50 protein-coding genes, 1 CRISPR repeat array and 1 riboswitch (2 of these 52 running past the window's edge) are annotated in these 57,671 nt (G+C 40.8%); of the genes, 45 read left to right on the top strand and 5 right to left on the bottom strand.

The genetic code is table 11. From position 1 onward, the window contains the following. From cas6 to KH180_RS05950, 26 genes are all read left to right on the top strand, one after another. Positions 1–693, top strand: partial view of a CRISPR-associated endoribonuclease Cas6 gene (gene cas6 / locus KH180_RS06075; RefSeq protein WP_290757813.1) — the 3' portion only. 9 nt of this gene lie to the left of the window's left edge; 693 of the gene's 702 nt are visible here — the last part of the coding sequence; its start codon lies off the left edge, out of view; its stop codon occupies positions 691–693. A gap of 11 nt (positions 694–704) precedes the next feature. Further along, positions 705–2,429, top strand: a complete 1,725-nt coding sequence (locus tag KH180_RS06070; RefSeq protein WP_290757810.1) for a CRISPR-associated protein — start codon at positions 705–707, stop codon at positions 2,427–2,429. Further along, positions 2,430–3,371, top strand: a complete 942-nt coding sequence (locus KH180_RS06065) for a type I CRISPR-associated protein Cas7 (RefSeq protein WP_290757808.1) — start codon at positions 2,430–2,432, stop codon at positions 3,369–3,371. A gap of 3 nt (positions 3,372–3,374) precedes the next feature. Continuing rightward, a complete protein-coding gene (gene cas5b, locus KH180_RS06060; protein WP_290757806.1) occupies positions 3,375–4,133 on the top strand; it encodes a type I-B CRISPR-associated protein Cas5b in 759 nt (252 codons plus the stop codon). Positions 4,134–4,205: 72 nt separating this feature from the next. Then, positions 4,206–6,773 carry a CRISPR-associated helicase Cas3' gene (gene cas3, locus KH180_RS06055; protein WP_290757804.1) on the top strand — a complete coding sequence of 856 codons (2,568 nt, stop codon included), beginning with the start codon at positions 4,206–4,208 and terminating at the stop codon, positions 6,771–6,773. An 11-nt stretch (positions 6,774–6,784) separates the two neighbouring features. Continuing rightward, complete coding sequence (gene cas4 / locus KH180_RS06050) at positions 6,785–7,285, top strand: CRISPR-associated protein Cas4 (protein WP_330624444.1); 501 nt, start codon at positions 6,785–6,787, stop codon at positions 7,283–7,285. A gap of 11 nt (positions 7,286–7,296) precedes the next feature. Further along, positions 7,297–8,295: a type I-B CRISPR-associated endonuclease Cas1b gene (gene cas1b, locus KH180_RS06045; RefSeq protein ID WP_290757802.1), complete on the top strand. Its 999-nt coding sequence runs from the start codon at positions 7,297–7,299 to the stop codon at positions 8,293–8,295. After that, a complete protein-coding gene (gene cas2 / locus KH180_RS06040; protein ID WP_290757799.1) occupies positions 8,296–8,586 on the top strand; it encodes a CRISPR-associated endonuclease Cas2 in 291 nt (96 codons plus the stop codon). A gap of 404 nt (positions 8,587–8,990) precedes the next feature. Next, positions 8,991–11,435: direct repeats of the CRISPR family, unit length 30 nt; unit sequence GATAAACAAAAACATTAGATGTATTGAAAT. 374 nt (positions 11,436–11,809) lie between these two features. Continuing rightward, positions 11,810–12,970, top strand: a complete 1,161-nt coding sequence (locus KH180_RS06035; protein WP_290757796.1) for a hypothetical protein — start codon at positions 11,810–11,812, stop codon at positions 12,968–12,970. Between the two features lie 17 nt (positions 12,971–12,987). Continuing rightward, a complete protein-coding gene (gene cas10, locus KH180_RS06030; protein WP_290757793.1) occupies positions 12,988–14,637 on the top strand; it encodes a type III-B CRISPR-associated protein Cas10/Cmr2 in 1,650 nt (549 codons plus the stop codon). Continuing rightward, entirely contained in the window at positions 14,637–15,740 is a 1,104-nt protein-coding gene (locus KH180_RS06025) for a type III-B CRISPR module-associated Cmr3 family protein (protein ID WP_290757790.1), read from the top strand. Before cas10 ends, KH180_RS06025 begins: the two co-directional genes overlap by 1 nt. A gap of 13 nt (positions 15,741–15,753) precedes the next feature. Then, the gene (gene cmr4, locus KH180_RS06020) at positions 15,754–16,557 is read left to right on the top strand and encodes a type III-B CRISPR module RAMP protein Cmr4 (RefSeq protein ID WP_290757788.1); all 804 of its coding nucleotides are present in this window, start codon (positions 15,754–15,756) and stop codon (positions 16,555–16,557) included. Further along, positions 16,550–17,002, top strand: a complete 453-nt coding sequence (locus tag KH180_RS06015; RefSeq protein ID WP_290757786.1) for a type III-B CRISPR module-associated protein Cmr5 — start codon at positions 16,550–16,552, stop codon at positions 17,000–17,002. The genes cmr4 and KH180_RS06015 overlap by 8 nt, the downstream gene beginning before the upstream one ends. Beyond that, positions 16,986–17,879 carry a type III-B CRISPR module RAMP protein Cmr6 gene (cmr6, locus tag KH180_RS06010; protein WP_290757783.1) on the top strand — a complete coding sequence of 298 codons (894 nt, stop codon included), beginning with the start codon at positions 16,986–16,988 and terminating at the stop codon, positions 17,877–17,879. The genes KH180_RS06015 and cmr6 overlap by 17 nt, the downstream gene beginning before the upstream one ends. A 12-nt stretch (positions 17,880–17,891) precedes the next feature. Next, positions 17,892–19,439 carry a hypothetical protein gene (locus KH180_RS06005; protein ID WP_290757781.1) on the top strand — a complete coding sequence of 516 codons (1,548 nt, stop codon included), beginning with the start codon at positions 17,892–17,894 and terminating at the stop codon, positions 19,437–19,439. A 172-nt stretch (positions 19,440–19,611) separates the two neighbouring features. Further along, complete coding sequence (locus KH180_RS06000) at positions 19,612–19,956, top strand: hypothetical protein (RefSeq protein ID WP_290757779.1); 345 nt, start codon at positions 19,612–19,614, stop codon at positions 19,954–19,956. 142 nt (positions 19,957–20,098) lie between these two features. Then, positions 20,099–21,064, top strand: a complete 966-nt coding sequence (locus KH180_RS05995) for an LptM family lipoprotein (protein WP_290757776.1) — start codon at positions 20,099–20,101, stop codon at positions 21,062–21,064. 165 nt (positions 21,065–21,229) lie between these two features. Beyond that, a complete protein-coding gene (locus KH180_RS05990; protein WP_290757773.1) occupies positions 21,230–21,451 on the top strand; it encodes a hypothetical protein in 222 nt (73 codons plus the stop codon). After that, the gene (locus KH180_RS05985; RefSeq protein WP_290757770.1) at positions 21,432–21,743 is read left to right on the top strand and encodes a YbjQ family protein; all 312 of its coding nucleotides are present in this window, start codon (positions 21,432–21,434) and stop codon (positions 21,741–21,743) included. The genes KH180_RS05990 and KH180_RS05985 overlap by 20 nt, the downstream gene beginning before the upstream one ends. A 107-nt stretch (positions 21,744–21,850) precedes the next feature. After that, entirely contained in the window at positions 21,851–22,459 is a 609-nt protein-coding gene (locus KH180_RS05980) for an epoxyqueuosine reductase QueH (protein ID WP_290757768.1), read from the top strand. A gap of 182 nt (positions 22,460–22,641) precedes the next feature. Continuing rightward, positions 22,642–23,721 carry a carbamoyl phosphate synthase small subunit gene (locus tag KH180_RS05975; protein ID WP_290757766.1) on the top strand — a complete coding sequence of 360 codons (1,080 nt, stop codon included), beginning with the start codon at positions 22,642–22,644 and terminating at the stop codon, positions 23,719–23,721. Beyond that, on the top strand, positions 23,714–26,914 hold the full coding sequence (gene carB / locus KH180_RS05970; protein ID WP_290757762.1) for a carbamoyl-phosphate synthase large subunit: 3,201 nt from the start codon (positions 23,714–23,716) through the stop codon (positions 26,912–26,914). Before KH180_RS05975 ends, carB begins: the two co-directional genes overlap by 8 nt. Before the next feature lie 294 nt (positions 26,915–27,208). Next, positions 27,209–28,540 carry a type I glutamate--ammonia ligase gene (gene glnA / locus KH180_RS05965; RefSeq protein ID WP_290757759.1) on the top strand — a complete coding sequence of 444 codons (1,332 nt, stop codon included), beginning with the start codon at positions 27,209–27,211 and terminating at the stop codon, positions 28,538–28,540. Positions 28,541–28,573: 33 nt separating this feature from the next. After that, positions 28,574–29,131, top strand: coding sequence for an ANTAR domain-containing response regulator (locus KH180_RS05960; protein ID WP_290757757.1), 558 nt, complete (start codon positions 28,574–28,576; stop codon positions 29,129–29,131). Between the two features lie 16 nt (positions 29,132–29,147). After that, entirely contained in the window at positions 29,148–30,362 is a 1,215-nt protein-coding gene (locus KH180_RS05955) for an LL-diaminopimelate aminotransferase (RefSeq protein ID WP_290757754.1), read from the top strand. A 229-nt stretch (positions 30,363–30,591) separates the two neighbouring features. Continuing rightward, positions 30,592–31,884 carry a C40 family peptidase gene (locus KH180_RS05950; protein WP_290757751.1) on the top strand — a complete coding sequence of 431 codons (1,293 nt, stop codon included), beginning with the start codon at positions 30,592–30,594 and terminating at the stop codon, positions 31,882–31,884. 177 nt (positions 31,885–32,061) lie between these two features. On the opposite strand, the gene ychF is transcribed toward KH180_RS05950, so the two are convergent. Then, positions 32,062–33,159: a redox-regulated ATPase YchF gene (gene ychF / locus KH180_RS05945; protein WP_290757748.1), complete on the bottom strand. Its 1,098-nt coding sequence runs from the start codon at positions 33,157–33,159 to the stop codon at positions 32,062–32,064. A 175-nt stretch (positions 33,160–33,334) separates the two neighbouring features. Between ychF and lgt the strand changes: the two genes are divergently transcribed. From lgt to KH180_RS05875, 14 genes are all read left to right on the top strand, one after another. Then, the gene (lgt, locus tag KH180_RS05940; protein WP_290757745.1) at positions 33,335–34,216 is read left to right on the top strand and encodes a prolipoprotein diacylglyceryl transferase; all 882 of its coding nucleotides are present in this window, start codon (positions 33,335–33,337) and stop codon (positions 34,214–34,216) included. Between the two features lie 196 nt (positions 34,217–34,412). Continuing rightward, complete coding sequence (mraZ, locus tag KH180_RS05935) at positions 34,413–34,844, top strand: division/cell wall cluster transcriptional repressor MraZ (protein WP_290757950.1); 432 nt, start codon at positions 34,413–34,415, stop codon at positions 34,842–34,844. 16 nt (positions 34,845–34,860) lie between these two features. Next, positions 34,861–35,796, top strand: a complete 936-nt coding sequence (rsmH, locus tag KH180_RS05930; RefSeq protein ID WP_290757742.1) for a 16S rRNA (cytosine(1402)-N(4))-methyltransferase RsmH — start codon at positions 34,861–34,863, stop codon at positions 35,794–35,796. Between the two features lie 19 nt (positions 35,797–35,815). Beyond that, positions 35,816–36,313, top strand: a complete 498-nt coding sequence (locus tag KH180_RS05925) for a hypothetical protein (protein WP_290757740.1) — start codon at positions 35,816–35,818, stop codon at positions 36,311–36,313. Positions 36,314–36,325: 12 nt separating this feature from the next. Beyond that, positions 36,326–38,140, top strand: coding sequence for a peptidoglycan D,D-transpeptidase FtsI family protein (locus KH180_RS05920; RefSeq protein WP_290757738.1), 1,815 nt, complete (start codon positions 36,326–36,328; stop codon positions 38,138–38,140). 130 nt (positions 38,141–38,270) lie between these two features. Further along, a complete protein-coding gene (locus KH180_RS05915; RefSeq protein WP_290757735.1) occupies positions 38,271–40,007 on the top strand; it encodes a peptidoglycan D,D-transpeptidase FtsI family protein in 1,737 nt (578 codons plus the stop codon). 41 nt (positions 40,008–40,048) lie between these two features. After that, positions 40,049–41,017, top strand: coding sequence for a phospho-N-acetylmuramoyl-pentapeptide-transferase (mraY, locus tag KH180_RS05910; protein ID WP_290757732.1), 969 nt, complete (start codon positions 40,049–40,051; stop codon positions 41,015–41,017). 14 nt (positions 41,018–41,031) lie between these two features. Then, positions 41,032–42,396 carry a UDP-N-acetylmuramoyl-L-alanine--D-glutamate ligase gene (gene murD / locus KH180_RS05905; RefSeq protein ID WP_290757729.1) on the top strand — a complete coding sequence of 455 codons (1,365 nt, stop codon included), beginning with the start codon at positions 41,032–41,034 and terminating at the stop codon, positions 42,394–42,396. Between the two features lie 3 nt (positions 42,397–42,399). Next, positions 42,400–43,518 carry an FtsW/RodA/SpoVE family cell cycle protein gene (locus KH180_RS05900; protein ID WP_330624437.1) on the top strand — a complete coding sequence of 373 codons (1,119 nt, stop codon included), beginning with the start codon at positions 42,400–42,402 and terminating at the stop codon, positions 43,516–43,518. Between the two features lie 11 nt (positions 43,519–43,529). Beyond that, positions 43,530–44,297 carry a cell division protein FtsQ/DivIB gene (locus KH180_RS05895; protein WP_290757726.1) on the top strand — a complete coding sequence of 256 codons (768 nt, stop codon included), beginning with the start codon at positions 43,530–43,532 and terminating at the stop codon, positions 44,295–44,297. A 102-nt stretch (positions 44,298–44,399) separates the two neighbouring features. After that, on the top strand, positions 44,400–45,551 hold the full coding sequence (gene ftsZ / locus KH180_RS05890) for a cell division protein FtsZ (RefSeq protein ID WP_330624436.1): 1,152 nt from the start codon (positions 44,400–44,402) through the stop codon (positions 45,549–45,551). Positions 45,552–45,692: 141 nt separating this feature from the next. Beyond that, positions 45,693–46,472 (top strand): sigma-E processing peptidase SpoIIGA, encoded by a 780-nt coding sequence (locus KH180_RS05885; protein WP_290757942.1) that lies wholly within the window; start codon positions 45,693–45,695, stop codon positions 46,470–46,472. A gap of 4 nt (positions 46,473–46,476) precedes the next feature. Beyond that, entirely contained in the window at positions 46,477–47,208 is a 732-nt protein-coding gene (gene sigE, locus KH180_RS05880) for an RNA polymerase sporulation sigma factor SigE (RefSeq protein WP_290757724.1), read from the top strand. A gap of 119 nt (positions 47,209–47,327) precedes the next feature. Then, positions 47,328–48,746 carry a GH25 family lysozyme gene (locus KH180_RS05875; RefSeq protein WP_290757721.1) on the top strand — a complete coding sequence of 473 codons (1,419 nt, stop codon included), beginning with the start codon at positions 47,328–47,330 and terminating at the stop codon, positions 48,744–48,746. A gap of 293 nt (positions 48,747–49,039) precedes the next feature. Here KH180_RS05875 and KH180_RS05870 read toward each other — a convergent pair whose 3' ends face one another. Next, positions 49,040–49,477 (bottom strand): prepilin-type N-terminal cleavage/methylation domain-containing protein, encoded by a 438-nt coding sequence (locus KH180_RS05870; RefSeq protein WP_290757719.1) that lies wholly within the window; start codon positions 49,475–49,477, stop codon positions 49,040–49,042. A gap of 126 nt (positions 49,478–49,603) precedes the next feature. Here KH180_RS05870 and KH180_RS05865 point away from each other — a divergent pair, with 126 nt between their 5' ends. From KH180_RS05865 to KH180_RS05850, 4 genes are all read left to right on the top strand, one after another. Continuing rightward, on the top strand, positions 49,604–50,983 hold the full coding sequence (locus KH180_RS05865; RefSeq protein WP_290757717.1) for a glycoside hydrolase family 25 protein: 1,380 nt from the start codon (positions 49,604–49,606) through the stop codon (positions 50,981–50,983). A gap of 81 nt (positions 50,984–51,064) precedes the next feature. Then, positions 51,065–51,424 (top strand): methylglyoxal synthase, encoded by a 360-nt coding sequence (locus KH180_RS05860; protein WP_290757715.1) that lies wholly within the window; start codon positions 51,065–51,067, stop codon positions 51,422–51,424. An 88-nt stretch (positions 51,425–51,512) separates the two neighbouring features. Further along, a riboswitch (ZMP/ZTP riboswitch) is annotated at positions 51,513–51,592 on the top strand. A gap of 156 nt (positions 51,593–51,748) precedes the next feature. Continuing rightward, positions 51,749–52,462, top strand: a complete 714-nt coding sequence (locus KH180_RS05855; protein WP_290757712.1) for an IMP cyclohydrolase — start codon at positions 51,749–51,751, stop codon at positions 52,460–52,462. A gap of 9 nt (positions 52,463–52,471) precedes the next feature. Beyond that, positions 52,472–53,650, top strand: a complete 1,179-nt coding sequence (locus KH180_RS05850) for a phosphoribosylaminoimidazolecarboxamide formyltransferase (protein WP_290757939.1) — start codon at positions 52,472–52,474, stop codon at positions 53,648–53,650. 42 nt (positions 53,651–53,692) lie between these two features. Here KH180_RS05850 and KH180_RS05845 read toward each other — a convergent pair whose 3' ends face one another. The 3 genes from KH180_RS05845 to KH180_RS05835 all read right to left on the bottom strand — a co-directional run bounded on the left by KH180_RS05845 (position 53,693) and on the right by KH180_RS05835 (position 56,819). Beyond that, positions 53,693–54,430, bottom strand: a complete 738-nt coding sequence (locus KH180_RS05845; RefSeq protein ID WP_290757709.1) for a MerR family transcriptional regulator — start codon at positions 54,428–54,430, stop codon at positions 53,693–53,695. A gap of 109 nt (positions 54,431–54,539) precedes the next feature. Beyond that, positions 54,540–55,289: a TIGR03915 family putative DNA repair protein gene (locus KH180_RS05840; protein ID WP_290757707.1), complete on the bottom strand. Its 750-nt coding sequence runs from the start codon at positions 55,287–55,289 to the stop codon at positions 54,540–54,542. A gap of 57 nt (positions 55,290–55,346) precedes the next feature. Next, positions 55,347–56,819 (bottom strand): putative DNA modification/repair radical SAM protein, encoded by a 1,473-nt coding sequence (locus KH180_RS05835; protein ID WP_290757704.1) that lies wholly within the window; start codon positions 56,817–56,819, stop codon positions 55,347–55,349. A gap of 168 nt (positions 56,820–56,987) precedes the next feature. Between KH180_RS05835 and KH180_RS05830 the strand changes: the two genes are divergently transcribed. Next, positions 56,988–57,671 carry the 5' portion of a DMT family transporter gene (locus tag KH180_RS05830; RefSeq protein WP_290757701.1) on the top strand. Its footprint extends 231 nt past the window's final position, so only the first 684 of its 915 coding nucleotides appear in the window; it begins with the start codon at positions 56,988–56,990; its stop codon lies off the right edge, out of view.

Below are 57,671 nucleotides of genomic sequence, written 5' to 3'. Positions count from 1 at the left end.
CAAGTATTCGAAGTCCGCTTAAAGGTATATTTATTAGAGGATATACCAGTCGAGACAGTTCAAAAAAAGACGGCAGCGCTGATTGACATCTGCCTGAGCAGAGACGAAGCACTTCTGGAATTTCATGAGACAAATCAGTTCAAAAATTATTCTTTCGGGAATCCGTATCCGCTGGAAAAAGACAAAGTATACAAGAAGGACAAGGTGTATGTGATTACAATCCGTACAATTGATCCCAGGCTTGCAGAGGTTTTTTCAGAAAAATTAAAGAATGAACGGTCCGAAGAAATGCAGGCATTGACCTGTGATATTAGAATCATTCCCAAGAAACATAAAATTATAGATACGATTTATTCTATCTCCCCGGTGATTGTAAAAGCGGAACGCTACTGGAGGGGATTTTTTTCGTTGGAGGAATATGAGAATAGATTAACAGTAAATTTAATCAAAAAGTATAATAATTTCTGCAGTACAAAAATAGAGGAAGATTTTGAGTTCATCCGAATGATTCAAGTTCAAAACAGAGCACCCATCGCAGTCGCGTACAAAAAGATAAAGCTGCTGGGAGATAAGATTGCATTAAAAGTTGCAGATAATGAGTTATCACAGGAACTCAGTTACATGTCATTAGGTACAGGATTGGGAGAAATTAATGCCCGCGGAGCTGGATTTGTAAATTACCGGTGGATGTAGGAGGTTGCATTTTGCTTAAAGAGTGTACAGAAATATTTAGAGAGGAATTAAGGAAAAACAATAATTTGCTTTTTGATTTTTACATACCGGCGAATGGGACTTATTTGATTGTGAAGGAAGACGGTACATTAAGTGAGCCTGTGGAAATAGAATTGGATAAGAAAACTGGTGAAATCAATCGTACGAATCGTTTTTTTGCTCAAATTTGTCAATATGATTATTACAGCCGGCTGATTGATATGAATAAGCCGCAGGACAACAAAAAAATTATTCATTCCAATAATTATCTTTCGTTCTTTGTAAAGAAGGAGAGTCTCCAAAATGGAAAGCTAAACATGGAAGCGATTGACCGATATTTTGATGCGGTCAGTCATCCGGAACTGAAATACAAAGGTCAGACATTAAAGATTTATCAAAAGCTGGAGGAAGACATTGGAGAGATTCCTCTTTATACTGCAGATCAATACCGCCAGTGGATAAAAGATCATATTTTTAAATTGGATGTGGATCTTTCAAAGAAAGATTATCTGAAAATCTTTTTTGAAGCTCCAATGGAACAGTATAAAAGAGAAAATGATCGGTATCTGGTTCCGAATATTTATAACAGCAATGACTATAACCTGGAGATTGAAGAGCAAATTTACGGTCTTCCGAATAATAATCTTGGGATGAATGCAAAAAAAACTTACCTGTCCAGCAGAACAAAAAAAACAGAGGTGCCATTTCTTTTAAATAAGGAAGAGGTACTGATGCAGAAGAAATTCTTTGATCATCTGATGAATTATGCCATGGTGGGGAAATCAAATGTATATGTCGACACAGAAGAAAGGACAATCCGTGCATACAAAAATAAGGAGATGATAGACAGAAATTTTAATGGTGTTTATTTACGAATCCAAAAAGGAAAAGAAGTAGAAATTCATAGCAGTGATATTATTTCTTGCTACCATCCTTCGGTAAATAAGCCATTTAAGTATCGGAACGCTCTTGGATATACTCCAAAAGAGCATAAGGAAGGAACGGAATATGGAACGTTTTATAAAAAGGAGAAAATCCAGACGCTGTTAGATGTAGTTTTCTTCTCAAAATTTCTTGCAGGAAATTATTTTACTCCGCAGGATAAGCTGGGAATGAACGATGGATACATCAAAAGGAATCTTATACATGCGCGGGAAGCAATTTTTGACTGGCTTTATAAAGATGAAACGGCTCATGCCGCAAAAGTTTTAAAGAGAGTGTCTTTGGATTTGGTATTGGGGGCACTGGAGGAAGGATATATTTTTAAGGCCATGGACTGTTTTAATCTACGCCATTCACTGTTGGAATATTTTTCAGATAAAGAGGAGGATACGATGGGAAGCAGAATTGATCAGATCGTAGCTGATTTAAAAACAAAACTGGAAGCAAAAGAAACACAGAATATACAATCAGATGGTGAATACTTTTTTGCAGTGGGACAGCTGGTACAGTATTATATTTCTTTAAATAAAGGAAAGAGAAAAACCCATGCACTGGCAAATCCATTTTTGAACGCAAAAACAGATGCGATGCTGAAGGAAAAGTTGGTGCAGTTTTTTAAGAAATATAATTATGAAATTGATATATGGAGTAAACATTTTAATCAGCTGTACTGTATGATAACGGAATATGAACCAGAAGGGAAAATTCAACAGGATCTGATGATAGCGGGATATCTGCACAGCAGTTTGATTTATGTATCAAAGGAGGACAAGTAGATGGATAAACGAGTATATGGAGTTTTAGGGATTTCCTCAATTATGGCAAACTGGAATGCTGATTTTACAGGATATCCAAAGACAACGCAGGATGGGATGACCTTTGGAAGTGACAAAGCATTAAAATATCCTATGAAAAAGATGTGGGATAATGAAGGGAAGAAAGTTCTTTATATTAAGTCCATGAAATTTTCTAATGGAAAAAAAGGAGAAGTGACATTAGTACCAAATTCTCTGAAAGAGCGGTATGAACACTTATATGATATAGAAGATCTGAAAAAATGTAATGATACAAAAGAAGTTATCACAAACTTGTTTCAGGCAGTGGACGTAAAAAATTTTGGTGCCACATTTGCTGAAGAAAAAAATAATATATCCATTACTGGGGCAGTTCAATTTGGACAAGGATTCAACAAATACGAGGGAACCAGTCCTGAAGAACAGCAGATTTTATCTCCATTTAGAGATGGGTCAAAAGATGATAAAAAAGAAGAAGCCAAAAATTCCACGCTGGGAACAAAAATTGTCAGCAATGAAGCCCATTATTTTTACCCATTTGTGGTAAATCCTATGGCATATAAAGAGTTTGTCCAACTGGGCGTGACCGAAGGGTATACAGAAGAAGATTATGAGAACTTTAAACGCACAGCTTTAGTATCAGCGACAGCATTTGCAACCAATTCAAAAGAAGGATGTGAAAATGAATTTGCACTGTTTGTAGAGACAGAGCCGGATTTATACCTTCCGAACCTTTCTGAATATATCACATTTATAAAGGACGGGGATAAGAATGTGATTACACTTGAACATACAGAATTTTTAAATGCCCTTGCTGACAAAATTAAGAAGATTGAGATTTATTATAATCCATATACAACAAAATTAAACTGTGAAATCCAAGGTGCAGAATACTACGATATCATTACACAAAAAGAGGTGTAGCGGATGGATGTATGCAAGATTACTCTGAAAGGAAGGACTGCTTTTTTCAAGAAGCCGGATGTGAACAGTTATTATTATTTCACTTATGGTCAGATTCATAAAATTGTTCTTCTTGGAATTTTTGGAGCAGTGCTTGGTTATTCTGGCTATGAATCAATAAAAACAGAAAATCAGAAAAAGGATTTAAAGATAGAACCGGGGTTTCCGGAGTTTTATGAAAGACTCAAAGACTGCAGATTTTCCATTGTGCCCAAAAATGAAAAAGGCTGGATTCCGAAAAAGATTCAGTACTTTAACAATTCCGTCGGGTATGCTTCCAAAGAGCAGGGAGGTAATCTGATTGTAAAAGAACAGTGGCTGGAATCACCGGAGTGGGATATTTATATTTTGCTGGACTGCGGGGAAAGCCGGATTCTTTCAGAAGCTCTGCTGGACTTCCGCTGTGTCTATTCACCATACCTTGGAAAAAATGATCATCCTGCAGACCTTGTGAACCCGCAGATTCTAACGCTGGAAGAAATTTCTACGGAAAACAGACAGTTGGACTGCTTTGTACCAAAAAGTAAGGTCACATTTGCATATCTGGATGAAGATGACGAGGAGGAAGAAGACTTTTATAAATATGAAGAAGGTCTTCCGTATGCGTTGGATCCGTATACAAACCTTTATATCACAGAGCCTTTTGTTTTTACAAACCAGTATGTAAAGGAGTGTGGACTGCCGCTGTACCGGGCCGGAAAACATATTATTGCATTTTACTAGAATACCATCGGAAAGAATTCTGTCTCCAAGCAGGATTCTTTTCGATGGTTTTTATGATATAGGGGGATTCTAATGTATTTTGATGAAGATGTCGTAAAAATAGAGAAATTAATCAAAGATCCGGAGAGATATTTTGCCCATAGACCGAAGGAAGGCGGCAGGTCAAAAGAAACATTAAAGGAACATACTAATTTGGCAGAATCTTATTTTCTGGAACTTTTTGAAGCCAAGGATTTAGGACGCTGTATGGAGTTTTTTGAACAGAAATATTTTGATGAATTCAGCGATAGAGCCAAAAAAGTATTCAGGAAAATGATATTTGGAATAATTACGTTCCATGATTTTGGAAAAGTAAATCCGTATTTTCAAAAAGAAAAGATGGATCATGAAATGCCGGATGCCAAACCGATTTTTACTAATAATTATCATTCCCTGATTTCATCAGTTCTTTATTTTGAATATTTTATGGAAAAAGTATGGGAATTGGAGCCTGCTGATAAAAAACAGCTGAAAGAATTTTTGTTTTTAAACTCTTACCTAATTGCAAAACATCACAGTGGTTTGGATTCTTTTGAAATATATCTGAAAAGTTTTGATTATGAAGATGTTTATTACTTGATCGAAACCTTGGAAGAGGAAAAGAATCTGAACTTTTATAAAAGAAAATTTAAGTGCAGGTTAAAAAGAGAGAGTTTAGGCAAAGCAGCAGGGAATGTTAGAACAGCAGCCCGTGATAAAAAAAGCCGAAGTAAACAGATCCTGTTTTATGCATATGAACGCCTGATGTACTCTTTGCTGATTGCCAGTGATCACTATGCCACATCAGAATATATGAATGATGTGAAAATCAGGAATTTCGGCGGAATGGAGCATATTGATGAGTTTTCTGGACAATATCAGGATACAAAACTTTATCAGGGAATTCGAAAATACGAGCAGGAAAAATATTCAAAAGAAAAAGATCTGTTTAAAGAAACGGAAATCAATATACTGAGAACGGAGCTTTTTTTGGATGCTGAAAAAGAATTAGAAAAACATCGAGATAAAAATATATTTTTCCTTGAAGCACCCACGGGCAGCGGAAAATCGAACACTGCAGTTAATTTAAGTTTTCATCTTATGAAGCAAAATACGGGCATTGGAAAAATATTTTATGTGTATCCGTTTAATACCCTGATTGAGCAAAATCTTGAATCCATGGAAAAGATTTTTGAAGGAACAGATACAGCAAAAGAAATTGCAGTTTTGAATTCTATGAAGCCCATTCCTATGGATCGTTCAAAGAGAGAAGCAGATGAACTCCAATATTTTCAGGAAGCGCTGCTGAACCGTCAGTTTCTGAACTATCCGATGATCTTAACAACCCATGTCAGTTTGTTTGATACTATGTTCGGAAGACGGAAAGAAAGTGCTTTTGGATTTCATCAGCTGGCGGACAGTATCCTTGTCTTAGATGAAATTCAGAGTTACAGAAACAGTATCTGGACAGAGATTATTTTATTTTTAAAAGAATTCGCAGAGTTTCTCAATATGAAAGTTATTATAATGTCTGCAACATTACCGAACTTGGATGTGCTGTCACCGGATCTGGAAAACGCCGTGCCATTAATCAGAAACAGAGAAAAATTCTTTTCCCATCCGGTTTTTAAAAACAGAGTACATCCTGACTTCAGTCTTATGGGAAACGACTTATCCATGGAAGACTTATTGGAGCATGTTTTAAACCAGCAAAAATTGAAGAAAAAGATCTTAGTGGAATTCATAAAAAAAGAATCCGCCTATGCATTTTTTCAAATGTTGGAGGACGACGGACGGCTTGAACTTCCGATAGAATTGCTGACAGGAGATCAGAGTGTTCTGGAACGGAAGCAGATTTTGAAGAAGATCGATTCTGCAGGAAAACAGGGAATGATCCTGGTTTCAACTCAGGTGATTGAGGCCGGTGTGGATATTGATATGGACATCGGATATAAAAACTGGTCCAAATTGGACAGTGAGGAACAGTTCCTGGGAAGAATCAACAGATCCTGCAAAAAGCACGGTGCTGTTGTATATTTTTTTGAGATGGACGATCCGAGACATATCTACAGGGACGGAGATGCCAGAATAGAAAATTTGGAATATACTTTGGCGAACGAAGAAATGAGAGAAATTCTTTTAAAAAAAGATTTTCAGAAATACTATAGTCCTGTTTTAGAAGTGCTGAAAAAAACATTTATTTCAAGTGCAGGAGACCATGGTATCACCGCGTTTTTTAACTCAGTTCTAGGTCTTTTGGATCACTATAAAATTGAAGAAAGAATGAAGCTGATTCAGGATGATATGTGGAGTATGTCGGTTTATCTCTGCCGAAAAGTGGAAGAGGAAGATGGAACACTGATTGATGGAAAAGAGGTTTGGGATCAATATAAGAAACTTCTCATGGATCAGGAGATGGATTATTCAAAGAAAAAATATTTGCTGTCTGAAGTCAGAAGTAAAATGAACTATTTTACCTATGCAATACAGAAAACAGATTTAATGTACAGTGACAGAATCGGCGAACTTTATATGATTGAAGATGGGGAAAAATATTATCGAAATGGACGGCTAAACAAAATCCTGCTTGAAGGAAAAGATGGTACACCAGATTTCGTCTAAGATGGAGGTATATGATGGAGATCAATGGAACATTAATCAACTATTATTTTCACTGTAAACGGCAGTGTTATTTATTCGGAAACCGGATGAATCTGGAAGATAACAGCGAGGAGGTTAAAATCGGAAAGGCGATCCACGAGGAAAAAGCGAATCAGGGAAAGAACACAGAGCTAGCTGTCGAAAATATTAAACTAGACCGTTTGACAAAAGAATATCTAACAGAGATCAAAAAGTCAGATGCTGATCCGGAAGCAGCAAAGTGGCAGCTTTTATATTATTTAAAAGTATTGAAAAGAAATGGGATTGTGAGAAAAGGAAGATTGGAATTTGTGGAGAAAAATAAAAAGGATAAAAAGGTTGAAATTGTAGAACTGACATCGGAATTGGAAGAAGAATTAAATCAATATGTGGAGCAGATTCAAGTGTTGCTGGAAAGTGAAAAGGTTCCCGAAGTATTGGAGAAGCCAAAATGTAAAAAATGTGCGTATTATGAATATTGTTATATAGCGTAGGAGGAGAAGGCATGGGAAGTACAAAATATATTACATCTATGGGTGAATTAACAAGGAAAGATAATTCCCTTTGTTTCAGAAAAGACGGAAAGAATATTTACATACCAATTGAAAATACAAAGGAGATTTACTGTCTGAATGAAGTATCCATTAATTCAAAACTCCTGGATTTCTTATCACAGAATCATGTGGTAGTCCATTTTTTTAACTATTATGAAGGATACAGCGGCACATTTTATCCCAAACCTCAGTATATGAGCGGCAGGCTCTTAATGAAACAGGCAGAAGCACACCAGACGAAACGGGTGAATATTTCAAGAGCCATTGTGTGCGGAATTGGAGAAAATATCAAGGAGGTTTTATATCACTATTATAAACATGACAATGATGCGGTAAAGGAAACCGTTGATTGGCTTGGAAGTGAATTTATCAGACAGATAGATGAGGCATCCAATATAAAACAGCTCATGTCTGTGGAAGGAGAAGCATGGCAGAGATTTTATCAGGATTTTAAGAGTTTTCTGCCGGAAGATTTCGTCATGAATAAACGGGTAAAACGGCCGCCGGATAATCCGATCAATGCATTGATATCTTTTGGAAATACTCTTTTGTATGCAAAAACAATCTCAGCTATTTACCGGACACACCTGGATCAAAGAATCAGTTTTCTCCATGAGCCATCCGAGGGAAGATTTTCATTGAGTCTTGATATGTGTGAAGTATTTAAGCCTGTTATTGTGTATCGGACCATCTTTGATCTGGTAAATCGGAAGCAGCTTCAGGTAAAAAAACATTTTGATAAGAGAGTAAATTATTGTCTTCTGAATGAGGATGGAAGGAAAATATTTATTGAGGCATTTGAGAAGCGGCTGGAGACTGCATTTCAGCATCCAAAGTTAAAAAGAAAGGTCACATACCGTACTGCAATTAAATTGGACTGTTATAAATTAATTAAGTTCATATTGGAGGATAAAGAATTTCGGCCGTTTTGTCTAAGGGAGAAGATGTAGATGAAAAAGAAACTAAATTATAATTATGCCTTTGTATTTTACGACGTAAATGAAAAGCGAGTTCAAAAGGTATTTAAAATCTGTAAAAAATATCTGACTCATTTTCAGAAATCTGTATTCCGAGGAGAAATGTCTCCGTCTAAACTGATCAGGCTAAGAGATGATCTTAAAAAAGTGCTGGATGAAGATGAAGATTTTGTCTGCATTATTAAACTGATGAATGATAATGTGTTTGGGGAAGAGATACTGGGGAATCCGGAAGATAATGTGGGGGAAGATTTGATTATATGAGTTTTCTCCACTATCTCCAGTAGACCCTGGGAAGGTCTCTTTCCGATAGTGAAGAAAAATAATGTCTTATGGCACCTCCTATTTAGCAGGTACCTTTCTCTATATACTTTGCTGTGCAGAGCACGTCTATCCGTAGGATATAAAATTCGGTGTGCCAGAAGGTATATTTATTTATGTGGGAATAAACCAGATGGTAGAGTGTAAAATACAGGATGTTCCAGAGAGTATGATTTCCCAACCTCATTTTTATGAAAGAGTGAAAAAAGTCAAGGTTTATGCGGGCTGAGAGGTGTTGTGGAAGAAAATTCGATTTTTAGAACTGAGGTTGGGAAAATATTTAAAAAACGTTGAAAAATAAGGGGATTTGGGATAAGATAAAAAATAGAAATGGCTTAAATACAGGGGATAAACAAAAACATTAGATGTATTGAAATTTTAAATTTTGTATATTAATTAAGATATACTTTTTTGATAAACAAAAACATTAGATGTATTGAAATGCTGGGATGAGATGCGAAAACTCTACGGCGAATTTAGATAAACAAAAACATTAGATGTATTGAAATAACATTGGCAACTGGTTTTTAAGTAGGTTTACAGAGGATAAACAAAAACATTAGATGTATTGAAATAGAGAGCCACACGTGCACCAGATTGCAGGAAAAACAGATAAACAAAAACATTAGATGTATTGAAATTCACCGATATGAAGTTTTCGCCCGACTGCATCATCGATAAACAAAAACATTAGATGTATTGAAATGAGTGGACAGCCAAGGGACTTATGAAAGTCAGTGGATAAACAAAAACATTAGATGTATTGAAATGAGCAAAGAACTATTATGGAATGAAAGATGAACAAGATAAACAAAAACATTAGATGTATTGAAATAGTCCCTGTATTTTCGCAGAAAACCCACTCATGTGAGATAAACAAAAACATTAGATGTATTGAAATTTGAATTCTTAAAGGGGTGATAAGATGGACAGAAGATAAACAAAAACATTAGATGTATTGAAATAAAGAAGACCGGTTAATCGTAAAGGAAGTTGTGCGATAAACAAAAACATTAGATGTATTGAAATACTTGATACAATATTCATAATTCCAGTAGTTTTCGATAAACAAAAACATTAGATGTATTGAAATTCGCCTCTTTCTTCTTCGAGTTCAATGTTAAAAATGATAAACAAAAACATTAGATGTATTGAAATTTCTTCGTATAGCAGACCCGGCTTCCCACATTATGATAAACAAAAACATTAGATGTATTGAAATTGGCGTAAATCATCCACCACTTGTAAGCCAAAAAAGATAAACAAAAACATTAGATGTATTGAAATAAGTTTTACCATCCTTTGTCTTTCGTTTCTCACCCTGATAAACAAAAACATTAGATGTATTGAAATATAAAAGATGAAGGAAACAGAAGCAGTAGAATAAAGATAAACAAAAACATTAGATGTATTGAAATTGCTATGCCTGCAGCACTACTGCATTCTTAGAATACGGATAAACAAAAACATTAGATGTATTGAAATTTTAATTCTACAGCAGAAAAAAAAGCTGATTGTTGGATAAACAAAAACATTAGATGTATTGAAATGTCCGCAAGGGCCAAAGGGAGAGACGGGAGCAACGGATAAACAAAAACATTAGATGTATTGAAATTTGTCACTGTTTGACCAGTCCAACTTGATCCAGCCTGATAAACAAAAACATTAGATGTATTGAAATAATGGAATATCTTACAAAGAGATAGAAAAAAAGAGATAAACAAAAACATTAGATGTATTGAAATACAAGAAAAGAAAGCTGCTGCATCTCACTGTTTGCGATAAACAAAAACATTAGATGTATTGAAATAAAAAGAGATGATGGACTTATACAAAAACGATTATGGATAAACAAAAACATTAGATGTATTGAAATTATAAATGCGGTTACGTAGACATGATTACAAATCAGATAAACAAAAACATTAAATGTATTGAAATTTGATACTTATAATGCGATTACGGGAGCGGCAGTGGGATAAACAAAAACATTAGATGTATTGAAATTGTTCCCAGTTGCTCGTCTCAATTATAATTTTCATGCGATAAACAAAAACATTAGATGTATTGAAATGACTATACCCCGCACAAGCCCTATTAGCAATTAAGTAGATAAACAAAAACATTAGATGTATTGAAATCTGAGTAAATATGTGATGAGGAAAGGTTATAAAGGATAAACAAAAACATTAGATGTATTGAAATCCCAACTGTCCGATTTCTGTAGTTGTGTGGTCGTGATAAACAAAAACATTAGATGTATTGAAATGCAGCTACAGATAGCCCAATAGTGCTGACAGCCAGATAAACAAAAACATTAGATGTATTGAAATCTACTTTTTTTGACATTCCCTGCAGGTTCTGTCTTGATAAACAAAAACATTAGATGTATTGAAATTTAAAGCCAATGCCAGATCACAGTATTCAGAAATTGATAAACAAAAACATTAGATGTATTGAAATTTTCCGAGCGTTCGTTATCCCATCCCTGGGTACTTGATAAACAAAAACATTAGATGTATTGAAATTATGGATCTTCTACCTTTGCGGCCTGTAAAGCGTTCCGATAAACAAAAACATTAGATGTATTGAAATCGTTTTTCTTTTAAAACAGAAGACGCATTTTTGGGGATAAACAAAAACATTAGATGTATTGAAATGACTTTGGATCTATTAAAGTCGCTGTGATTTTATTGATAAACAAAAACATTAGATGTATTGAAATTATGATGTTGAGTCTTTCTTGTAATGAGCAGTCTGGGGATAAACAAAAACATTAGATGTACTAAAGTAAATGAAATTTGTTTACAGTTGACCGATTAGCAAAAGCACTTGATGTAGAGGGACGTTTTTGTAGCCTAGATATTTCGAATCTTATTTGAGAATATATTGTTGGAATTTGTTGAGGAAATAGGGCGATTGTGGTAAAATAAGAAACAGGATGGTCAAAGATTTGGATTAAAATATGAATATGACAATGCAAAAAATTTTACATAGATTTTGGAATAAAGTTGTAAAAATACAAGTTAGTAAAAAGGATAACAATTTTTTGGGAACGGTTAATTATAACTGTTCTTATAGGTGGGTTTTGTATAAAAATAATTAGACAGAAGTTGCAAATATGCAATTTCTGTCTTTATTTTTAGAAAATAAGGAGGATTATACAATGAATAAAAAAATTTTAGGAAGCTGTATGCTGGAATTTAAGCTGTCTCAGCTGACTCCATTAATTCATTTTAAAAATGAGACGGGAAACTCTATCCGGGCCACAGAGATGAAACCGAAATTGGATAGATATATAAGTAAGTATATAAAAAAGAATGAGATTGAGATCAAACAGGAGTGGCTGTCATACGGCGATAAAGACTGGTTTTTATCAGAAGGCGACACGGAGAAAGGGATGCTTCTTGCGTATGATTATAAATTGAGAATTAAAACGGGCATAGACCAGTCAACAATAAGATCTTATAAAAAAACGGTGAATTCAACCTCGGCAATAGGAGCATATTTTTGGACAGGATCTGACCCTAGATTTAATTCATACTATGGTCAAATAATTGTAGAAGTATTATGCAAAAATAAAGAGTTAAAAGAACTGGTCAAAGATATTTTTCCAGAGTTCATATCGGGGACAACTTTTGGCTTTAGACAGGATAAGGGTTATGGATATTTTTTTGTAGATCAAGAGGAGACAACGGTAGAAAAGCAAAGACAGTTAATTGAGAAATATATAAATACATTTAATAAAAGAGATAACAAAAGAATTCAGTTATATAAATTAAATAAAATTGGAGGCACTTATGAACAATGTTTAAAAAAAATTAAAGATTTCAATCGCGACATAAAAAGTGGAGAGAAAAACAGTGGATCTTTTATGCTTAATGATTATTCATATCCGGACAGGAGTTCTGTCATTCATGAAAAAAATGCTATGTACCTGACCTTAAAGAACATTGATTTGAAAAATAAAGAGAAAATTTGGTATATTAGAGGTTTGCTGGGGTTTGCTGATCACTATCAGTCATCAAACAAGAAAGAATTTAAAATAAAAGTATATGAAAACGGAGAAGAGCAAAAGAACTTCAGATTTGCCTCACCGATGAGGTTTATTCCAGCAGTTGATTTTAAAACTGTATTCTTATTATTTGATTTAGAAGCTGTCCATAAACTTCAAGAAAAATCCAATTCCCTGGATATTGTTTTTGAATATTCTACAAGTAAGAAATTTACTGCTAAAATACCCGGATCGAAAAGTTACGATATTACGAATATGCTGGATTCATACATTCTAAATAGAAATAAATATGGATTGGAGAAAATCAACTAATATGAGGAGAAAAGAAGATGAAGAATGAAGGTAAATCAGATTACATAGGAATTACAATCGGTCCGATTGTAGATACACTGCTATTATCATCATCGCCGGCCGGGCTTTGGGGAGCTAGTTATCTGTTTTCTTATATTGCAAAAAATTTAGCAGAAAAATTAATTGATGAGGGGATTGAGGAGAAAGAGTTTGTCTGTCCTGCCCTTGACCAGGAAACAGAACAAATAATAAAAGAAGCGCAGGGAGTTGGACTTTTCCACGACCGGATTATTTTTCGGGCAGGAACAAATGAAATGGATACTGTAAAAGCTGCAATTTCATGGATAAAAGATAAGATAGCAGACGAATTTTATGCTGATCTTGCCGGCAAAGGCAGACAGGATGAAGAATATGAAAAGTATCGGGACTTTATGCGTAATTATCTGCAGATCCACGCAGTGAAAGCTTCTGTAGAAGAAAATGATAATCCAATTCTTGTGCTGGGGCCGCTGTTGGATTCCCTGGAATTAATGAAAACAGTGAATACCAAAGAAGAAAAAAATTATATTTTAAAAATGCTTGTAAATCAGGAAGCGTTGAATCAGGAGACCCCGGAAGAAAATGACGAATCAAAAGGAAAAAATTTTTATATGAAATCCAGTTTTCTTGCAAAGGACATAATCAGGAATGATAGTTGGCAGCTGATGGAGGACGGCAAAATCAAAAATATTTCTGACATTGCCGGAAATACAGCAGAGAAAAAGGAAAAGACCAATAAAAAGAAATACCAATATTATGCATTTGTACAGTCTGATGGAGATAATTTGACAAAGATTTTAAAATCAATAGGGGATTTTTCAGAAGAAAAAAATAATCATGATGCTATTCGTGAATTTTCAAAGACATGCTTTCGTTATTCAAAAAAAGCAGCGGCGGCAATTCATGAATATGGCGGTGTTACAATCTATGCCGGCGGAGATGATCTTTTGTTTTTAGCACCTCTGGAGAACGAAAAAAGGAGCATTTTTCAGTTAGTACAAAAGCTGGAAGGCGTATTTGAACAGGAATTTGATAAGTATTTGATAAAAGAGGATGAAAATCCACTGTCTGTTTCGTTCGGAGTTGCGATTCATCACGAAAGTTATCCTCTGTATGAGAGTCTGAAAAGAGCATTTATGCTGTTGAGCAGAGCAAAAGATGGTGAAAAGAACGGACTGGTTGTGGAGTTGATGAAACATTCAGGGCAGAAAAATGGCATTCATGTTTTGAAATTTTCAAACAATGAAACGTATCAGCAAATGCTGAGGCTGTTTGATGAGATTTGGCAGCTTGATGATAATTTTCTGCGGTCATTGATGCAGAAATTTGGCCTGCATGAAAAAGAAATAAAAGAAGCATTATTAAAACAAGAAGCAGCACCGGAATATGAAAATCATATTGTTCAGAACCTGGTGGAGAATCTGTTTTCAAATCGGCATCACAATATTTTTAACGAAAATGATGACAGTGAGGATACTTCTCTGAAAGAGGAAAGAAAGTATATAAGAGATGTAACTGGTTTATTTTTCATGCTGGAAAAACAGAAAGAAATTCAATGTTTAAATAAAGACAGGACAGACTCCTTGGCGTGCCTGGAAACGATGATCCGAATTATGAAATTTTATCAGGAAGAGAGAGGTGATGCATAATGGCTACATATAGGGTATTATTCAAGCCGCTGGAGCCTTACTTTTTAGGGAATGAAAGATCCTTTGGGTTTGATACCGGAAATATCAGATATTATGCTGAGTCCAAAGAAGTTCCGTCTCAGTCTACAATATTGGGAACTTTAAGGTATCTGGGATTAAAGCATATAAAATCTGATTTTGACTATTCAGTGGAAGAAAAGAGAGCAAATGAGAAGGCAGTTGGAAGAAGAAGTTTTTCTATTGAAAACCCTCCGGAAGAGTATGGATCAATCAAGGGAATCTCACCAATCTTTATATATAATCAATGCAAGAACGATGAAAGAAAGGCATCAATTTATATGCCGATGCCGAAAAACCATAAAAATGGGGAAGAATTCTATTCCCCATGGGAATTGTCAGAATCATTTTATGAAACAGAGGAAGGGGAAATGAGAATTCCTGTCTTTGATGTGAAGAAAGGTGTGACGGATGATTTTATAGATGTGGAGTCCGGCAGAAGAATATCAAGGGATATGATATTCGGAACGGATTCAAGAGTTGGAATCAAAAAAACAGAGTCAGGAACGAAAGTTGGAACTGATAATTCGGGATTCTTTAAAAAAGATTATAAATATTTAAAGCAGACGAAAATGAACGACTATTCATTTGGGGTTTTTGTGAAAACAGAAGAGGATATCTGGAAGGAGGATGAAAGCAGGTTAGCTTATATCGGACAGGGAAAGTCTTTGTTTCAAGTACACTTTCAAATGATTTCTGATAGCTATGAAAATGTACTGGAGCATTTGCAGATGAAAAAAATATTTAAAAAGGGAAATGTAGATTTAGACCACCTTATTTACTTCTTGTCAGATTCCTATGTATCAAATTATAAAGAGAAGTTTAAGGATCTGCAAAACTTTTCTGTGATTGAAACGGTGGAATATCGGGGCCTCAGTACAAACACTGATAAAATGTTATCGTACAATAAACGGTTTAAGAAAGATGAGGCTTTATTCAGAATGATTTCTGCCGGAAGTATTATTTACACAGATCATAAAAAAGATTTGTTTAAAATGATCCGGCAGTCCAATCTGCAGGCGGCTGGTTATAACTATTGTTTATAGAGGAGGATGAGAAATGAAGGCAGCGGTATATTTATTAAAATGTTTGACCAATATGCATGTTGGAAATGGAGAAGAAAGTTACAATATTATAGATAATGAGGTTGAAAAGGATGTGGTTACGGGGAATCCGGCCATCTATTCCTCCGGAGTAAAAGGCTCGATACTACAATACTTTAAAACACAAAAAAGCATAAATAAAAATACAATCGAATTTATATTTGGCAACGAATATGGCGGGACAGAAGTAAAAGAAGGAAATTTTAAATTTCTGGAGGCACAGATGCTGGCAAGGCCTATGAGAGTGTCGGACGGTGATGTATCCTTTGCCATGGTGACGACAAATGAAATTCTTCAATCTTTTGCGGAACATCTAGAGACATTTGGATTTAATAAGGATGAATTAGTCACATTAAAAACAGATGTGGAGGGTGAGAGATTTATTGTAGGCAAGGAATCTAAAATAAAAGAAATAGAAGGATATTCTGCTGAAGAGTCGCATGATATGCCTGTGTTATCATCTGAACTTGGACTTCGTACGAATCTTGCTGTTACTTCTGCATCTAACTTTCGAAATATTGATCTTCCGGTACTTGCAAGGAATTGTCTGAAAAACGGGAAGTCTAAGAATCTTTGGTATGAACAGATCGTACCCCATGAAAGCTTGTTTTATTTAACGGTATTATATCCGGATGACTCTGAATATTTTGAAACATTTAACTCAGCAATAGATGGGAAGATTGTACAGTTTGGAGGAAATGCCTCCATAGGATACGGATATACTAAAGTTTTACGTTTGAGGGGGGATCTAAGTGAATAAGCGAATTATAGATCAGGAGATTTCCTATGCTTTTGATATTCTGGATGAAGCGGGGATTGTCAAAGAAGACGGCGGGGAAAAAGTGATTTTGAAGGGTTACAAATCTCAAATTGCAGCATTTGGAGCATCTATTTCCATGGGAAGTCTTATATCTGCAGTGGCATTCTACAATGATAAGGGTAATGCTGCGGTAGACCGGACAAAGCTGTTAAAAGCTATTTATAAGATTATTAATAGGCAAAAAGATATAAATGACGCCAATCAATCTCTTTATGCGTATATAAAGAATGAACTGCAGGGCTGTGAAAGTGCAGCATACCATAGTACATATGCGAGATTAAAGGAAGAAGTTATCAACGCTGCCATTGCTCTAAAGCTGGCAATGAATTTATACCCATTAAAAGATGAGACGGAGATAGGAGATAATGATGAAAAAGAGAAGTAATCTTCAATATCTGTTTGATGTGGAATATTATAAATACTTACTGGATGAGACAAAGTCTGAAGATCATATGAAAAATTGCAAAAATGCGCTGATTCAATCGGAATTTGAGAATACTGTGAGCAGTTATGATGAGCTGGTGGAAATGGATGATATCGTTTCTTTCAGACTGAAAACATGTGCACCTGGCCTGCTGATCGGAATCGGGAATGCACATGGAACCAAAGGTGAAAAAGAAGACATTCAAATGGGAATGTCTATGGACTATGTTACGGGTTATCCATATATTCCCGGGTCTGCGGTAAAAGGTATAATCCGGTCAGCATTTCAAAAATTCCCGGAAGAGATCTGCAAGTGGCTGGGTGGTGAATATGAAAACAGTAAGGAAAACCTGCAGAAATTAGAAAAAAATTTATTTGAGCCTGATTCAAAGAAAGATTTTGAAGAAAAAGATCTATTTTTTGACGCCTATATTGTAGGCACAGAACAGAAGGAACAGAAGTTTATCGATACTGATAATATTACACCTCATATTGATAAGAAAAATCCGGCAGAAAGTATTTTTAAATCTCCGGAGGCGGTTACAACAATGCTGAAAGTGCGACCTGATGTTATTTTTGAATTTAGAATTCGGATCAGCGGGAATGGAAAAATCAAGAATTCTGAGAGAAATAGAAAGGAGTTATACCAGAATCTCCTATGTGAATTAGGTATTGGGGCAAAAACTAATCTTGGTTACGGGATTGTGGAACCGCCATCTTTAGATAATTCTAAAAAAACAAAGGAAGAACAAAACCGTAAAAAGCTTTTTGAGGGGAAAGTGAAAAAAAATAAAAAAGGTGATCTGCAGTTAGGAAACGGAATTATAATAAGAGCATAAAATGAGGTATATATGGGCCATAAAGAAGAAGTATACAGCTATCATACATTTTACTTTCCGTTTATATGGGAAGGAACAGAAGAAAGAAAAGTACAGCAAGAAGACATCATTTCCTATTTTGACAGCAGTAATTACTGGGACAAGACCGATATTAAAGATTTTTCAAATGTAAATACAACAGCTGTTTTACAAGATGAACAGAGCCGTATGTGGCTGTATCAGACATATCAATATTTTCATACCCCTGTCTGTCAAGCTGTTTTTGGGAATGATTCAGATGTGGTACATAATTATCAGTTCTGTACAAAAGAAGTGAGGGAGCAGGCGTGCTATACGATAAAAAAAGCGGTAGAACGTGATAAAAAGATTCTGGAAAAAGAATATAAACTGGATTTGTACTCCATTAAGTTGAAAATTTTTAATACCGGCATTGGAATTTTGATCTTTGAATGTGAAAATAGAAAGTATTGTTCCGTTGAAGCAGTAAAAGATATAAACGAATATGGAAGAAGAATTACAGCTCCATTTTTGGACTCAGAGCTATGTGCGGATTTTCTTTCTGTATCTATTGGCAATATCGGAACGTTTAGTTTTGATCTCAAAGAAAAGTTTGGAAAAACACATACGATTCTGCACGAACAAAAATATGCAAATTATAATTGTATCGCATCTTTTATACTTGATATACTGAATTATAAAATGCCTGAAAAGAAATTTACAGATAATAAATCTGAATCAAGTACGAAGTGGTATCTTGCTACGGCATTAGATGATAGAATGTATGTAACATGCCTGGTGCGAGATGATTATTTTGCCAAATGTCTTCAAAAAGAAAATGTCTGCGGCAGTGATAATGAAGGGACCTATCCAAAAGGCTGTGATCAGTTTAGACAGAATTTGTATGAATTGATTTTTGTAGATTGTCATAATCAGATTTCATGTCCTACAGAGAGAATGAGAGATGAGATTTTAAAGAAACAGCTGTATGATCGTTGGCTTTCGTATGGGACGGCTTATGGAGTAACCCACCATTCATTTTTCTGTCTTACAACATCTGACCATAAAATAGATCGATCAGTTATTAATCCGTTTTTAATTATTTATACAGAAATGGTTACGCTTTGTCTTGCTCAGAGAAGTTCAATCATATCGTTTCAGCGGAAAATAGCCTCTTTTACAAACGAATTAAAAAGACATAAATTTATTCTGCATTTCAAAGCAACAAGAAAGCTGACAAATTTACAGGAAGACTATATTGCTTTTCAGAATCAGCTGCAGTTTTTTGAGGTTACATCCCAGGAACAGGGGATAGAGCTTTATGATATGATAGCAGAGGCATTGTATATTGATAAAGAAAAGCAAATGCTGATGGATCAGATGAATATTGCATATGAGGCTGCAAGTATTAACCAAGGATTCAGATGGAACAGCTGGGCACTTATTATCAGTATTTTAGCTCTGGCTGTAAGCTTAGGCCCTCATATTCCGGATATTTTGATAATGATAAAAAAAGCGCTGAGATTCATCCTGTATGAATTATATTTAATGAGGAGGGGTTGATATATATTATTTTTTTGTAGATGCAGAGACTGATGGACTGTATGGATCCTTTCTGACCATAGCAGCAATTGTTGCAGACGAGAGTGGGAGGGAAATTGATTCACTTTATATTGGAAAAAAATTCAAACAAGAGGAAATTCAAACCCAGTGGGTCAGAGATAATGTAATTCCGGTGATCGGAGAGTACGAAGAAATTGGAACTGAGGAAGAACTTCTGGAATTCTTCTGGATGTTCTGGCTGAAGTATCATGAAAACAGTTATTGTATCGCTGATGTGCCGTTTCCTGTAGAATGCAGACTCTTTCAGCGTTGTGTGCAGACTGACAGAGAATCCAGGCAATGGAAAGCACCCTATCCGATGCTGGATTTAAGCAGTATGCTTTACTCTGCAGGAATAGATCCGTTAACGCCGAGAGAAGACCTCATACAGGAAAAGAGAAAACTGCACAATGCGTTAGAAGATGTAAAAATCAGCTTAGAAATATGGAAAGAAATACGTGCGAAAACTGTTGAATAAAGGAGGAAATATAAGTATACCCACAGGGCCCCCGTATTTTATGCCCTTCCGGGCTAGCGTGCTTGCGCACGATAAGGTATAATTAATGTGTAACTTATTTACAAAACTTTATAACATTTCATTTTAAAGAAGGAGAGAGAGAATGAAAAAAGTTTTATTAGCATTAATTACGCTTGTATTAACAATGAGTCTGGTAGGATGTGGATCTAAAAAAAAGGAGGGAACAAAAAAACATACAGTAGAAGGAGCAGATATAACCTATAAGCTTCCTGAATCCTGGAAAGAATCAGATGAAACAAAAGGGGTTTTTCAAAAAGAGAGCGGAGGAAAAATTGTAGTTACTTTTCAGGTAGAAGTTACTGAGATGCCAACGGCAGTAGATATTAATACAGAGGAGTCCTTGAATGAATATTTGGGAGGTATAAAAAATAATAATCCATATTATAAGGATAATTTAAAAGCGGAGAGTAAGGAAGTCGATAGTTTAAAAGGACAGTATATATCTTTTGATGCAGAAAATGACAATGGAGAGATGAAATACCAAGGATTTGTTGCGAATGCAGGAGAGGCCAAAATTGTAACCTTCTCAATGTTTTATACAGATTCAAAATATAAGGAGAAATTTGACGATATTATGTCTTCTGTAAAGGCAAAGGTAGAAGAAAAGAAAGATGACACGAAGTTATACAAGGTGGATGGAACCGGCTTAACTTATAGGATACCGAAGAATTGGAAACAAACAGAGAGTGATGAAACTACTTTTCATTTGGAGGAAAATGGAGAGGGTGTCCTAGTTTTTCAAGCGGCAGGTGTTGATGCAGATGGAGAGGATATCAACGATAAAGCAACATTAAACAGTTTTATACAGGAAATTTCATCTAGCAACGAAATTAACAAAAAAAGCTTAGAGATCCAAAACAGAACAGTCAACAACATAAAAGGAAAGTATGTCACATTTGATATGAACAGTGAAGATGTAGATATGAAATGTCAAATTTTCCTTTTGACATTGGATGATAAGATTATTTATTTTACGACTTTTTATCAGGACGAAAAATATGAAGATCAATTAGATAACGTTCTGTCTACACTTATAATACAGGAATAAAATAGTATACCTTATTGTGCAGAACACATCCACTCGCAGAGTATAAAATACGGGGTGCTTTGATGCCGGAAAAGTTTAAACTGTAAAATTTTTTATTTGACTTTTCATATAGTTTATTATATTATTGTACTATAATATTAATACAAAAAAGGAGGCGCATCTCACATGATGAAGAAGCTAATTGCCCCAATCATTGTGACGGTTATCACAATCGCATTTTTAGTATTTTATTTTGGACTGATTTTTGTTTTAATTCCATTATCTGTCGGTCTCCGTCTGCTGATTGGACTCATCCCGCTTTGCCTGGCAGGCGTCTCCGTCTATGTACTCGTTGAACGCATTAAGGAAGTAAGGAGTGGTGAGGAAGATGATCTTAGTAACTACTGAAACAATATCTGGAAAAGAATTAGAAACTTTAGAAATGGTAAAAGGCAATACGATCCAGACAAGAAATGTAGGCCGCGATATTACCCAGGGATTCAAACATTTGGTTGGCGGTGAACTGAAAGCCTATACGGAAATGATGAACGAGGCCCGAGCTCTTGCCACAAAACGTATGGTGGAGGAAGCGGAAAAGCTAGGGGCAGACGCAGTTGTATGTGTCCGCTATGCCTCAGCTGAAGTCATGGCCGGAGCTGCCGAAATCATGGCATACGGAACAGCAGTTAAATTTAAATAGGAAAATGGCATTGTCACAGAACAGCGGACAATGCCATTTTTTTGAAATTCATCTGTCATAAATTGAAATCCTGTCATTTTCGTGTATAATAAGAAACAGGAGTGAAAATGATGAAGGAAAATTATCAAAAAAAGTTAGACTGTATTATAGAAGGGCTTCAGGATCAGAGGCCTTCCCTTTTGCTGCACAGCTGCTGTGCCCCATGCAGCAGTTATGTTTTGGAATATCTCTCAAAGTATTTTCAAATCACAGTGTATTATTTTAACCCCAACATCGACTCCAAAGAAGAATATGAAAAAAGAGCAAGGGAGCAGGAGCGTTTGATTTCGGAGATGGGACTTTCTAACCAGGTTTCTTTTATAAAAGAAACGTTTCGTCCGGAAGAGTTTTATCAGGCTGTTAAGGGATATGAAAAGGAACCGGAAGGCGGGAAGAGATGCCTGAAGTGCTACCGCCTGAGACTTACAGAGGCAGCCAGGAAGGCAAAGGAATTGGAAAGTGATTATTTTACGACAACGCTTACCATCAGTCCGCTGAAAAATGCCCAATGGCTCAATGAAATCGGACAGGAGTCAGAGGAGCAGTATCAAGTAAAGTTTTTACCCTCGGACTTTAAAAAGAAAAACGGTTATAAACGTTCAGTGGAGTTATCACAAAAGTTTGGTTTATACAGGCAAAGTTTTTGCGGCTGTATTTTTTCGAAAAACGAAAATTAATTGTCAAAAACCCTTGCAAAAGGTTTTTATTTGTGATAAAATTTTTACAATTTGTAGAGAGATATATCTAAAATAATACCACATATTGCATTGAACTGCGTCTGCACCTCAATGCTTGGATTCGTGATTTTTATTTTTGGATATATTTTTTTTATGCACATTTTTAAGGAGGAAACAGACTCATGGACGCATTTTTGATTTTGGAAGATGGGCAAGTGTTTAAAGGAAAAAGTTTCGGTGCCAAAAAAGAAGTGATCTGCGAAGTTGTATTCAATACATCGATGACAGGTTATTTAGAGGTGCTTACAGACCCGTCCTATCAGGGACAGGGAGTTGTCATGACATATCCGCTGATTGGAAATTACGGCGTATGTCTTGAAGATGCAGAATCTGTAAAACCATGGCATTCAGCTTTTATTGTAAGGGAATTATCCAGAACTTCAAGCAATTTCAGAAGCGAGCAGGATTTAGAAGCATATCTGATCGCCAATGATATTCCCGGAATCCAGGGAGTAGATACCAGAGCGATTACTAAAATTTTGAGAGAAGAAGGCTGTATGGGAGGAATGATCACAACAAATCCGGATTATGATTTGAACGAGATTCTTCCAAAACTGAAAGGGTATCAGGTAAAAGATGCAGTTAAGACTGTGACAAGAAAAGAAAAAGAGCATTTTCCGGGCGAAGGACTGAAAGTAGCCCTGTTAGATTTGGGTACCAAAAACAACATTGCAAAATCTCTGAATAAAAGAGGGTGTGATGTTACTGTATATCCGGCATTTACTGCAGCAGAAGAGATCCTCGGGGATCAGCCGGACGGAATTATGTTATCCAACGGACCTGGGGATCCGAAAGAATGTGTGTCCATTATAGAAGAAATCAAAAAATTATATGACAGTGATGTGCCGATCTTTGCAATCTGTCTGGGGCATCAGCTGATGGCTCTTGCCAATGGGGCAGATACAAGAAAGATGCGTTTCGGGCACCGCGGCGGCAATCACCCGGTAAAGGATTTGGCTACAGGACGTGTTTATATATCTTCACAAAACCATGGATATGTCATCAAGAAAGAGAGCGTTCCAAAGAATCTGGCAGAGATTTCATTTATCAATGTCAATGACAAAAGTATTGAGGGACTCCGCTACAAAGGCAAAAATGTCCGGACTGTTCAGTTCCATCCGGAAGCCAGCCCGGGGCCGGTAGATACCGCTTACTTGTTTGACGAATTTATTGAAATGATGAAAGGAGCAAAAAATGCCTAGGATTGAAAGTATTAAAAAAGTATTAGTCATTGGTTCCGGACCGATTATTATCGGACAGGCAGCAGAGTTTGACTATGCGGGAACCCAGGCCTGCCGTGCTCTTCAGGAAGAAGGGATCGAAGTTGTTTTGGTGAATTCCAATCCGGCTACGATCATGACCGATAAGGACATTGCAGATAAAGTTTATATTGAACCGCTGACTGCAGAAGTAGTGGAAAAGATTGTAGAGAAGGAAAAGCCGGACAGCATTCTCCCGACATTGGGAGGACAGGCTGCACTGAATCTGGCAATGGAGCTGGAAGAAAGCGGATACCTTGAGAGAAGCGGTGTGCGTCTGATCGGTACATCTTCCACAACCATTAAAAAAGCAGAGGACCGCCAGGAATTCAAAGACACTATGGAAAAGATCGGAGAACCGATTGCAGCCGGAAAAGTTGTCACAGACATACCGGCAGGCGCTGAGTTTGCAGAAGAGATCGGTTATCCGGTAGTCTGCCGTCCGGCCTATACTTTAGGCGGAAGCGGCGGAGGAATTGCCCATGACAGAGAAGAGCTGGAAGTAATTCTGGAAAACGGGCTCAGACTGAGCCGTGTTGGGGAAGTTCTGGTAGAGCGCTACATCGGCGGATGGAAAGAAGTTGAATATGAAGTGATGCGTGATGCCAACGGCACCTGCATTACCGTATGTAATATGGAAAATATTGATCCGGTCGGTGTCCATACAGGTGACAGTATCGTAGTTGCCCCTTCACAGACATTGGGGGATAAAGAATACCAGATGCTGAGAACTTCTGCACTGAACATTATCACAGAACTGAAAGTAAACGGGGGATGTAATGTCCAGTTCGCATTAAATCCTGATAGTTTTGAGTACTGTGTTATTGAGGTAAATCCCCGCGTCAGCCGTTCATCTGCGTTGGCATCCAAAGCGACAGGATATCCGATTGCAAAGGTGACAGCAAAGATTGCTGTGGGATACAATTTGGATGAGATTCCAAATGCCATCACAGGAAAGACATATGCAAGTTTTGAGCCGATGCTGGATTACTGTGTTGTGAAAATGCCGCGTCTTCCGTTTGATAAATTTATCCATGCAAAGAGAACTCTGACCACTCAGATGAAAGCAACCGGAGAGGTCATGAGTATCTGCAACAACTTTGAAGGTGCATTGATGAAGGCTATCCGTTCTCTGGAACAGAATGTAGACAGCCTGATTTTCGGCAGCTATGGAGAAATGTCAGATGAAGAATTGACAAAAGAATTAGAAAAGATTGATGATTTAAGAATCTATGTGATTGCAGAGGCAATCCGCAGAGGATTTGACTATGACACCATCTTTAATATTACCAAGATTGACCGGTGGTTCTTAGATAAGATCGCCGTTCTGGTAGAGATGGAGAAGAAACTGGAAGCAGCAGGAGAATTAGATAAAGAGCTTCTTGCAGAAGCTAAGCGTTTAGAGTTCCCAGATTCTGTCATCGGAAAGCTGACAGGAAAAACAGCAAAAGAGATCAAAGAACTGAGAAATCAGTTTGGTCTTCATGCAGCTTATAAGATGGTAGATACCTGCGCTGCCGAGTTTGAAGCCAGCACTCCGTATTATTACTCTATCTATGGAAGTGAAAACGAAGTAGAGGAACTGAGCAAAAAGAAAAAGGTTATGGTATTGGGCTCCGGTCCGATCCGTATCGGACAGGGAATTGAGTTTGACTACTGCTCTGTGCACAGCGTATGGGCTTTGAGAGATGCCGGATATGAAACGATTATTGTAAATAATAACCCAGAGACTGTATCCACAGACTTTGATGTGGCAGATAAACTGTATTTCGAGCCGCTTACCGCGGAAGATGTGGAAAGTATTGTGGATCTGGAAAAACCGGACGGAGCAGTTGTACAGTTCGGCGGACAGACAGCAATTAAACTGACACAGGCACTGATGGAGATGGGAGTTCCGATTCTGGGCACAAGCGCTGAAAATGTTGATGCCGCAGAGGACAGAGAATTATTTGACGAGATTCTTGAAGAGTGCTGTATTCCAAGGCCAAAAGGAACAACTGTATTTACCTGTGAAGAAGCATTAAAGGCGGCCCATGAACTGGGATATCCGGTTCTGGTGAGACCTTCCTATGTGCTTGGAGGACAGGGAATGCAGATTGCGGTCTCCGATGAAGATATTATTTCTTTTATCGAGATTATCAACCGGCAGACCCAGGAACATCCGATTTTGGTCGACAAATATTTAGTAGGACGGGAAGTTGAGGTCGATGCAGTGTGTGACGGGGAAGAGATCATTATTCCTGGAATCATGGAACACATCGAGCGTGCCGGCATTCATTCCGGTGACAGTATTTCTGTCTATCCATCCATCAACCTGAGTGAAAAGGTTAAACGTGTCATTGCAGAGTATACAAGAAAGCTTGCAAAATCACTGAATGTCGTTGGACTGATAAATATTCAGTTCATCGTATGTGATGAGGAAGTGTATGTGATCGAGGTAAATCCCCGCTCCAGCCGGACGGTTCCTTATATCAGCAAGGTGACGGGAATTCCGATCGTAGATCTGGCAGCCAAAGTGATCTCCGGAGCTAAGATCAAAAATCTGGAATATAAACCGGGGCTTCAGGATGAATCTGAGTATTATGCAATCAAAAAGCCGGTATTCTCTTTTGAAAAACTGCGCGGGGCAGAGGTCAGCCTTGGACCGGAGATGAAGTCTACAGGAGAATGCCTTGGTGTCTCCAAGAATTACAACGAAGCGCTTTATAAAGCGTTCCTGGGAGCTGGAATCAATCTTCCGAAGTACAAGAAGATGATTCTTACGGTAAAGGATTCTGATAAGATTGATGCAGTGGACATCGGAAGAAGATTTGCAAATCTCGGATATGAAATCTTTTCCACAAGGAGCACATGCAGGGTTTTGAATGAAAATGGAGTGCCTGCCCATCCGATCAATAAGCTTGAGGAAGAATCGCCGAACTTGCTTGATTTGATTTTAGATGATAAAATAGATTTGATCATAGACACACCTTCTCAGGGAGTAGGGCGCAGCAAGGACGGATTCCTGATCCGCCGGTATGCGATCGAAACCGGTGTGACCTGCCTGACCAGCCTTGATACAGCAGATGCACTGCTGACCAGCCTGGAATCAGGAAGCAGAGAAAACTTGTCAGTTGTGGACATCGCACAAATTTAAACGTACAACGGGGTACCTTTAAGTCTATTAAAGGTACCCTTTTTTATTGCATAGGGGATTCCTTCAGAATCCCCTATGCAATAAAAAACGCTCCGCGAGGATCGCACTGCGGCGATAAGGAATCATGTCGCCAAAGCGACCCGCCGCAGGCGGAGAATCCCGCAAGCGGATTCTTTTTGTTCCGTGCAGGATGCCCGCAGATTGACAATAAAAATGTTACTTGATAAAATTATCATAACTAACTGCTGGCTGAGATTCATGCCAGATATCTAAAAAGAAAAGAGGAGTGATGATATGGACCGATATACGAAGCAAGACGTCATAGATCTGGTCAGAGAAAATGATGTACAGTTTATCCGGCTGCAGTTCTCCGACGTGTTTGGGACGCTGAAAAATGTGGCGATCACAGCAAGACAGCTGGAAAAGGCGCTGGACAATAAGTGTATGTTTGATGGATCTTCTGTTGACGGCTTTGTGAGGATTGAAGAATCTGATATGTATTTGTATCCTGATTTGGACAGCTTCCTTATATTCCCCTGGCATTCCCAAAGCGGAAAGGTTGCAAGGCTGGTCTGTGATGTGTATGGGCAGGACGGGCTTCCATTTATCGGGGATTCCCGCTACATCCTGAAAAAAGTGCTCAGAAAGAGCAAAAAGCTTGGATATAACTTTAACGTAGGGCCAGAGTGTGAGTTTTTCTTATTCCATACAGATGAGGAAGGATGCCCTACTACGCTGACTCATGAGAAGGCAGGTTATTTTGATGTGGCGCCTCTTGACCTGGGAGAGGCAGCCCGTCGGGACATGATCTTAAACCTGGAGAACATGGGATTTGAGATCGAGGCATCCCACCATGAGGTGGCACCTGCCCAGCACGAGATTGATTTCAAATATGACAATGCACTCCGCACGGCTGACAATATTCTGACATTCAAGTTTGTTGTAAAGTATATTGCCAAACGCCACGGCCTTTACGCAAGCTTTATGCCAAAACCCATATCCGGTGTGGACGGTTCCGGGATGCACCTTAACATGTCTCTCTGGAGTGAAGGACAGAATATCTTTGCAGATTCCAGAGGTGATTTGGGCTTAAGTGACGAAGCGTATCATTTTATGGCGGGTCTTATGAAACATGCACCGGAGATGTCGCTGATCACCAATCCTTTGGTTAACTCCTATAAGAGGATCGTACCGGGTTACGAAGCTCCGGTCGATATATCCTGGTCTCCGGCCAACAGGAGTCCGCTGATCCGTGTACCGACCGCCAGAGGAAGCGGTACAAGACTGGAATTCAGAAGTCCGGATTCAGCGGCCAATCCTTATCTGGCGCTGGCAGTCAGCCTGGCAGCGGGAATTGACGGTTTGGAAAACAAACTGCAGCCGGGTAAGGCATCCACAGAGAATCAGTACGAAGTCACAGAACGCGCAAAGCTTCAGGCCGGCATCGGATCTCTTCCGAGAGATATGAAAGAGGCACTGGATCTGTTCAAAGACAGCCAGTTTATGAAAGATGTGCTTGGACATCATATTTTTGACCGGTATCTGGATGCGAAACAGGGAGAATGGGAATCCTATCAAAAGATTGTCTCTCAGTGGGAAATTGATGAGTATTTGTATAAGATTTAACCGGCAGGAGGCAGACGTCATTCATACGGGGAGGTGGGAAGCTTGGTTAATATTTTTGTTCTTTTCCCAAAACAGGAACAGGCAAGGAGCATCCGCAACCTGCTTGTGAGAAACGGATTTGAAGTGACGGCTGCCTGTGTCACAGGGGCCCAGATCATGCAGCGGGCAGAAAGCCTGGAAGACGGTCTGATAGTCTGCGGCTATAAGTTTGCAGATATGGTCTGCAGTGAACTGAGAGAATATCTCCCGGATGGATTTAAAATGATCGTTCTGGCTCCCCAGACAAACCTGGAATTTTTTGATTTCCAGGGAATGGAATATCTGCCTATGCCGTTAAAACCTCAGCTTCTCATGGAAAAAATGAGAGAGACGGTAGAGTCTATACTGGCCAAACAAAAGGAAAAACAGCATAAGCCGAGACAGCGCACCAGGGAAGAACTGGAGATCATAGAAGAAGTGAAAGCGCTGCTGATGAAAAATAACCGGATTACCGAACAGGAAGCCCATGAGTATATCCAGCGCCGCAGTATGAACAGCGGGGTGGGGCTGATTGAGACGGCAAAATTGATCCGGGATTCATATACATACTAATTATTAGGAGGACATCATGTTTAAAATTAATGACAATTATTTAAAGCTGCCAGGCAGCTATTTGTTTTCTACCATTGCCAAAAAGGTAAACGCATATCAGGAAGCTAATCCGGATAAGGAACTGATCCGTCTCGGAATCGGAGATGTGACACAGCCTTTGGCGCCGGCTATTATCGAGGCGCTCCACGGCGCAGTGGATGAAATGGCTTCGGCGGAAACATTTCACGGATATGCACCTGACCTTGGATATGAGTTTTTAAGAAATGCAATTGTGGAAGGTGATTACAGATCACGGGGAGCCAGGATTGAGGCGGATGAGATCTTTGTAAGCGACGGTGCAAAGTGTGATTCAGGAAATATTCAGGAGATTTTTGCCAGGGACAATAAAATCGCAGTCTGCGACCCTGTTTATCCGGTCTATGTAGATACAAATGTCATGGCAGGCAGAACAGGAACCTATGATCCTGAGAGTGAAACATGGAGCGATGTGATCTATATGCCGTGTACGGCAGAAAATAATTTCGCACCGGAATTTCCTGAAGAAGTGCCGGATATTATTTATCTCTGCTTTCCGAATAATCCTACGGGATCTACGATCACAAAAGACCAGCTTCAGGGATGGGTGGACTATGCCAACAAGAACGGAGCAGTCATCATTTATGATGCTGCATATGAGGCTTATATATCAGAAGATGATGTGGCGCATACAATCTATGAATGTGAAGGAGCAAGGACCTGTGCCATCGAATTAAAGAGCTTTTCTAAAAATGCAGGATTTACCGGGGTGCGTTTGGGATATGCAGTAGTTCCAAAGGACCTGAAATGCGGAGATGTAAAACTTCATGATTTGTGGGCAAGACGCCATGGAACAAAGTACAACGGTGCACCGTATATTGTCCAGAAAGCCGGAGCTGCAGTTTATTCTGAGCAGGGAAAAGCCCAGCTGAAGGAGCAGGTCGGCTACTATATGAACAATGCAAAGGTAATCTTTGAAGGGTTAAAAGATGCAGGATATACTGTGTCCGGCGGAGTCAATGCCCCTTACATTTGGTTAAAGACTCCGGAGGGGATGTCTTCCTGGGACTTCTTTGATCATTTGCTGGAGCATGCAAATGTAGTGGGAACACCGGGCTCAGGTTTTGGTCCGAGCGGAGAAGGATATTTCCGGCTCACAGCGTTTGGAAATTATGAGAATACTGTAAAAGCCATTGAGCGTATTAAAAATATATAGGGAGTATAAAAAGGCCGTGTCAGAATTTATGACATGGCCTTTTTCCTGTGTAGGGAATGGCAGACGGGGAAGGTCATCCGCTTGGTTTGTGTATTTTTCATCGAATACCATCTGGTTTTGTGAAAATATGACGATTTATTGACATTTTGCATAGAATGTGTTAAGTTAATTTCAATAATATTGTAATAAGTTCACAATACACTGGAAGGAGAGGGAGACACAGAGGGATATGAAGCGAAAATTAGCAAAGGGAACAATGGCAGCCGGACTGTCACTGGCATTCATTCTCGGAGTTTCCACGTTTGCAGATGCGAAAGCAAGCCAGTATCAGACCGGACTTGCAGGAGCTGCAGCAGCCATGGAAGAATACACTGAATCAGACAGTTCTGCGTCACAAAAAAAAGCAGCGCCAAGCAGCAGGAAGACAAAAACAATATCCAGAACAACAGCAGCGCCTCAGAAAACCACCCAGGCAAAACATATTACAGAAGTAAAGAAACAGCCGGCAGCCACAGCTTCGGTACAAAATACAACAAGTAAACAGCCGAAGACCGCGGCAAAAAAACAGATAAAGGAACCGGAGTACACAAAAGCTATGTATCAAGGCAAGGCAGTGCCTGATGTACGGTCTGTTTTAAACATCAGAAAGAAAAAAAGTACATCCAGCCCGGTGGTTGGAAAGTTCAAAAAAGGAAATATCGGTACGATTTTAAAAAAGGGGAAAGAGTGGAGCAAGATCCGTTCCGGAAAAGTAACCGGCTATGTAAAGAATGAATATCTTGTTTGGGGAAGCGACATTCATAAGTATGCAAAGGAGCACAATTTACCTAAAAAAGCAGTGGTGACAGCAGAAACACTGAAAGTAAGACAGAAACAGTCTACCAAAGCTAAGGTGCTGACCTTAGTCTCAAAGAATGACACGTATAAAATTATCAAAGAAAGTGCAGACTGGGTCAATGTAAAAGCAGACGGTGATAAAGGATATCTGGCAAAGGACTATGTCAGCATCCGCTATTATTTTACCAATGCAAAGTCAACAGTGAAAAAGTCCAAACCGAAAGCAGCAGAAAGTACCCAGAGTACTGAAAAGTCTGAACAGAGCAGCCGGGAGACATCCTCTTTGCAGGACAGTGAGAGCAGTTCGTCAGGCACCAGCCGTCAGAAGGTAGTGAATTATGCACTGAAGTTTGTGGGAAATAAGTACCGCTATGGAGGCAACAGTCTGACCAACGGAATTGACTGTTCCGGGTTTACTCAGCAGGTACTCGGCCATTTCGGCTACAGCATCAGCAGGACTTCATCCTCCCAGGCAAACGACGGGCGGACCATTTCCATCAGCAATGTGAGACCGGGAGATTTACTGTTCTATAAACGGGGCGGCCGGATCAACCATGTGACAATGTATATTGGAAACGGGCAGGTCGTTCACGCCAGTAACTCTGCACCATACCCGCGGGGCGGCATCAAAGTATCCAGCATCGGATACCGGACTCCGTGCAAAGCAGTGCGCATCATCAACTAAGAGAGAGAAGATTATTTACATATACTAAAGGAACCGCAGTGTATCACATTTGTGAAACACTGCGGTTCCTCCTTTTAAAAAAAGCAATATAAATGGCTCGGAAAGGACACTACGTTCATGTTCTACATGATTGGAGTGAGGCATTCTAAGAGCCGAACGGAAATCATGTGGAACATGTCACACATTAAACTTAAATACGATCACGTCTCCGTCCTGTACCACGTATTCTTTTCCTTCCTGTCTGACGAGTCCTTTTTCACGGGCTGCGGATATGCTTCCGTGTTCTACCAGATCATCATAAGAAACGACTTCGGCACGGATAAATCCGCGTTCAAAATCCGTGTGGATTTTCCCGGCTGCCTGGGGAGCTTTGGTTCCTTTCGTAATTGTCCAGGCCCTTGTCTCGTCTTCTCCGGATGTCAGATAGCTGATCAGGCCGAGAAGAGAGTAGCTGGCAGAGATCAGTTTATCAAGCCCTGATTCTTTCAGCCCCAGGTCTTCTAAAAATTCTTTGCGCTCTTCATCATCCAGTTCTGCGATCTCCTGTTCAATCTGGGCGCAGATGACAAAAACACCTGCATCTACATCTTTAGCGTAAGTCCGCACTTCATTGACATACTCATTGGAAGCGGCTTCATCCATAAGATCATCTTCGCAGACGTTGGCTGCAAAAATAACAGGCTTGATCGTCAGAAGATTGCAGGAATCCAGAATCTCCTGTTCCTCCTCATCGTCAGTTCTGAATGTTTTGGCAAGCTTTCCGTCTTCTAAATGAGCCTTTACCCGTTCTAAAAGTTCAACTTCCTGAGCGAGGGCTTTATCATTTCTGGAGCCTTTTTTTGATTTGGCGATTCTTCTGTCTAAAACCTCAATATCAGAGAAGATTAACTCAAAGTTAATGGTTTCGATATCCCTTAGCGGGCTGACAGATCCGTCCACATGGACGATATTCTCATCTTCAAAACAGCGGACTACATGGACAATGGCATCTACTTCCCGGATATTGGCCAGAAACTGATTCCCAAGTCCTTCTCCTTTTGAGGCCCCTTTTACCAGGCCGGCGATGTCAACAAACTCAATAACTGCAGGGACAACTTTTTTGGAGTGATACATTTCAGACAGCACATCCAGCCTCTTGTCCGGCACAGTTACAATTCCCACATTCGGGTCGATGGTACAGAACGGATAGTTGGCAGACTCGGCGCCTGCTTTTGTGAGAGAATTGAACAAAGTACTTTTACCTACGTTCGGCAATCCTACAATTCCTAATTTCATTGTGCATTGGTTCCTTTCTACTATCTTTGCGTAAATATTGTTATTGCATAGAAAAGTCCTGCGAACTATCTGGTTATTTGATCGAAGGACAACGATAAAACAAGTCTACCATAAGAACCTTGAAAAGAAAAGGAAAATGGGATAAGATGAAACGACGGAAAGGAGTTTTGTGAAAATGGAAAATGAAATCCGATTTCCCTTTTTGGGTATTGTGTTGAAACATGTCGGGGAAGGCATCTCCATCGGAGGCTTTGAGATTAAATATTACGGAATGGTTATTGCACTAGGCTTTTTGCTCGGAATGCTGGCAGCTGCCAGAATGGCCAGGAAAAATGGAGTTAACCCGGAGCTTGTGTATGACTTTATGATTGTTGTGATGATACCGGCCATTATAGGGGCAAGACTGTACTATGTGATCTTTTCCTGGGATTATTATAAAAATAATCTGACAGAGATTTTAAATACCAGAAGCGGAGGACTTGCCATTTATGGCGGAATTATTGCTTCGCTCATATGCATGATTATATTCTGCAAGGTTAAGAAGATTGAATTCTTTAAATTAGCTGACATTGCAGTACCGGGACTTTTGATCGGTCAGATCCTCGGACGCTGGGGGAATTTTTTTAACAGGGAGGCCTTTGGAGGCTTTACGGACGGACCGCTGGCAATGCAGATTCCAACAGACTATTTTGTAAAGAACGGCAGGCTTTCCGAAATCGTCGACAGCGGACTTTACGACAAGGCTGTTTTTGTCGGGACTGGGAATCATATGAGTACTTATATACAGGTACATCCCACATTTTTATATGAGGGGCTTTGGAATTTGGCAGTGCTGATTATTATAATTATTCTGTCCAGACACAAAAAATTTGACGGACAGATGGTGGCAATTTATGCCATCGGATACGGGATCGGACGTTTCTGGATTGAGGGGCTTCGGACAGACCAGCTGTTAATTCCGGGAACACAAATCGCGGTATCGCAGGTAGTTGCGGCACTTTTTGCTGCGGGAGCAGTGCTGGTGCTCTTTTATCACTGGAGAAAAAGTAAACATTAAGATTGTGGAAAAGAAACTGTTCACAGAAGTAATTCTGTGGACAGTTTTTTGTTTTTCTTGATTTTTTGTTAGCAATCCATTAGAATGGAAACAGTAGTGGTGAAAAGTGGTGGATAGTGGGTAGTAAATACCACAAAGTGTCACACTTGATCACCAGGTGGAGCGCACCCGATCTGGGAAACGGCAGGTGATTACCATGTTTATGGGCGAATACAATCACACAATCGACGCAAAAGGCAGACTGATAATCCCCTCAAAGTTCAGGGAAGCCCTGGGCAGTGAGTTTGTAATTACAAAGGGATTGGACGGATGCCTATTCGTGTTTCCTATGAAAGAGTGGGAGGCCTTTGAGGAAAAACTCCGGGGCCTGCCTTTGATTGACAAGAATGCACGGAAATTTTCCAGATTCTTTTTAGCGGGAGCATCTACCTGTGAATTGGACAAGCAGGGAAGAATCCTGGTGCCAGGCACACTGCGTGAATTTGCACAGATGGATAAGGAAGTAGTTCTTACGGGTATGCTGGACCGTATCGAGGTATGGAGTAAGGAACAATGGCTTGAGAACAATGCTTATGACGATATGGACGATATTGCCGGAAGCATGCAGGAACTAGGTTTGAATATCTGAATGGAAGGAAAGACAAATGGATTTTGAACATGCATCTGTGTTGTTGGATGAAACAATAAGGGAACTTAAGATAAAACCAGACGGTATCTATGTGGACGGTACCCTGGGCGGAGGCGGACATGCTTACCATGTTCTGAGCAGGCTCTCTGAAAAGGGAAGATACATCGGCATTGACCAGGACGAGGATGCGGTCAAAGCCAGTACGAAAAGACTTGCGCCGTTTGGGGATAAAGTTACTATAGTCAGAGATAATTATGTCAACATGCCGAAAGTGCTCAGTGATCTTGGCATCTCACATGTGGATGGGATCCTTTTGGATCTTGGCGTTTCCTCTTTTCAGCTGGATGAGAAGGACAGGGGATTCACCTACCGTGAGGATGTGCCGTTGGATATGAGAATGGACCAAAGACAGGCATTTTCTGCGAGGGACATTGTCAATGAATACAGTGAACAGGAACTGTTTCATATCATTCGAGACTATGGTGAGGACAAGTTTGCTAAGAATATTGCCAAACATATTGCAGCAGAGAGGGAGAAAGCACCGATTGAGACAACAGGGCAGCTCATTGAGGTGATCAAACATGCAATTCCGATGAAGGTAAGGGCTGTGGGAGGACATCCTGCAAAGAGAACATTTCAGGCTATACGGATTGAGTGCAACCGTGAGCTTGATGTCCTGAAGACAAGCCTTGACCAGATGATCGAGCTGTTGAACCCCGAAGGAAGACTTTGTATCATCACCTTTCACTCATTGGAAGACAGGATTGTGAAGCGGGCATTCAGAAAAAATGAAAACCCATGCACCTGTCCCCCTAATTTTCCGATTTGTACATGCGGAAATGAGCCGAAGGGAAAAGTGATCACAAGAAAACCGATATTACCAACAGAAGAAGAATTGACAAGGAACAAAAGAGCAAAAAGTTCAAAATTAAGAGTGTTTGAGAGAAAATAGTGAGGGGGAGAACAGCCAAGTGAATAAGACAAGACAAGAACGATATGAATTTATTTACGGAAGCACTGCACGGAAAATGGAAGCAGCGCCGGCCAGGCCGGAATATGAACCGCAGCAGCCAAGGAAGAAACCGTCAGTCCGCACAAAGAAAAAAACAACACCTCAGACAAAGGCAAATCAGAACAAAGCTCTGGAGTTTGATTTTGCATTTATCAGGGCCCTTGCGGCAGGAATGCTTGTGATTGCAGTGGTAAGCCTTTTTTATTTATCGGAGCAGACAAAACTGGAGCGTCAGCGGTCTGTAGTCTCGGCCAAAAAATCAGAGCTCAGCACCCTGATGGTGGAAAATGAGGATTTGAATCTGGAAATTGAACAAAGTATCAATCTTCCTGCGATCCAAAACACTGCCATAAAAAAATATGGGATGAAAAAACCTGCGCAGAACAAGGTAATTGCATATGACAGTAAAAATGTTGACTATGTAAGACAGTACAATAAGATACCTGATTCAAAGTAAGGAGCGGTTTTTTTGAAGAAAAAAAAATATAAAAAAATCAAAAGAATAAACAATGCTATGAGAGTCAGGACTTTGTCCATTGCGGCTCTCATAGCAATTCTTTTTATAGGCCTTGTGGGCCGCCTGGTTTATTTTAGTGTGGCAAAAAACAAGACATATAAAAAGAAGGTTTTAGCGCAGCAGAACTATCAGAGCCAGACACTTCCATATAAAAGAGGGGATATCCTTGACAGAAACGGGAATACGCTGGCCACCAGCCAAAAGCTGTACAGCCTGGTGCTGGAGCCGAAAAATATTCTGAGGACAGAACAAACACAAAAAAATGCATTAGATGCATTAAACAAATATTTGGATTTAGACAAGGGCGATCTGCTGGATTATTTAAAGGCTCACAAGGAGTCTTATTATTCCGTATATAAGAAGGATATGAAATACAGCAAGGTAGCTGACTTAAAGGATTATCTCAAATCCAAGAATGGAAAAAAGGTTGTCGGGATTACATTTTCTGAGAAATATGTGAGAAGATATCCGAATAAAAGTCTTGCAAGCCACCTTCTGGGGTTTGTTTCTGACGGCAGTATCGGCACAACAGGTATTGAACAGTATTACAACAGTTCTCTTACCGGAGTGGACGGGAGAAAATATACCTATTTAAATGAAGAGCTGGAACAGGATGATTCTATTGTGGATCCGGAAAACGGAAAAACCCTGGTGTCAACCATTGATATCAACATTCAGAAAATAGCGGAGGACCGTCTGGCCAAGTTTGAGAAAAAGTATGGCAGCAAGGGGAGTTCTATATTAGTCATGGATCCCAACAACGGAGAGGTCCTGGCTATGGCAAATTCCAATACCTATGATCTGGAACATCCCCGGGATGACAAAGCACTGCTCTCAAAATATACACAGAGCCAGATCAACAAAATGTCAGAAAAGCAAAAGGTAAAGGCTTTTAATGAAATATGGAAGAACCCGATTGTTTCCAACAGTTTTGAACCGGGATCTACCTACAAGCCGTTTACGGTGGCAGGAGGTCTGGAAGAGGGGATTCTAAAAGGAAATGAGACATATTACTGCAAAGGATACAAGCAGGTAGGAAAGCATAAGATCCACTGTTCACATCAGGAAGGACACGGCAGCCTCACACTTTCAGACAGTATCGCTTACTCCTGTAATGTGGCGCTGATGGACATTGCGGCCAAAGAAGGAAAAAATGTCTTTGCCAAATACCAGAAAGATTTTAATTTCGGGGAAAAAACAGGAATCGACCTGCCGGCAGAGGCAGAGACTTCCGGACTGCTTTACAGTGCGGACAAGATGACGAATGTTGACCTGGCAACCAGCTCTTTTGGGCAGACATTTAACTGCTCCATGATTCAGATGGCATCTTCCTTCAGTTCTCTTGTAAACGGGGGCTATTATTACAAACCTCACGTGGTGAAGCAGACCAGGGACGGCAATGGAAATGTGGTGAGCAACAAAAACTCAGAGCTGGTAAAACAGACCATTTCCGCAGATACTTCAAAAAAGATACGCTCTTATATGAAGGAGACAGTGGAGAAGGGAACCGGAAAAAAAGCACAGATCAAAGGATACAGTGTGGGAGGAAAGACAGGGACAGCCCAGAAAATACCAAGAAGTGCCAGAACTTACATTGTCTCTTTCTGCGGATTTGCGCCTGTGGAAAACCCTAAAGTTGTAGTCTATGTAGTGATCGATGAAATCCAGAAGGATTCACAGCTCAATACAGGGCTGGCGGTAGAAATGGCAAGAGATGTGCTGAAAGAATCATTAAAAGACATGAATGTCCCGAAAACAAAAAAATAAGAAATCTCCACCAGTTCGCCGGAGCAGGCTGCGGCAGGCCTTTCCAGAGCCGGCTGGAGATAATGGAGAAAAACTCATACTCGTTCAATGTTTGTCATATATTTTACCATTATAGATTCCGGAGTTTTGTATGAAAACAAGTTATAAACGAAGGATGCTTTTAATGGGCGGCATCTTTGCATTCTGTCTGGTCTTTGTGGCGGGCAGGCTTTGCTACCTGATGATCGGCCAGGCGGATAAATATCTGGCGCTGGCAAAAGATCTGCATCAGAGAGAGCGGGAGATCAAAGCTCCCAGGGGAAATATTTATGACAGAAACGGTGTGAAGATTGCCTCCAACAAGGCAGTGTACTCTATATCTGTTATCCATTCCCAGACAAAACAGAAGGATAAAATTGTATCCGTCTTATCTAAGGAACTTGAGATAGACAAGGCGGAAATCAAAAAAAAGGTTTATAAAAATTCAGTTAGGGAAAAAATTAAAAGTAATGTAGAAAAAGAAGCAGCTGACCGGATCAGAAAATATGAGCTTGCCGGAGTCAAAGTAGATGAGGATTATAAGAGAACCTATCCCTACAATGACCTGGCTTCCAAGGTTTTGGGCTTTACCGGCGGAGACAACCAGGGAATCGTAGGTCTTGAGGTGACATATGACTCATACCTGCAGGGAACTCCGGGAAGGATTCTGACACTTACGGACGGCGGAGGCCGGGAGATTGACGGAGCCTATGAGGAGAGAGATGAGCCTGTAGCCGGAAATGACCTGTATACGACCTTGGATGTAAATCTGCAGAACTATGTGTGGCAGGCCTGCGAGAAGGTGAAAAAGGAGAAGGGCGCCAAGAGAGTGTCCATGATTATAATGAATCCTCAAAACGGGGAAATCTATGCCATGGTCAATACTCCTGAATATAATTTAAATGAACCGTTTAAGCTGAAGGGAAAAAAAGACAAGACCACAGGGAAAAAGAGACAGGAACTTCTGAATCAGATGTGGAGAAATACATGTATCAATGATACTTATGAACCCGGATCTGTTTTTAAAATTGTGACTGCGACTGCGGGGCTGGAGCTTGGGAAAGTGAAAGTGACGGATCATTTCAGCTGTCCTGGATTCAGAATCGTGGAGGATAGAAAAATCCGCTGTCATAAAACTACAGGACACGGATCCGAGACCTTTAAGGAAGGTGTTATGAATTCCTGCAACCCGGTATTTATGGAAGTGGGAGCCAGAGTTGGAGTGGAAGGTATGTATACCATGTTTGGCAGGATGGGATTATTTGAAAAAACCGGGATTGATATACCGGGGGAAGCCAACTCCATTATGCATAATAAAAAGAATGTAGGAGCAGTAGAGCTTGCCACGATGTCCTTCGGCCAGTCCTTCCAGATCACCCCGCTGCAGCTTATGAGAGCTGCCAGTGCTGCGGTCAACGGAGGCACTCTTGTAACACCACATTTCGGCATGAAAGCGGTGGCACCGTCTGGAAAGACAGTCAAGACCTTTGAATTTGCAAAAAAGAAAAATGTAATTAAAAAGGAAACATCTGAGACTATGAGAGAGCTTTTGGAGGCAGTAGTTTCAGAAGGATCCGGAAGGAACTGCAAGATCGAGGGATATTCCATAGGAGGAAAGACTGCAACAAGTGAAAAGCTGCCCCGGGGAACAGGAAAATATATTTCATCATTTTTAGGCTTTTCAAAAGCAAAGCATCCAACTGTAATGGCATTGGTCATGATCGACGAGCCAAAAGGGACTTATTACGGAGGGACAATCGCAGCACCGGTTGTACGTGAAGTGTTCAAAGTCGCGCTTCCTTATCTTGGAATTTCCAAGGATTATACGGTTGATAAAACAGAGAAATAAAGATATACTGGAAAGATAAGAAAAACAAATGAGGTGAAAACATGAATTATAGTATTGTAAAACCAATTCTAATAGCATTCTTCGTCAGCGTGGTGCTGAGCCCGGTGATGATCAAATATCTGCAGAAGCTGAAATTCGGACAGTTTATCCGTGGAGAGGGGCCGGAGTCACATCTGAAAAAATCAGGAACTCCGACTATGGGCGGCCTGATTATTTTACTTGGCATCATTGTGGCTTCTCTGTTTTATGTGAAGGATTATCCGAACATCATTCCGATACTGTTTGTTACTCTGGGATTTGGATTTATCGGATTTATTGACGATTACATCAAAGTTGTGATGAAACGAAACTTAGGTCTCCGGGCCTGGCAGAAGATGCTTGGACAGATTATCGTGACCGGAGTATTTGCATATTATCTGATCAACCATACGGATATCGGCACTTCTATGCTGATTCCGTTCTCACACGGAAAATATCTGGAATTAGGAGCTCTGTTTGTACCGGCTATTTTTATTATTCTTCTTGGTACCGTCAATGGGGCTAATTTCACAGATGGGCTGGATGGGCTTGCATCCAGTGTTACTGTACTGATCGCCACGTTTTTTACGGTGGTTGCTATCGGAGCCGGAATCTCAGGCAGCGATCCTGGACTCTGGCCGATTACCTGTGCAACTGTGGGAGCCCTTCTTGGATTCCTCGTATTTAACGTATATCCTGCCCGTGTCTTTATGGGGGACACAGGATCGTTGGCATTGGGAGGATTTGTGGCTGCAACTGCGGTAATGTTAAGGCTTCCGCTGTTTATTCCTCTGGTGGCTTTCATTTACATGATTGAAGTGCTTTCTGTGATGATACAGGTGGTATATTTTAAGAAAACAGGGAAAAGAATCTTTAAGATGGCGCCGATTCACCACCATTTTGAACTGTCCGGATGGCCTGAGACGAAAGTAGTCGCTATATTTGCCATTGTGACAGCTATCTTATGTCTGATCGGCCTGGTTGCCATTTAGATAAGGAGCAGAAAATGACATTAAAAGATAAAAAGGTTTTAGTTGCAGGAGCAGGAAAAAGCGGTATAGGATCAGCTGATTTGCTGATACGTTCGGGGGCGTCTGTAACTCTTTATGACGGAAACAGGGACCTGAGCCCCGGGGATGTGTATGGCAGACTGAATGAGAAAAAGGAAATACCGCTGATTCTTGGTGAACTCAAAGCAGAGGATACAGATGCATTTGATCTCCTTGTGCTGAGTCCGGGTATATCTGTCAACGCCCCGGTTTCAAAGTATTTTGCAGAAGCCGGAAAGCCTGTGTGGAGTGAAATTGAGCTGGCATACCAGGTATCAAAGGGCCGGATTGCAGCAATCACAGGAACCAATGGAAAGACGACCACAACTGCGCTGGTGGGTGAAATTATGAGATGTCATTACAGTGATGTTTTTGTTGTTGGAAACATAGGGACACCGTACACAAGCGTCGCTTTGGATACAAAAGACGACAGTGTGATCGTAGCAGAGATCAGCAGTTTTCAGCTGGAAACGATTCAGGATTTTTGTCCGAAAGTTTCTGCAGTGTTAAATATTACTCCGGACCATCTGGACCGGCACGGCACTGTGGAGGTTTATTCGAGGACCAAGGAATCGATCGGCAAGAATCAGACCAAGGATCAGGTGATGGTACTGAACTATGAAGATCCGGTAACCAGAGAAATGGCTGCGCGGGCAAAAGCAAAAGCTGTATTTTTCAGCCTTCACCGGGAATTAGAAGAAGGGATATATTTTAAAGACGGTGCCTTTATTCTCGCTGAAAACGGATCTGTTCAGACTGTATGTACAGAAGATGATGTCAATCTTTTGGGCGGGCATAACTATGAGAATATCTTAGCGGCAATTGCAGTATCTCACTATATGGGAGTTCCGGCTGAAAAGATCAGACAGGGAGTTTCTGGTTTTAAAGGTGTGGAACACCGCATAGAATATGTAGATACCATTGAAGGTGTTGCCTACTATAACGATTCTAAAGGAACAAATACCGACGCTGCCATTAAGGGAATCAAAGCAATGAACCGTCCGACATTTTTAATCGGAGGGGGATATGACAAAATGGCGGAGTATGATGACTGGATCCAAGCCTTTGACGGAAAAGTAAAGGAACTGGTCCTTCTCGGTGCAACAGCAGAGAAGATTGGAGAGACAGCCAAAGCTCATGGCTTTTCTGATATTGTGTATGTGGATACATTGGAGGAAGCAGTGGAGTATGCAGCATCCCGTGCAGTTTCAGGTGATGCAGTCCTTTTATCTCCCGCATGTGCAAGCTGGGGCATGTTCCTAAATTATGAGGTGAGAGGTGACCGGTTCAAGGAGTGTGTAAAAAGAATAAAGGAGCGTTAAAGTTTGAAGAAGAGCAGAGTCAGTGAAAAATATATGCCAAAACGGCGTTATCTTGATTATCCGATGCTTTTCATCGTGATGTTTCTCGTTGGATTTGGCTTGGTTATGATCTTCAGTACAAGTTCTTATAAGAGTACGCTGAACTTTGGGAATCCGTATCACTGGCTGATCAGGCAGTGTTTTGCAGTTGCAGTGGGGGCGGTTTTTATGGCAGCTCTCACATGGTTTGATTACAGGATCCTCAATGCCAAGGTGATAGCATACGGCTGTTATGGTTTAAGCGTTGCACTTTTGATCATTGTGTTATTTATAGGAGCGGCCAAAAAGGGTGCGGTGCGGTGGATCTCTATTGGAGGATTCCAGTTCCAGCCGTCTGAGGTGGCAAAGATTTTTCTTGTGATCTACCTCGCTTACATACTGTCGAAGAATGCCCACAGGATGAGGACTATGGCTGCAGCAGTAAAAGTCATTGTGCGCTGTCTGCCCATCATCGGTCTCGTTGCTTACCAGAATCTAAGTACAGCCATAGTACTGACAGCAATGGTAGGGGTTATGATTTTTGTAGTGAGCCCAAAAACCAAAGAACTGTTGGGAATCGCACTGTCCGGCGTGGCGGGACTGGTTCTGTATCTGACATTTTCCAACAGCTACCGGAATGAACGTGTGGCGATCTGGAAAAATCCTGAGACACACCCAAAGGGGCTTCAGACGATGCAGGCACTGTATGCAATAGGTTCCGGAGGACTGTTTGGAAAAGGCCTGGGGCAGAGTATGCAGAAGATGGGATTTATACCGGAATCCCATAATGATATGATATTTTCAATCATATGTGAGGAACTGGGGCTGTTCGGAGCTGTCTGTCTTATTTTGCTGTTCATGCTCTTGATCTGGAGAATGCTTTTGATTGCAATGAACTCTGATGATTTGTTTGGTTCTTTGATTGTCATCGGTTTTATGATCCATATCGGAGTGCAGGTTTTTATTAATATTGCAGTAGTAACAAACACGATTCCGCCTACCGGAATCCCGCTGCCCTTTATCAGTTACGGCGGTACTTCAATTCTGGTGGTTATGGCGGAGATGGGCCTGGTCCTGTCAGTATCCAGAAAAATACGGATGTAAAGGAACTGCTTATGGATAAAAATGAAAAGATTATAACAATCAGCCAGGCCAAAAAGCAAAAAAACGGGCCGGGCCATAAGAAAAAGATATTCCTGTGCGCAGCGGTTCTGCTGATCCTTATATGTATTGTGCTGTTTGGTGTCTTTCAGACCAAAAAAATGGTTGTAACAGGAAATGATCATTACACGGAAGGAGAGATCGCAGCTGCCCTGAAACAAAATACATATGTGGGAAACGGGCTGGTCTTATACCTGAGGAACAAACTTTCTCCGGTAAAGACTCTTCCGTTTATAAAGTCTGTGGATATTTCACTGCAGGGGACGGATCAGGTGACCGTCCATGTCAATGAAAAGAAAAGGGCAGGGTGTTTGAACTATAACGGCAAGTATGTTTACTTTGACAGGGAAGGATATGCGCTGGAAATTTATGAGAAACACTATGAAGATGTTCCGCTGGTAACAGGCCTTAACTACAAGGAAATTGCCCTTGGAGAAAAGATTCCGGAAAAGAAAAACAGTGTTTTTTCGCAGATACTAAAAATTACCATGGCCATTGACAAGTACGGGCTCCCGGTCAGCCAAATCCATTTCAGTGCAGACGGAAAGGCGCTTCTGATCAGCGGAGACCTCACCGTAAACCTCTGGAACAGCCAGGATTTGGACTTAAAGCTCAGTGAACTCACTGGAATTCTTCCAAAAATGAAGGGGAAGAAAGGAACCATCTCGATGAAATTTTTTACAAAGGACAATCCCGTCGCAATTTTCAAGACGAAAAAGTAGTTGAAAGTTTAAGTGAAAAACTGTATCATATAAGAATATAAGAATAGTGATAATGTGGATGAGTATAAGAAAATTTGAGATAGATATTGAAGGAGGAGCATCGTGGTCGAGATTATGCCTAATGTAGAAAACACACAAGCCAGAATTTTAGTCATCGGGGTCGGAGGAGCCGGCAACAATGCAGTCAACCGAATGGTTGATGAGAATATACAGGGAGTAGAACTTGTTGGAATCAATACGGACAGGCAGGCCCTGTCTTTATGCAAGTGCTCTACAAAGATCCAGATCGGAGAAAAGCTGACCAAAGGTCTCGGTGCCGGTGCAAAACCTGAGATCGGAGAAGCAGCAGTTGAAGAAAATCGTGATGAGATTACCCAGCTGGTTCAGGGCGCTGACATGGTGTTTGTAACCTGCGGTATGGGAGGCGGAACAGGGACAGGTGCAGCTCCGGTGATTGCTGAGATTTCAAAAGCACTTGGTATCCTGACAGTAGGTGTTGTCACAAAGCCGTTTACCTTTGAAGGCAAGCCGCGTATGAACAACGCTATTGCCGGAGTGGCCCGGCTTCAGGATCAGGTTGACACGATGATTGTGATTCCGAATGACAAGCTTCTTCAGATTTGTGAAAAGAAAACTACGATTCCGGACGCTTTGAAGAAAGCAGACGAGGTTCTTCAGCAGGGTGTTCAGGGTATTACCGATATGATCTACAATCCTGGACTGATTAACGTGGATTTTGCAGATATCCAGACTGTTATGCGTGACAAAGGTATCGCACACATCGGTATGGGTGTTGCAGACGAGGAGTTGGAGGCGATCAAGGCAGCTATGGAAAGCCCGCTCCTGGAAACTACAGTTTCCGGAGCTACCGATATCATCGTAAACTTCTCAGGAGATGTCGGAATGCTGGAAGCCCAGCAGGCAGTAGAGTACCTGAAAGATACAGCCGGACAGGAAGTCAATGTAATCTTCGGTACGGTTAACTCTGATATGGGTGACCAGATCAGTGCCACGATTGTTGCTACAGGGATTCAGTCTGAGAACGCATCCAGAGGGACAGGCTTTAAAAAGAAGAGCATGACACCTCCCCCTGTGTTTTCAGGACAGCCAATCTACAGCAGCCAGCCTAAAAGTGAGCCGGCAGAAAAGACAGAAGCTACATATGGGAGCAAGGAACATGAGAATGCCAGTGTAGAGGATCATGATTCCAAGATTGTCATACCGGAGTTTCTGTTAAAGAGCAGAAGAAAATAAAATATAACATGGGACAGGCCCGTATTCAGCCGAAAGGCGGAATACGGGTTTTTTTTGTAGAATTAACGTAGCTGTCACTTCTCTTTTTTGACAAAGTACGTGCGCTTCTTTTTTTATAATAAGCTTATGTTTTTTTTGATGATGTTTTTGGAACAGTGGCTGGTTCTTCTGGGACTGCTGCTTATTTTGAGAAGTTCGCTGAAAGCGGCCAGTTCTATCTGGAGAATTCTGCTGGCGGCTGCAGCCGGAAGCGGGCTTGGCTGCCTGACCGTGTGGGCAGCAGGCGGCAGCCAGGCAGTTCAGCTTGGTTTTCTGGCTGCAAGTATCGCTGCGACATCCTGGCTTGCGTTTCCGCTTTCGCTAAGGAAAAGTCTTATATGTTCCGGATATTTATTCGCACTCTCAGCTTTGCTGGGCGGAATATGGAGTTTTGTAAAATACCGGTTCTCCATTCACATCTGGATTTTCGGATGTTTTGCGGCATTCCTGCTTTTGGCGTTTCTGTACTGTGTGTTCTGGGAAAATATGAGGGAGCAGAAAGATTCTTTATACCAGGTATCTTTTGAACTGCTGGGCAGGACAGTAAAAGTTACCGCCTATCTGGACACAGGAAATTTTTTATATGAACCGATAGAAAAAATCCCGGTTTCTGTTATAGAGGAACAGGCACTGAATCCATACTTAGATGAGTCATTAACCATTTTAATAGAAAAACATAAGCTAAAAGATATAAGAATGATTCCCTACAGGACAGTCGGAAAAGAAGATGGCCTGATGATGGGCATTCTTGTAGCAAATATCAAGATCAAGAACAGCAGCCAGACATGGGTGACAGAAAGAGGACTGATCGGACTGTCAGAGTATCCGCTTTCCCGGAACGGTCATTATCAGCTTTTGCTTCATCCGGATCTGGTCAGGTAAGGTAATGGGAGGTTGTACAGTGCTGAAACTTAATGTGACATGTCAAAAGAGGACATTTTTAGCGAAAGGAAAAGAGATTCATTACATCGGAGGTGCAGAGATACTGCCGGCTCCTCTGGAAGCAAAGGAAGAGGAAAAAATGATTCATATGCTTGGGACGGCAGAGGAACCGGAAGCCAGGGCAAAATTGATTGAGAGGAACCTGCGGCTTGTAGTGTACATAGCAAAGAAATTTGACAATACGGGAATCGGTGTGGAGGATTTAATTTCCATCGGGACAATCGGATTGATTAAAGCAATCAATACCTTTAATCCTGCAAAAAAAATCAAGCTTGCAACTTATGCGTCCAGATGCATTGAGAATGAGATTTTGATGTATCTGAGAAGAAATAACAAGACAAAGATGGAAGTATCCATCGATGAACCGCTGAATGTGGACTGGGATGGAAATGAGCTTCTGTTGTCAGATATCCTTGGCACAGATGAGGATATCATCTACAGGGATCTGGAACATGAGGTAGACAGGAAACTGCTGCTGAATGCCATGAAAATACTTTCAGAACGAGAAAGAAAAATCATTGAACTTAGATTTGGAATCAATCAGAAAGATGGGGAGGAAAAAACACAGAAGGAGGTCGCTGATCTGATGGGGATATCTCAGTCCTACATATCAAGGCTGGAGAAGAAGATCATAAAGAGGCTTAAAAGAGAGATGTCCAGGATGGGATGTGTTTAAATAAGAATCAGAGAGAAGTGCTGCATGGATAGATGAGTATGCAGTACTTTTTTCTTTTCTCTTTTGGAAAACACTAAAAATAATGTTATACTACACACAAGGATAAAAGGAGGAGGAAAATGAACTTAAAAGTTATCAAAAATAAACTTGCAGTATTATCTTCGGTTTTTGTATTCGCAGCTGGAGTTTGGACTGTAAGCGGTGTTCCGGTCATGGCAGAGCCAAAAAGTGCGGAAGAAAATGATCCGGCAAACAGTTGGCGTTATAAAGACGGGAAACCTGTCAGACAGCAGCAGACAGCGGGTCCGTCAATATATAGCAGGGGAGCCAGAACAGTCACAAATGCATGGAACAATGTAAATGGGGTATTTCTAAATTCCTTGGGAAACCCGATACCAAATGCTACGGCAAAAGGCATTGACGTGAGTAAATGGGACGGGAAAATTGACTGGAAAAAAGTCAAAGAAGATGGAATTGATTATGCAATCATTAGAGCAGGATATGGTGAGAATCTTAAAAGTCAGGATGATCCAACATGGGAGTACAACTCTTCTGAGTGTGAACGGATAGGAATGCCTTATGGAGTTTATATTTATTCCTATGCTACCAATACTGCAAAGGCAAAGAGTGAGGCAGAACATGTGATGCGTCTTATTAAGGGAAAGAAACTGTCTTATCCAATCTACTATGATATGGAGGATGAAAAGTATCAGGGTGGATTGTCCAACAAGGAGCTTGGAGATATTGCCGATACTTTTATAAAAACGCTGAATAATGCGGGGTATAAAAATGTAGGTGTCTATGCAAATAAATACTGGTTCTCGTCACTTTTAACAAGCAGTGTGTTTAATAAAAATCCAAGATGGGTTGCCCAGTATAATTACCGCTGTGATTATAACGGAAATTATCATATGTGGCAGAGTACTGACTTGGGAAAGGTCAGCGGTATAGGTACAAATGTGGATTTGAACTTTAAGATAGGTTCATGGAATGTCAATGCTTCTCAGCCAGTATCTGTTTCATCTATAAAATTAAATAAGACAAGCCTGAAACTCAAAAACGGCTCTGCTTATACACTGAAAAAGACAATCGCACCATCTAATGCAGGCAGCAAGAGCGTGACCTGGAGCAGTTCTAATAAGAAAATCGCAGCTGTGTCTGCCAGCGGGAAGATTACAGCAAAGGGTGTAGGAAAGGCCACAATTACAGTAAAGACATCCAATGGAAAAAAAGCAGCATGCAGGGTCACAGTCCGGCCGAAAACGAACAAGATTAAAAAGCTGAAAAAATCGGGAAGGAAGAATATTAAAATTACCTGGTCAAAGGTCAGCGGGACTACGAAATATCAGATCTATATGTCTAAAAAGAAATCATCCGGTTATAAACGTATAAAGACAGCTTCATCCAAAACCACAAGTTTTACAAAAAAAGGACTGAAACGTGGAAAGCGCTACTACTTTAAAGTGCGGTCATACAAGACAGTGGGAAAGATAAAATATTACAGCAGTTTTAGTGGCGTAAAATCATTGAAACGCTGAGAAAGTTACTGTAACTGTGCTGCCATTGGGATAACTGTCCGGAGATTTCGGGAATAAATTTATGTTTTGATTATATAGAATCTGCTTCTGTTTGTGGACATAATCACTTAATCTGCACCCCACATCACTTATTCGACACAAAAAATTAAAATATGCAGCGGAGAAAGGTTGGTTTCTGTTAGCTGCCTTTTTCTCTTTTTTAGGAAAACTCAGGGGAGACAGTGACTCATACGAGTCACTGTCTCCCCTGTTTACAGTCCCTTTTGGCTTTATATTCCGGCAGAACAGAGATTTTATTCCAGTGTTACTTCATTTCCATACCGCTTATAAGTGTAGTTTTTGGATTTATATTTGTATAGGATAATGAGGCTGTCACGGTTGATATACAGTGACTGGACTTTGCTGAAATCAATATCGCTTCCTAAATATCCCATAAAAGCGTTTTTGAAATTTTTGTCAATGTTTGTTTCTGCTTCGTTGCTCCAGCCGGCAACAGAAGAATAGATAACTTCTCCAGTTCTGCTGTCATCATCAGAGTAAATATCTGCATAAGCAGAAGTGGCAGCATTTGCAATGATCCGCAGATCCGCATGTGCAGATCTCTTATTTGCCCTGTTAATATAACCGGTCAGAGTCGGAATCAGCAGAGCAATTAAAATTGCAAGGATGACAAGCACAACGATCAATTCTACCAGAGTAAAGCCTTTCTTATTTTTTCTAAAACGTTTCATAATACCCCCTGTCCTTTGTACTTTCTTTTGTATCAGTATAACATAGATATTATAAAATTTATAGTCACTGTGATCTTATTGTGATATAATAATCTTACATATGTAGGATATAAAAGGAGTGAATATATGAGAAGAAATTTTATAAAGATGAGAAACAGTATTTTTGCAGTCTTGATGAGCCTTTGTCTGCTTCCGGCAGTTATTTCTGAGCAGGTTCAGGGGAAACAGCAAGATGCCCGGCAGGAAGAGGACGGAAAGGAAAACAGCTGGCGATACGAGGATGGAAAGCCGGTATACTCAACAGGGAGGCAACCGGTCAGCAGAGCGGCAAAAGTGTACGGCAATGCCTGGAATAAAGTGAATGGAATATTCATGAATGATCTGGGCGGCCCGATCCCCGGGGCAGCGGCAAAAGGGATTGACGTAAGTCATCATCAGGAAACGATTGACTGGGATCAGGTGAAAGCATCGGGCATAGACTTTGTGATTATACGGTGTGGTTTCGGGATGGATCAAATAAACCAGGATGATGAACAATGGGAGAGGAATGTTTCAGAGTGTGAAAGATTGAATATTCCATATGGCGTATATCTTTACTCCTATGCAGATACAGAAGAAAAAGCAAAAAGTGAAGCTGATCATGTGATTCGGCTGATTCAGAACAGAAAACTTTCCTACCCTATTTATTATGATCTGGAAAATAAGTCTCTGTCAAAGCTCTCAAATGTAAAGTTAGGAAAGATTACGGAAGCATTCACAGGCAGACTGAAGGAAAAAGGATATACCAATGTGGGGATATATGCTAATAAAAGCTGGTTTGACAACAAACTGACAGACAAGGTGTTTCAGAAGTATCCGAGATGGGTTGCACAGTATAACAGTCTCTGCAGTTACTCCGGAAAATACGTTATGTGGCAGTGTACAGATAAAGGCAGTATCAGCGGCATAAAGGGATTTGTAGATCTGAACTTTTTGATCAAAAGTATTCCTGCAAAGAGCATCAAACTCAGCAAAAAGTCTTTGTCTTTAAAGAAGGGTTCTTCCTACACTTTAAAAAGCTATACAGAGCCTAAAAATTCGTTTCCGGCGGTCAAATGGACCAGCTCCGGTTCCTCTGTGGCATCTGTCAGTTCTTCGGGCAAGGTGACAGCTAAGAAGGTCGGAACTGCGGTCATTACTGCAGCGGGCAATGGAAAAAAAACATCCTGTAAAGTTACCGTGATCCCAAAAACCAATAAGATTAAGAAACTGAAAAAGAGCGGATCAAAAGGTATCAAAATAACATGGTCAAAAACTTCCGGAGTGACAAAATATCAGATTTATATGTCAAAGAAAAAGTCATCCGGTTATAAACGGATCGCCACAGTATCATCGAAAAAGTCATCTTATACAAAGGGAAAATTAAAAAAGAAAAAACGGTATTATTTTAAAGTCCGGTCATATCAGACAGTAAAGAAAAAGAAAATCTACAGCAAATTTTCAGCAGTTAAATCACTGAAAAGATAATCCAAAGATATTCCTCTTGAAAAAACGGCGGCTATAGTGTAGATTGGCTTTACAGTATCTAAACATCAGGAGGATAAAAGTATGATAATTGCATTAATTGCACACGATGAAAAAAAAGCTGAGATGGTTGAATTTGCAAAAAAGTATAAAGAGACTTTAGCAAAATATGATTTGGTGGCAACCGGGACTACCGGGAAGAGAGTGGAGGAAGCCACAGGACTTCCTGTGAAGCGGTATTTGTCAGGACCCTACGGCGGGGATCAGCAGTTAGGAGGAAGAATTGCAGAGGGAAAGATCGGACTTGTTATTTTCTTCCGGGATCCGTTGACTGCACAGCCTCATGAGCCGGATGTATCCGCTCTGCTCCGTGTCTGCGATGTACATAAAGTGCCGGCAGTCACAAATACTTCTGCAGCAGAACTGATGATCCAGATGTTTTAGCTGCTACACTTTGTTTTTATAGGGATTTGGACAGTTTTGTTTATGAAAATTGACTTGAAAAATAACAGATCATAGTGTATATTTATGGTGAAAGCTGTGTGACTGGCGGATAGTGGAGAAACCACGGGGAGCACGGCAGAAGAAATGTCGGCCGCCTGGGCAACTTTTATTTAGTGTGCCCGGGCGGTTTTTTTGTTACATTAGAAAGGTTCTCCGAACCTTCCTATGCAACAAAAAAGCACTCCGTGCAGGGTGCACACGATGCAGCAATGGAAGTTCCGGACAGAAATCCGGTACAAGGATACAAAAGGAGGATACAAGGCAATGAAGATGTTGTCATTAGAAAACGAATTAAAAGGGAATTCATATCCTGGAAGAGGAATTGTCATCGGGAAATCGCCGAACGGGGCATATGCAGTGACTGCATATTTTATTATGGGCAGAAGTGAAAACAGCAGAAACCGTGTGTTTATTGAAGACGGAAAAGGAATCCGCACACAGGCATTTGATCCGTCCAAGCTGAGTGATCCAAGCCTTATTATTTATGCTCCGGTAAAGGTGCTTGGGAATAAGACCATTGTGACCAATGGGGATCAGACAGATACGATTTACGAGTTAATGGATAAGCAGCAGACATTTGAACAGGCGCTTCGCACCCGGGAATTTGAGCCGGACGCTCCGAATTACACGCCGCGTATTTCAGGAATTATGCATGTGGAAGACGGAACCTACAATTATGCCATGTCTATTTTAAAGAGCAGCAACGGAAATCCGGATGCATGCTGCCGATATACCTTTGCTTATGAAAATCCGGTAAACGGAGAAGGGCATTTTATTCACACATATATGCAGGACGGGGATCCGCTCCCAAGCTTTGAGGGTGAGCCAAAGCTGATCGGTGTGGAAGATGACATTGACACATTCACCAGCCGTGTATGGAACAGCCTGAATGAGGACAATAAAGTTTCTCTTTTTGTACGTTACATTAACATTGAAACAGGGGAATATGAAACAAGGATCGTAAACAAAAATCAGTAGGAGGAAATGATGAAGGAATTAGAGTTAAAATACGGATGCAATCCAAATCAGAAGCCGTCAAGAATTTATATGGAAAATGGAGAACTGCCGATCAAAGTGTTAAGCGGAAAACCGGGATATATAAATTTTCTTGATGCATTAAACGGCTGGCAGCTGGTAAAGGAATTAAAAAAAGCAACCGGGCTTCCGGCAGCAGCTTCTTTTAAACATGTCTCTCCGGCAGGTGCAGCAGTAGGGCTTCCGATGACAGATGTGGAAAAGAAGATCTACTGGGTGGATGATATGGACATGGAATTTACACCTCTCGCCAATGCTTATGCCAGGGCAAGGGGGGCAGACCGTATGTCTTCTTTCGGGGATTTTATCTCACTGTCTGATGTATGTGACGCGGCTACAGCCAAAATCATCAAAAGAGAAGTTTCCGATGGGGTAATCGCTCCAGGATATGAGCCGGAGGCACTTGAGATATTAAAAGAAAAGAAAAAAGGCAATTACAATGTGATTGAGATTGATCCGGATTATGTACCTGCACCAGTAGAGCGCAAAGAAGTGTTCGGTGTAACTTTTGAACAGGGAAGAAATGAACTGAATATTGACAAGGATTTCTTTAACGACATCGTGACAGAAAATAAGGAATTGCCTGACTCTGCAAAAATAGACTTGGCAATTGCGATGATCACATTAAAATATACACAGTCTAATTCTGTCTGCTATGCAAAGGACGGACAGGCGATCGGAATCGGTGCGGGACAGCAGTCCAGAATCCACTGTACCCGTCTGGCAGGACAAAAAGCGGACAACTGGTACCTGCGTCAGGCGCCGAAAGTTATGGGGCTTGAATTTGTTGACGGTATCCGCCGTGCAGACAGAGACAATGCCATTGATTTATATATCGGCGAAGACTACATGGATGTGCTGGCTGACGGAGCATGGGAAACGATCTTTAAAGTAAAACCTGAAGTGTTCACAAGAGAGGAAAAACGTGAATGGCTGGATCAGATGACCGGAGTGGCATTGGGATCTGATGCATTTTTCCCATTTGGGGATAACATTGAACGGGCCCACAAAAGCGGTGTTTCTTATGTGGCTGAGCCGGGCGGCTCTATCCGTGACGATCATGTCATTTCTACATGCAACAAATATAATATGGTTATGTGTTTTACCGGAATACGGTTATTCCATCACTAAAATTAAGAGGGAGAGAAATCATTTCGATTTCTCTCCTGATTTTCATTTTGAATCAGACTGGCAGTAAATACGGATTGCTTCTGCCGTAAACTGGGCGGTGCCCTGTCCGCCAGCGCAGTCTAGGGATTCTTTCATTCTGTCGTCGGCGGTGTACATCTCACCCAGAGAGGCGAGGATCTCATCTGTACAGGTATAATAATGGTCTGTGATGGATTGTTTCAGGGCCTTTACCTGGCTTTGCACCGGTTCGGAGGATGGATCTTTCTCTTTGAGCCGGCCGAACTCCGCAAAGTTTGACATAAACTTTGTATTCATGATCTTCCAGTCCTCCTCTGTGCAGTCTTGTGTCTTCTGTTCATATTCCCGGAAAGCTTCCGTTGTGCCCCAGCTTTTTTTTGCCTCGGCTTTGTAGCTTTCCAGGGTCTTTTTGTCAAATGCCTGATAATTCAATGGCTTCACTCCTAACTTTTGAATTCCAAGAGCAAAATCGATCAGCTGATCCAGACGTTCTTTTTTCAGCCTTAAAAGCTGAATCTGCTGATCCAGCGCTTTTTGGCGGTCAAAATCAGGACGGTCCAAAATCTGCCTGATGTCTTTTAGAGAAAATTCAAGCTCACGAAACAGTAAAATATTCTGAAGACGTTCTAACGCCGGGGCGCCGTACAGACGGTAGCCAGCCTCCGATATACTGTCGGGACATAAAAGTCCGATCTCGTCATAATAATGAAGGGTGCGCACACTGACACCGGTTAATCTGCTTACTTCTCTTACTGTTTTCATCTCGGTCTCCTCCTCCTGGTAAGTTAAGAATAGCCTATCACGCCGCGTGAGAGTCAAGAGTTATTTTAGGAAAGGCCTTGTCCGCTGAGATGGCAGAGGTCTCTTATGGTTACTGAAACTCAGTCATGTGTTTACGGTACCAAAGCGGCATCATAGTTCTCTGACAGCGGAGATTTTTCCTGGCTTCTACGCCGATGGTTTCAAAGAATACCTTCCAGAGATCTGTATAGAGGTCGGAAATCTCAGAGGCTTTCAGACGGTTTAATTCTTCTTCTGAGAGGGCTGTCATGTAGTAGTCTTCATCACAGGGATGGACCACAGCAGTCATCCGGTTGTCATCGATAATCATCCAATTTTCAGAAGGCATCCGGTCTGAGAACTGGGGACCCAGAATCGTCAGAACATCGCACTTAGGTTCGATATGGGCAACCAGCACATGATCCACTTCGGAAAACCGCAGAAATTCCCGGAATAAATGTGCTTCGTTGGAGACCTTCCGGTCAAGCTCAAACAGATTCATCACAGCAGATTCCTGAAGCATGCTGACTGCAGAAGGGCCGTAGTGAAAGCCATAGATTAAAAAGCGGTAAATCATGTCCAGCTTTTCTTCCTGAAATGACATAGCAGCACGGTATACCATCTGGTATGCCTGAAACGATATCTTTTTTTGGATGGAGCGGATGACACTTGCTGTCTTTTCGGGATCGTAATCTACATGGCGGTAATCGCAGAAGAGTTCCAGATTTCCGACAGGTTCTGTTTTGAGACGGATATTCTTGTGGCCTAAGCGGGCGGCCCAGGCTGTATAGATACAGGACATCATATCCTCAAAAGTGTCTTTGCAGGTAAAAATAGTCATAAGTGTTTCTCCATGATCTCCGGATGTTTTTGGCCAAGCAGACGCCGGTTCCTGGATTTAGATCTGTCCGCTCAGTGACTTGCCGGCATCCTCGGGTGAAGGGGTTAATGCAAAATTCTTATCATCAAAAAGGGACAGCTGTTCATAAGTCTGGGGATGTCCGATCTCCCAGGACTTCTTGGAATCCTCTCCGATCAGCTGCCGGGTGATGAAATCCTCCTCGATGGGGATATTGAACATCATCTTTCCGCTGCAGGTGATAAAATATTTTGCACGTTTCAGGACAACGCCGATCTTTTTCAGATTTTCAAAGGTGAGAGAACGCTGTCTGCGGCTTTTGACAATGCGGTAAGCAGATTTCGTGCCGATGCCGGGAACTCTCAGCAGGTCCGCATAACTTGCCCGGTTGATCTCCACAGGGAAAATCTCCAGATGCCGCAGAGCCCAGTCGCACTTGGGATCCAGCATGATATTAAAATTGGGCCGGTCAATGCTTAAAAGCTCTTCAGCGTGGAATCCGTAAAACCTTAACAGCCAGTCAGCCTGGTACAGCCGGTGTTCTCTTAAAAGAGGAGGTGCCGTGTCCAGTGACGGAAGGCGGGAGTCATCGTTAAGAGGTACATAGGCAGAAAAGAAAACACGCTTTAAGTCAAACTTCTGATATAGCTGCTGGGTGACGGACAGAAGCTGCAGATCATTCTCAGCGGTAGCACCGACGATCATCTGTGTGCTCTGTCCGGCGGGAACAAACGGTGCAGGCTTGTCCTTGGCGGGCGGCAGGAAGGAGTCTGAGGCCAGCAGTTTATGTTCCTCAATCCGGCTGTTCGGGACATCATCAAAGATCGTATGCTTTAGATTCCGGTTGCCTCCGAAGCGTTCCATCTGAGGACTTTTGCCGATGGATCGCCGGTGGTCTGCAATGCCGGACTGAATCTGTTCCATGGGCCTTAAAATGGTTTTCTGGGTCTTGTGGGGCGCCAGATCCCTGAGACCTTCCGGTGTGGGGAGTTCCAGGTTAATGCTGACCCGGTCTGCCAAATATCCGATGCTTGCCAGCAGTTCTTCCGGAGCGCCGGGAATGGCTTTGACATGGATATAACCGTTGAAATGGTACTGATTCCTCAGCATGGACAGGGTCCGGCACATAAGTTCCATCGTGTAGGCAGGGCTTTTAACCACACCGGAACTTAAGAACAGCCCTTCAATGTAATTCCGGCGGTAAAACTCAATGACCAGACGGCAGACCTCTTCCGGAGTGAATGTTGTGCGGACCCGGTCGTTGCCTGAACGGTTTAAGCAGTATTTACAGTCGTAAATACACTCATTGCTCTGGAGTATTTTTAACAGGGAGACACAGCGGCCGTCAGAAGCAAAACTATGGCAGATGCCTGCGGCTACGCCGTTTCCCAGCTTTCCCTTTTCGCCGCGGCGGTCTGCGCCGCTGGATGTGCAGGCCACGTCGTACTTGGCCGCGTCTGCAAGAATTGTTAACTTCTCCTGTAATGACAGGGAAGGACTTAAAGTTTCCATAACCCACCTCACGATATCGAATGTTTGTTCTTTTATTTTAGCACAGAGATATAAGGAAAGCAAGAAAAAACAGAACGGAAGTTCGAATGAAAAGCAGTTGCGGCAGTGCATCGGTAAATGGTATGATAATAGTCAGCGGCAATACAATTTAGAAGGATGAGGATAAGTATGAATCAACAAACGAAAATGAGGTTGGGCAAGGCAGCATTGTTTGGTTCTGCACTGATATGGGGCAGTTCCTTTTTTATTATGAAAAATACCATTGCCAATGTTCCTGAAAATTTTCTGCTGGGCACAAGATTTTTAGCAGGTGCATTGCTTTTATGTATATTTTTTCATAAGAGACTGGGAAAGATAGATAAAAGTTACTTTAAAACAGGTTTTGTGCTGGGGGGCTTTTGGTTTTGGGCTTACTGGTTTCAGACAGAAGGGCTTTATCACACAACACCTGGAAAGAACGCATTTTTAACCGCGGTCTACTGTGTAATTGTTCCCTTTGTTGCATGGGTCTGGCAGAAAAAAAGACCTACAAAACAAAATTTTCTGGCTGCTCTGATCTGTATCACCGGAATCGGGCTGATATCTTTGAACGGCAGTTTAAGTATCGGGATCGGTGACGCACTGACCTTAGCGGGAGGCATTCTGTTTTCTCTTCATATTGCATATCTGGGGATGAAAAGCGGGGAAAAAGATCCGGTGCTTCTTACGATTGTACAGTTTCTGTTTGCAGGACTTTGGGGAGCCGGGCTGTCTTTATTTACAGAGGATATCAGTACCATCCACTGGACCGTGGGTCAGGCGGGAAGCCTTGCTTATCTGGTTATTATGTGTACAGCGGTGGCAGTTACCTTC

This window comes from Anaerostipes sp. (assembly GCF_018381315.1).
Taxonomy (GTDB): domain Bacteria; phylum Bacillota; class Clostridia; order Lachnospirales; family Lachnospiraceae; genus Anaerostipes.
Note: the sequence above shows the minus strand (reverse complement) of the source record. Positions and strands in the feature narration are given on the sequence as shown.

Excerpts from the sequence above, each read along its gene's own strand:
- KH180_RS06065 (WP_290757808.1), top strand. The coding sequence starts at position 2,430 with ATGGATAAACGAGTATATGGAGTTTTAGGGATTTCCTCAATTATGGCA.
- cas5b (WP_290757806.1), top strand. The coding sequence starts at position 3,375 with ATGGATGTATGCAAGATTACTCTGAAAGGAAGGACTGCTTTTTTCAAG.
- cas3 (WP_290757804.1), top strand. The coding sequence starts at position 4,206 with ATGTATTTTGATGAAGATGTCGTAAAAATAGAGAAATTAATCAAAGAT.
- cas4 (WP_330624444.1), top strand. The coding sequence starts at position 6,785 with ATGATGGAGATCAATGGAACATTAATCAACTATTATTTTCACTGTAAA.
- cas1b (WP_290757802.1), top strand. The coding sequence starts at position 7,297 with ATGGGAAGTACAAAATATATTACATCTATGGGTGAATTAACAAGGAAA.
- cas2 (WP_290757799.1), top strand. The coding sequence starts at position 8,296 with ATGAAAAAGAAACTAAATTATAATTATGCCTTTGTATTTTACGACGTA.
- KH180_RS06035 (WP_290757796.1), top strand. The coding sequence starts at position 11,810 with ATGAATAAAAAAATTTTAGGAAGCTGTATGCTGGAATTTAAGCTGTCT.
- cas10 (WP_290757793.1), top strand. The coding sequence starts at position 12,988 with ATGAAGAATGAAGGTAAATCAGATTACATAGGAATTACAATCGGTCCG.
- KH180_RS06025 (WP_290757790.1), top strand. The coding sequence starts at position 14,637 with ATGGCTACATATAGGGTATTATTCAAGCCGCTGGAGCCTTACTTTTTA.
- cmr4 (WP_290757788.1), top strand. The coding sequence starts at position 15,754 with ATGAAGGCAGCGGTATATTTATTAAAATGTTTGACCAATATGCATGTT.
- cmr6 (WP_290757783.1), top strand. The coding sequence starts at position 16,986 with ATGAAAAAGAGAAGTAATCTTCAATATCTGTTTGATGTGGAATATTAT.
- KH180_RS06005 (WP_290757781.1), top strand. The coding sequence starts at position 17,892 with ATGGGCCATAAAGAAGAAGTATACAGCTATCATACATTTTACTTTCCG.
- KH180_RS05995 (WP_290757776.1), top strand. The coding sequence starts at position 20,099 with ATGAAAAAAGTTTTATTAGCATTAATTACGCTTGTATTAACAATGAGT.
- KH180_RS05990 (WP_290757773.1), top strand. The coding sequence starts at position 21,230 with ATGATGAAGAAGCTAATTGCCCCAATCATTGTGACGGTTATCACAATC.
- KH180_RS05985 (WP_290757770.1), top strand. The coding sequence starts at position 21,432 with ATGATCTTAGTAACTACTGAAACAATATCTGGAAAAGAATTAGAAACT.
- KH180_RS05980 (WP_290757768.1), top strand. The coding sequence starts at position 21,851 with ATGATGAAGGAAAATTATCAAAAAAAGTTAGACTGTATTATAGAAGGG.
- KH180_RS05975 (WP_290757766.1), top strand. The coding sequence starts at position 22,642 with ATGGACGCATTTTTGATTTTGGAAGATGGGCAAGTGTTTAAAGGAAAA.
- carB (WP_290757762.1), top strand. The coding sequence starts at position 23,714 with ATGCCTAGGATTGAAAGTATTAAAAAAGTATTAGTCATTGGTTCCGGA.
- glnA (WP_290757759.1), top strand. The coding sequence starts at position 27,209 with ATGGACCGATATACGAAGCAAGACGTCATAGATCTGGTCAGAGAAAAT.
- KH180_RS05955 (WP_290757754.1), top strand. The coding sequence starts at position 29,148 with ATGTTTAAAATTAATGACAATTATTTAAAGCTGCCAGGCAGCTATTTG.
- KH180_RS05950 (WP_290757751.1), top strand. The coding sequence starts at position 30,592 with ATGAAGCGAAAATTAGCAAAGGGAACAATGGCAGCCGGACTGTCACTG.
- ychF (WP_290757748.1), bottom strand. The coding sequence starts at position 33,159 with ATGAAATTAGGAATTGTAGGATTGCCGAACGTAGGTAAAAGTACTTTG.
- lgt (WP_290757745.1), top strand. The coding sequence starts at position 33,335 with ATGGAAAATGAAATCCGATTTCCCTTTTTGGGTATTGTGTTGAAACAT.
- mraZ (WP_290757950.1), top strand. The coding sequence starts at position 34,413 with ATGTTTATGGGCGAATACAATCACACAATCGACGCAAAAGGCAGACTG.
- rsmH (WP_290757742.1), top strand. The coding sequence starts at position 34,861 with ATGGATTTTGAACATGCATCTGTGTTGTTGGATGAAACAATAAGGGAA.
- KH180_RS05915 (WP_290757735.1), top strand. The coding sequence starts at position 38,271 with ATGAAAACAAGTTATAAACGAAGGATGCTTTTAATGGGCGGCATCTTT.
- mraY (WP_290757732.1), top strand. The coding sequence starts at position 40,049 with ATGAATTATAGTATTGTAAAACCAATTCTAATAGCATTCTTCGTCAGC.
- murD (WP_290757729.1), top strand. The coding sequence starts at position 41,032 with ATGACATTAAAAGATAAAAAGGTTTTAGTTGCAGGAGCAGGAAAAAGC.
- KH180_RS05895 (WP_290757726.1), top strand. The coding sequence starts at position 43,530 with ATGGATAAAAATGAAAAGATTATAACAATCAGCCAGGCCAAAAAGCAA.
- KH180_RS05885 (WP_290757942.1), top strand. The coding sequence starts at position 45,693 with ATGTTTTTGGAACAGTGGCTGGTTCTTCTGGGACTGCTGCTTATTTTG.
- sigE (WP_290757724.1), top strand. The coding sequence starts at position 46,477 with ATGGGAGGTTGTACAGTGCTGAAACTTAATGTGACATGTCAAAAGAGG.
- KH180_RS05875 (WP_290757721.1), top strand. The coding sequence starts at position 47,328 with ATGAACTTAAAAGTTATCAAAAATAAACTTGCAGTATTATCTTCGGTT.
- KH180_RS05870 (WP_290757719.1), bottom strand. The coding sequence starts at position 49,477 with ATGAAACGTTTTAGAAAAAATAAGAAAGGCTTTACTCTGGTAGAATTG.
- KH180_RS05865 (WP_290757717.1), top strand. The coding sequence starts at position 49,604 with ATGAGAAGAAATTTTATAAAGATGAGAAACAGTATTTTTGCAGTCTTG.
- KH180_RS05860 (WP_290757715.1), top strand. The coding sequence starts at position 51,065 with ATGATAATTGCATTAATTGCACACGATGAAAAAAAAGCTGAGATGGTT.
- KH180_RS05855 (WP_290757712.1), top strand. The coding sequence starts at position 51,749 with ATGAAGATGTTGTCATTAGAAAACGAATTAAAAGGGAATTCATATCCT.
- KH180_RS05850 (WP_290757939.1), top strand. The coding sequence starts at position 52,472 with ATGAAGGAATTAGAGTTAAAATACGGATGCAATCCAAATCAGAAGCCG.
- KH180_RS05845 (WP_290757709.1), bottom strand. The coding sequence starts at position 54,430 with ATGAAAACAGTAAGAGAAGTAAGCAGATTAACCGGTGTCAGTGTGCGC.
- KH180_RS05840 (WP_290757707.1), bottom strand. The coding sequence starts at position 55,289 with ATGACTATTTTTACCTGCAAAGACACTTTTGAGGATATGATGTCCTGT.
- KH180_RS05835 (WP_290757704.1), bottom strand. The coding sequence starts at position 56,819 with ATGGAAACTTTAAGTCCTTCCCTGTCATTACAGGAGAAGTTAACAATT.